General features: G+C 68.1%; 43 protein-coding genes, 2 tRNA genes and 2 pseudogenes. 24 read left to right on the top strand and 23 right to left on the bottom strand.

Annotated features, from left to right (window positions below):
* From VKG81_RS21415 to VKG81_RS21405, 3 genes and pseudogenes are all read left to right on the top strand, one after another.
* On the top strand, positions 1-124 hold a 124-nt coding region (locus tag VKG81_RS21415; protein ID WP_324398784.1), incomplete at its 5' end, for a DUF3060 domain-containing protein.
* Between the two features lie 98 nt (positions 125-222).
* Positions 223-1,366: pseudogene (locus VKG81_RS21410) on the top strand (TDT family transporter).
* Positions 1,367-1,701: 335 nt separating this feature from the next.
* Positions 1,702-1,938, top strand: a complete 237-nt coding sequence (locus VKG81_RS21405; RefSeq protein ID WP_324398774.1) for a hypothetical protein — start codon at positions 1,702-1,704, stop codon at positions 1,936-1,938.
* Between the two features lie 1,132 nt (positions 1,939-3,070).
* Here VKG81_RS21405 and VKG81_RS21400 read toward each other — a convergent pair.
* The 3 genes and pseudogenes from VKG81_RS21400 to VKG81_RS21390 all read right to left on the bottom strand — a co-directional run.
* Positions 3,071-5,182, bottom strand: coding sequence for an acetate--CoA ligase (locus VKG81_RS21400; protein WP_324398772.1), 2,112 nt, complete (start codon positions 5,180-5,182; stop codon positions 3,071-3,073).
* A 554-nt stretch (positions 5,183-5,736) separates the two neighbouring features.
* Positions 5,737-5,810: transfer RNA gene (locus VKG81_RS21395), tRNA-Leu, on the bottom strand.
* A 56-nt stretch (positions 5,811-5,866) separates the two neighbouring features.
* Positions 5,867-5,947: pseudogene (locus VKG81_RS21390) on the bottom strand (site-specific integrase); the annotation flags it as partial.
* A 119-nt stretch (positions 5,948-6,066) separates the two neighbouring features.
* Here VKG81_RS21390 and VKG81_RS21385 point away from each other — a divergent pair.
* Positions 6,067-6,396, top strand: a complete 330-nt coding sequence (locus VKG81_RS21385; RefSeq protein WP_324398770.1) for a hypothetical protein — start codon at positions 6,067-6,069, stop codon at positions 6,394-6,396.
* A gap of 128 nt (positions 6,397-6,524) precedes the next feature.
* Here VKG81_RS21385 and VKG81_RS21380 read toward each other — a convergent pair whose 3' ends face one another.
* Both VKG81_RS21380 and VKG81_RS21375 read right to left on the bottom strand, forming a co-directional pair.
* Entirely contained in the window at positions 6,525-6,749 is a 225-nt protein-coding gene (locus tag VKG81_RS21380; RefSeq protein ID WP_324398768.1) for a YegP family protein, read from the bottom strand.
* 197 nt (positions 6,750-6,946) lie between these two features.
* On the bottom strand, positions 6,947-7,810 hold the full coding sequence (locus VKG81_RS21375; protein ID WP_324398766.1) for a class II glutamine amidotransferase: 864 nt from the start codon (positions 7,808-7,810) through the stop codon (positions 6,947-6,949).
* A 73-nt stretch (positions 7,811-7,883) separates the two neighbouring features.
* On the opposite strand from VKG81_RS21375, the gene VKG81_RS21370 reads away from it, so the two are divergent.
* Both VKG81_RS21370 and VKG81_RS21365 read left to right on the top strand, forming a co-directional pair.
* Positions 7,884-8,480 carry an HAD family acid phosphatase gene (locus VKG81_RS21370; protein WP_324398764.1) on the top strand — a complete coding sequence of 199 codons (597 nt, stop codon included), beginning with the start codon at positions 7,884-7,886 and terminating at the stop codon, positions 8,478-8,480.
* A 108-nt stretch (positions 8,481-8,588) separates the two neighbouring features.
* Positions 8,589-11,378, top strand: a complete 2,790-nt coding sequence (locus tag VKG81_RS21365) for an ornithine decarboxylase (RefSeq protein WP_324398762.1) — start codon at positions 8,589-8,591, stop codon at positions 11,376-11,378.
* Here VKG81_RS21365 and VKG81_RS21360 read toward each other — a convergent pair whose 3' ends face one another.
* The 8 genes from VKG81_RS21360 to VKG81_RS21325 form a co-directional block, all read right to left on the bottom strand.
* The gene (locus tag VKG81_RS21360; protein ID WP_414685363.1) at positions 11,379-12,326 is read right to left on the bottom strand and encodes an exopolyphosphatase; all 948 of its coding nucleotides are present in this window, start codon (positions 12,324-12,326) and stop codon (positions 11,379-11,381) included.
* A complete protein-coding gene (locus VKG81_RS21355) occupies positions 12,317-12,808 on the bottom strand; it encodes a DUF501 domain-containing protein (RefSeq protein WP_324398758.1) in 492 nt (163 codons plus the stop codon). The genes VKG81_RS21360 and VKG81_RS21355 overlap by 10 nt, the downstream gene beginning before the upstream one ends.
* On the bottom strand, positions 12,801-13,445 hold the full coding sequence (locus VKG81_RS21350) for a septum formation initiator family protein (RefSeq protein WP_324398756.1): 645 nt from the start codon (positions 13,443-13,445) through the stop codon (positions 12,801-12,803). Before VKG81_RS21350 ends, VKG81_RS21355 begins: the two co-directional genes overlap by 8 nt.
* A 3-nt stretch (positions 13,446-13,448) precedes the next feature.
* Positions 13,449-14,774, bottom strand: a complete 1,326-nt coding sequence (gene eno / locus VKG81_RS21345; protein ID WP_324398754.1) for a phosphopyruvate hydratase — start codon at positions 14,772-14,774, stop codon at positions 13,449-13,451.
* A 75-nt stretch (positions 14,775-14,849) separates the two neighbouring features.
* Positions 14,850-15,581: a lytic transglycosylase domain-containing protein gene (locus VKG81_RS21340; protein WP_324398782.1), complete on the bottom strand. Its 732-nt coding sequence runs from the start codon at positions 15,579-15,581 to the stop codon at positions 14,850-14,852.
* Between the two features lie 9 nt (positions 15,582-15,590).
* Complete coding sequence (locus VKG81_RS21335; RefSeq protein WP_324398752.1) at positions 15,591-16,793, bottom strand: nucleoside triphosphate pyrophosphohydrolase; 1,203 nt, start codon at positions 16,791-16,793, stop codon at positions 15,591-15,593.
* Positions 16,720-20,493 (bottom strand): transcription-repair coupling factor, encoded by a 3,774-nt coding sequence (mfd, locus tag VKG81_RS21330; RefSeq protein ID WP_324398750.1) that lies wholly within the window; start codon positions 20,491-20,493, stop codon positions 16,720-16,722. The genes VKG81_RS21335 and mfd overlap by 74 nt, the downstream gene beginning before the upstream one ends.
* A 57-nt stretch (positions 20,494-20,550) precedes the next feature.
* The gene (locus VKG81_RS21325; RefSeq protein ID WP_324398780.1) at positions 20,551-21,144 is read right to left on the bottom strand and encodes a TetR/AcrR family transcriptional regulator; all 594 of its coding nucleotides are present in this window, start codon (positions 21,142-21,144) and stop codon (positions 20,551-20,553) included.
* Between the two features lie 92 nt (positions 21,145-21,236).
* Here VKG81_RS21325 and VKG81_RS21320 point away from each other — a divergent pair.
* The 7 genes from VKG81_RS21320 (at position 21,237) to pth (ending at position 26,870) form a co-directional block, all read left to right on the top strand.
* A tRNA-Gln gene (locus VKG81_RS21320) sits at positions 21,237-21,308 on the top strand.
* Positions 21,309-21,338: 30 nt separating this feature from the next.
* A complete protein-coding gene (gene glmU / locus VKG81_RS21315) occupies positions 21,339-22,814 on the top strand; it encodes a bifunctional UDP-N-acetylglucosamine diphosphorylase/glucosamine-1-phosphate N-acetyltransferase GlmU (protein ID WP_324398748.1) in 1,476 nt (491 codons plus the stop codon).
* Between the two features lie 101 nt (positions 22,815-22,915).
* Positions 22,916-23,896 carry a ribose-phosphate diphosphokinase gene (locus VKG81_RS21310; RefSeq protein ID WP_324398746.1) on the top strand — a complete coding sequence of 327 codons (981 nt, stop codon included), beginning with the start codon at positions 22,916-22,918 and terminating at the stop codon, positions 23,894-23,896.
* Positions 23,897-23,972: 76 nt separating this feature from the next.
* Entirely contained in the window at positions 23,973-24,626 is a 654-nt protein-coding gene (locus tag VKG81_RS21305) for an LpqN/LpqT family lipoprotein (protein WP_324398745.1), read from the top strand.
* 24 nt (positions 24,627-24,650) lie between these two features.
* Complete coding sequence (locus VKG81_RS21300; protein ID WP_324398743.1) at positions 24,651-25,520, top strand: oxidoreductase; 870 nt, start codon at positions 24,651-24,653, stop codon at positions 25,518-25,520.
* A gap of 129 nt (positions 25,521-25,649) precedes the next feature.
* A complete protein-coding gene (locus VKG81_RS21295) occupies positions 25,650-26,291 on the top strand; it encodes a 50S ribosomal protein L25/general stress protein Ctc (RefSeq protein WP_324398741.1) in 642 nt (213 codons plus the stop codon).
* A 3-nt stretch (positions 26,292-26,294) separates the two neighbouring features.
* Positions 26,295-26,870, top strand: coding sequence for an aminoacyl-tRNA hydrolase (pth, locus tag VKG81_RS21290; RefSeq protein ID WP_324398739.1), 576 nt, complete (start codon positions 26,295-26,297; stop codon positions 26,868-26,870).
* Between the two features lie 184 nt (positions 26,871-27,054).
* Here pth and VKG81_RS21285 read toward each other — a convergent pair whose 3' ends face one another.
* Positions 27,055-28,689 (bottom strand): fatty acyl-AMP ligase, encoded by a 1,635-nt coding sequence (locus tag VKG81_RS21285; protein WP_324398737.1) that lies wholly within the window; start codon positions 28,687-28,689, stop codon positions 27,055-27,057.
* Positions 28,690-29,024: 335 nt separating this feature from the next.
* Positions 29,025-29,978 (bottom strand): 4-(cytidine 5'-diphospho)-2-C-methyl-D-erythritol kinase, encoded by a 954-nt coding sequence (locus tag VKG81_RS21280; RefSeq protein WP_324398735.1) that lies wholly within the window; start codon positions 29,976-29,978, stop codon positions 29,025-29,027.
* A gap of 142 nt (positions 29,979-30,120) precedes the next feature.
* Between VKG81_RS21280 and VKG81_RS21275 the strand changes: the two genes are divergently transcribed.
* A complete protein-coding gene (locus tag VKG81_RS21275; RefSeq protein WP_324398733.1) occupies positions 30,121-30,927 on the top strand; it encodes a serine/threonine-protein kinase in 807 nt (268 codons plus the stop codon).
* Here VKG81_RS21275 and rsmA read toward each other — a convergent pair.
* From rsmA to VKG81_RS21260, 3 genes are all read right to left on the bottom strand, one after another.
* The gene (gene rsmA, locus VKG81_RS21270; RefSeq protein ID WP_324398778.1) at positions 30,924-31,829 is read right to left on the bottom strand and encodes a 16S rRNA (adenine(1518)-N(6)/adenine(1519)-N(6))-dimethyltransferase RsmA; all 906 of its coding nucleotides are present in this window, start codon (positions 31,827-31,829) and stop codon (positions 30,924-30,926) included. The genes VKG81_RS21275 and rsmA overlap by 4 nt on opposite strands.
* Position 31,830: 1 nt before the next feature.
* On the bottom strand, positions 31,831-32,958 hold the full coding sequence (locus VKG81_RS21265) for a transglycosylase family protein (protein ID WP_324398776.1): 1,128 nt from the start codon (positions 32,956-32,958) through the stop codon (positions 31,831-31,833).
* Between the two features lie 83 nt (positions 32,959-33,041).
* Entirely contained in the window at positions 33,042-33,914 is an 873-nt protein-coding gene (locus VKG81_RS21260) for a TatD family hydrolase (protein ID WP_414685360.1), read from the bottom strand.
* Positions 33,915-33,939: 25 nt separating this feature from the next.
* Between VKG81_RS21260 and metG the strand changes: the two genes are divergently transcribed.
* Positions 33,940-35,484, top strand: a complete 1,545-nt coding sequence (gene metG, locus VKG81_RS21255) for a methionine--tRNA ligase (protein ID WP_324398730.1) — start codon at positions 33,940-33,942, stop codon at positions 35,482-35,484.
* 19 nt (positions 35,485-35,503) lie between these two features.
* Here metG and VKG81_RS21250 read toward each other — a convergent pair whose 3' ends face one another.
* Positions 35,504-35,974, bottom strand: coding sequence for a DUF1772 domain-containing protein (locus VKG81_RS21250; RefSeq protein ID WP_324398728.1), 471 nt, complete (start codon positions 35,972-35,974; stop codon positions 35,504-35,506).
* Positions 35,975-36,073: 99 nt separating this feature from the next.
* On the opposite strand from VKG81_RS21250, the gene VKG81_RS21245 reads away from it, so the two are divergent.
* From VKG81_RS21245 to VKG81_RS21230, 4 genes are all read left to right on the top strand, one after another.
* A complete protein-coding gene (locus VKG81_RS21245; protein ID WP_324398726.1) occupies positions 36,074-36,658 on the top strand; it encodes a TetR/AcrR family transcriptional regulator in 585 nt (194 codons plus the stop codon).
* 91 nt (positions 36,659-36,749) lie between these two features.
* Positions 36,750-37,925 (top strand): NAD(P)/FAD-dependent oxidoreductase, encoded by a 1,176-nt coding sequence (locus tag VKG81_RS21240; protein WP_324398723.1) that lies wholly within the window; start codon positions 36,750-36,752, stop codon positions 37,923-37,925.
* Positions 37,922-38,812: an RNA polymerase sigma-70 factor gene (locus tag VKG81_RS21235; protein ID WP_324398721.1), complete on the top strand. Its 891-nt coding sequence runs from the start codon at positions 37,922-37,924 to the stop codon at positions 38,810-38,812. The genes VKG81_RS21240 and VKG81_RS21235 overlap by 4 nt, the downstream gene beginning before the upstream one ends.
* 22 nt (positions 38,813-38,834) lie before the next feature.
* Positions 38,835-40,043: an aminodeoxychorismate synthase component I gene (locus VKG81_RS21230; protein WP_324398719.1), complete on the top strand. Its 1,209-nt coding sequence runs from the start codon at positions 38,835-38,837 to the stop codon at positions 40,041-40,043.
* Positions 40,044-40,127: 84 nt separating this feature from the next.
* On the opposite strand, the gene rsmI is transcribed toward VKG81_RS21230, so the two are convergent.
* Positions 40,128-40,964 carry a 16S rRNA (cytidine(1402)-2'-O)-methyltransferase gene (gene rsmI, locus VKG81_RS21225; RefSeq protein WP_324398717.1) on the bottom strand — a complete coding sequence of 279 codons (837 nt, stop codon included), beginning with the start codon at positions 40,962-40,964 and terminating at the stop codon, positions 40,128-40,130.
* 24 nt (positions 40,965-40,988) lie between these two features.
* On the opposite strand from rsmI, the gene VKG81_RS21220 reads away from it, so the two are divergent.
* The gene (locus tag VKG81_RS21220) at positions 40,989-42,533 is read left to right on the top strand and encodes a dolichyl-phosphate-mannose--protein mannosyltransferase (RefSeq protein WP_324398715.1); all 1,545 of its coding nucleotides are present in this window, start codon (positions 40,989-40,991) and stop codon (positions 42,531-42,533) included.
* Here the strand turns inward: VKG81_RS21220 and arcA are convergent, their stop codons facing one another.
* The gene (gene arcA, locus VKG81_RS21215) at positions 42,534-43,733 is read right to left on the bottom strand and encodes an arginine deiminase (RefSeq protein WP_414685364.1); all 1,200 of its coding nucleotides are present in this window, start codon (positions 43,731-43,733) and stop codon (positions 42,534-42,536) included.
* 59 nt (positions 43,734-43,792) lie between these two features.
* Here arcA and soxR point away from each other — a divergent pair, with 59 nt between their 5' ends.
* The 3 genes from soxR (at position 43,793) to VKG81_RS21195 (ending at position 46,328) form a co-directional block, all read left to right on the top strand.
* Positions 43,793-44,227 (top strand): redox-sensitive transcriptional activator SoxR, encoded by a 435-nt coding sequence (gene soxR, locus VKG81_RS21210; protein ID WP_324398711.1) that lies wholly within the window; start codon positions 43,793-43,795, stop codon positions 44,225-44,227.
* A 170-nt stretch (positions 44,228-44,397) separates the two neighbouring features.
* Positions 44,398-44,919 carry a dual specificity protein phosphatase gene (locus VKG81_RS21200; RefSeq protein WP_324398709.1) on the top strand — a complete coding sequence of 174 codons (522 nt, stop codon included), beginning with the start codon at positions 44,398-44,400 and terminating at the stop codon, positions 44,917-44,919.
* A 998-nt stretch (positions 44,920-45,917) separates the two neighbouring features.
* A complete protein-coding gene (locus VKG81_RS21195; RefSeq protein ID WP_324398706.1) occupies positions 45,918-46,328 on the top strand; it encodes a hypothetical protein in 411 nt (136 codons plus the stop codon).
* 139 nt (positions 46,329-46,467) lie between these two features.
* Here the strand turns inward: VKG81_RS21195 and VKG81_RS21190 are convergent, their stop codons facing one another.
* A complete protein-coding gene (locus VKG81_RS21190) occupies positions 46,468-46,875 on the bottom strand; it encodes a hypothetical protein (RefSeq protein ID WP_324398704.1) in 408 nt (135 codons plus the stop codon).
* A 162-nt stretch (positions 46,876-47,037) separates the two neighbouring features.
* Between VKG81_RS21190 and VKG81_RS21185 the strand changes: the two genes are divergently transcribed.
* Positions 47,038-47,652, top strand: coding sequence for a GmrSD restriction endonuclease domain-containing protein (locus tag VKG81_RS21185; protein WP_324398702.1), 615 nt, complete (start codon positions 47,038-47,040; stop codon positions 47,650-47,652).
* 676 nt (positions 47,653-48,328) lie between these two features.
* Here the strand turns inward: VKG81_RS21185 and VKG81_RS21180 are convergent.
* Positions 48,329-49,666 carry a lipase family protein gene (locus tag VKG81_RS21180; protein ID WP_324398700.1) on the bottom strand — a complete coding sequence of 446 codons (1,338 nt, stop codon included), beginning with the start codon at positions 49,664-49,666 and terminating at the stop codon, positions 48,329-48,331.
* Positions 49,667-50,240 lie beyond the last annotated feature (574 nt).

Raw genomic sequence — 50,240 nt, 5'->3', positions numbered from 1 at the left:
CTCAGTGACCGTCGACGCCGCGGACAGCATCGAGGCCTCGGGTTTCAACAACCAGGTCACCTTTCACTCGGGCTCGCCAAGTGTCGACAAGTCCGGTGAATCGAATGTCGTACAACAGGGCTGACGCATCCCGGGTTTGGTGCCGACGCTGACGTCGATGTCCTGCACCAAGACGCGGGATCGCCCCGAGACGCCGACGCGCGGCAGTAGCGTTTCGAGTTCATGGCAACTGTGAGCCCGGACGACCGGGCGGGACCAGAGATCCTCGGACGTCTGGGGCCCAATTGGTTCGCCTCCGTCATGGGAACCGGGATCGTCGCCACGGCCGCGGCAACACTTCCCGTCCATGTGCCCGGTCTGCGGGTCTTCGCGGAAGTGGTGTGGGTGTTCGCGGCGGTGCTGATCGCGGTGCTCGTGGTTGCCGTCGGAGGCCACTGGTTGCGGCACCCCACGGTGGCCCGCAGTCACGCCCGCAACCCGCAGATGGCCCATTTCTATGGCTTTCTATGGCGCGGCACCGATGGCGCTACTCACCGTCGGCGTGGGGTCGCTGCTGGTCGGTAGGGACCTGGTCGGGGAACGCATCGCCGTCGACCTCGACTGGGTGTTGTGGACCGCGGGCACCGCCGGCGGGCTCTTTACGGCCGTCAGCATCCCATACCTGATGTTCACGTAGCACAGTGTCGAACCCGACGCCGCATTCGGCGGATGGTTGATGCCGGTCGTGCGGCCGATGGTGTCGGCGGCCACCGGTGCGCTGCTGATCGCGCACGTGCAGTCGGGCCCAGGCCGACAGACCATGTTCTACGGGTGCTACGCGATGTTCGGGTTGTCGCTCGTGGCATCTCTGATCATCATCACGATGATCTGGACTCGACTCACCTATTACGGCACCTCGGGGAGCGCGAGGGTGCCGACATTGTGGATTGTGCTAGGCCCACTCGGCCAATCCATCACGGCCGCAGGACTTCTCGGGACGAGTGCGGCGCTGGCCGTGGGACCGGCGGTGGCCGCAGGGATGAGCGTCTTCGCGATCCTGTACGGGGTGCCGGTCTGGGGATTCGCCGTGCTCTGGATCAGCCTGGCCACGTCGCTGACCGTCCGCACCCTGCGGCGCGGGATGCCGTTCGCACTCACATGGTGGAGCCGGACGTTCCCGGTCGGCACCTTCGTCACCGGGACGACTCAGCTGGCCGTGCACACCGGGCTGCCGGCGTTCCGGATCGCCACAGCCGTGGCCTATCCCGGCCTGCTCGCCACGTGGATCCTGGTGGCCGTTCGCACCGCGCGAGGTAGCCTGCGGGGCAACCTGTTTCAGCCGCCCAGCACGACGCCGATCAAGGCCCACAAGGACGCACCGGTCTGACGGCGGTCGACGTCGGGCCCCGGTGCTGCCGCCCGCCAGGCGGCGCGCGTTTGCGCAGCGGCGGTCGGTTCTTAAACGCCTTGTACATCAGGTTAAGCGACTTTTGCGATAATGCCAGCGGGCTTAGTTCCTGGCCTCGGCGGGCGTATCGGCGGGCAGACCCCTCTACACAGGTGGGAAATTCCCCCACCTGGAAGTCTTGGTGTGTTGCGGACTGTCACCTTTGTCAAGAGACAAGGGTCTGTGAGTTGCCAACCTTTCTCGGGCCTTTCTCGGGCACAGCCCCGCGAGGGCTAGGATTGCCACTATAACTCCGCAAGATTGGAGACCAGGACATGAAGAAGACCACCGCCGTCCTGGTCCTGGCCTGTGCCGCGACCACCATTGGCATCAGCATCGCGCCGCTGGCGGGGGCCGATACGACCAACTGTGAAACCGTCGGCGGGACAACACTGTGCGGGCAGGGTGAAGTCAGGGGCGAGGGTGCGGCCCCGGAAGCTTCCGTTCCGGGTCGCGCCACCGGTGGCTGCAGCAACGCTTACGGCGGCTACCAGAACTGCAACGTTCACTGAGGCCAGCAAATGCCGGGTGACCGATCGGGTCACTGAAGTCTGTCAGGTGCCGATCTTGTCGGCGGCGATGGCACTAACCGCCGTCCGGTAAGCCCGCATGCTGTTAACGAGCTTCAGGTCGAAGCCGTCCGTCTTCTCATTGACCGCTTAGGGCCGCGCCTGGCGCACAAGGCTTGAACACCGCCTTGCCCACCCCGGGCCCTACAGCACGGCGCAATAGCCGAGAGCACCTTGCCTGAACCACCGGCGACGGCTGCGACGAATGTGGTACCGCTGTTCGGCGCAGCTAACTAATTTCGCCCATTCGTTCGCCCGCCCGCGTACACGCCGCGTACAAAAACGCCCCACGCCTAGTCCCGCTAATGACCGAAAACGCCACTTTACCAGGCGTTATCCTCGTGCCCCCAGTCGGACTCGAACCGACACTGGACGGATTTTAAGTCCGCATCGGCATATTCGCCTGTATTCGTACGTGTTCATCTTTTGTTGTCCCGCAATATCATTCACCCGTGGGCGTTCGCCGGTGTTCCTGGGTGTGGTGCATGAGTTGTGACACTCTCGTGACAGCCAGCCGTCCGGCGGCCAGGGAGCGGCCACGGCCGAGGGTTTACTTCCGACTGCGCGGCTTAGGTGCGTCGTCCGTCGCAGAGCTGATAGACACGCCCTACTGACAGCCCGGCCGCCTCGGCGAGCTGCTCGCCGGGGATACCGTGCTCGAAACCCCTCGCCGATCAGGCGGCGTAGCGATGACCGACCACGATGTGAATTCGCCACCCCGCCAGGCTCAGCGGCGCACCGACGACGAAACCCCGACGACTAAGCCGACAGCGGGAAGCATGTTGACGAGCGCGTCGAAACTGAACTTGTCGATCTTCCCGTTCAGCAAGCCCCACCGCGGGTCAACACCATTGCCGGGCGTGCGGACCTAAACGACGGGTCCGCCGATCATGGCTTGTGGCGAGTTATGCCGTTGCCGGTGATGGTGACGTGGTTGTTGTTGGTGTTTATGCCGCCCCCGGCGGTTGCGTGGTCGTTGTTGCCGGTCGCGGAGGCGCGGTTGTTGCGGGCGGGGCCTCGGGCCTGGGGATCGGCGAGTGCTCCGACACCCGTCGCGGGCGCCGGGCCGCTGCCGCTATTCCTGGTTCGCGCCGATTTCGGCGGTCTCCTCTGGCGTCAGCTGGCGCGGGACCTCGCCGTGCGCGAGTTTCTCGCTCTGGATGTGGTGCTTGATGTCGTCCACGATCTCCGGGTTCGCCAGCGTGGACACATCACCCACATCGGCGAAGTTCGAGATCCCGGCGATCACGCGGCGCATGATCTTGCCGGACCGCGTCTTGGGCATATCCGGCACGATCCACACGTGCGCTGGCCGGGCGATCTTCCCGATCTCGTGCTCGATCGCCGCAGTAACCTTGTCCTCCACCGCACGGCTCGGCTGCAGGCCCTTCTTCAGCGACACGTACATCTCCACGGCCCGGCCGCGGGTCTCGTCGATCACCGGGACCGCGGCGGCCTCGCTGATCTCCTCCACGGTCAGGCTGGCCGACTCCAGTTCCTTGGTGCCCAGCCGGTGGCCGGCCACGTTGATCACGTCGTCCACCCGGCCCAGGATGCGGAAGTAGCCGTCCGCGGCGTGCAGCGCGCCGTCGGCGGCGAAGTACGGCCAGTCGTGCCAGTCCTTGCTCTCCGGATCACGGCAGTACTTGCGGTAGTACGTGTCCACTAACCGTTCGGGCTGGCCCCAGATGTCCTGGAACTCGCCGGGCCACGGGTTGCGGATGCAGATGTTGCCCGCCCTTCCGCTGCCGGCCTCGACCACCTTGCCGTGCTCGTCGTAGATCACCGGGTAGATGCCCAGCGCGCCGGGACCGCAGCTGCCGGGCTTCATTTGCTGCAGCGCGGGGAGCGTGGCGCCGAGGAAACCGCCGGTCTCCGTCTGCCACCAGGTGTCCACGATCACGGCCTCGCCCTTGCCGACGGCCTGGTAGTACCAGCGCCAGACCTCGGGCTCGATCGGCTCGCCGACCGTGGTCATGTGCTTGAAGTGGTAGTTGTACTTCGCCGGCTCGTCCGGGCCGAGCTTGCGCAGCATCCGGATCGTGGTCGGCGCGGTGTGGAAGATCGTCACGCCGAGCCGTTCGGCGATCCGCCACAGCCGGCCGGCATCCGGGTAGGTGGGCACGCCCTCGTACAGCACGCTCGTGGCGCCCAGCGCGAGCGGCCCGTACACGATGTAGCTGTGCCCGGTGATCCAGCCGATGTCCGCGGCACACCAGTACGTATCGTTGAGGTGGATGTCCTGGTAGTACTTGGACGTCCCGGTCACGTAGGACAGGTAGCCGCCGGTGGAGTGCTGGCAGCCCTTGGGTTTGCCGGTCGTGCCGCTGGTGTACATCAGGAACAGCGGGGCCTCGGCCGGCATGGACACCGGTTCGACAACGGCGCCCCGGTACGGGCCGGCGATGTCGTCCACCAGCTCGTCACGGCCGTTGATCATGGGCGTGGGGGAGCTGTAGCGGCCGGGGTAGCGGCTGAACACGAGCACCTTGTCCACGTCTTGGCCCAGCTGCCTGGCCTCGGCCACCGCCTCGTCGGCGTTGATCTTGTGATCGATCAGCGTGCCGTTGCGGTGGTAGGCGTCCATGGTGATCAGCACGCGGCTGCCCGAGTCGGCGATCCGGCCGCCGGCCGCGGTGCCGCTGAACCCGCCGAACACCTGGGAATGGATCACGCCGAGCCGCGCGCAGGCCAGCATGGCAATGGGCAGCTCGGGCACCATCGGCAGGTGGAACGTGACCCGGTCACCGGTCTTCAGGCCGCAGTGATAGCGGAGCAGCGCGGCGAATTCGTTCACCCGCCGGTACAGCTCCTGATACGTGATGGTCTGGGGCTGCTCGGTTTCCGGCTCGGGCACCCAGAGCATCGCCGGCTTGTTGCGGTCCCGGCTCCGGTGCCGGTCGACGCAGTTGTAGCAGGCGTTGAGCTTGCCACCGGTGAACCAGTGCCAGAACGGCGGATTGCTGGTGTCCAGCACGGTCTGCCAGGGTTCGTCCCAGGTGAGCAGGTCGGCGTATTCGGTGAAACAGTCCGGGAAATTCTGCTCCGCGAACCGGTCCAGTATCGCCGGGTCATTGGCATTGGCCTGCTCGACGAATTTCGGCTGGGGAGGGATGTAATCCTCCTCACGCCAGTGCACCTCGATTTGCGCTTCGGACACGTCCGGTATGCCGGATTCGGTCGTCATGGGTCAACCTCCAGCGGGACTAAGAAAGGCGCGCCCGGCGGTCGCCGGCAGCAACTCCACCTCGGGCCATCATCCGCGTGGGTGGCTGGCCGACTGTTACGGTCATGCGTCGATTGTGACACCGGATACGTGAAGAGCAGTCTAGGGCCGCCGCCGGACGGATTCGACAGGATGGGGCAGGCCTCATCAACTGGCGCGCGCGCTCCTCGCTGATGTGCATCACCTCGGCGCACTCGGGGACCGTGAGATAGGTCTCGGAGTCGTCTTCCCGGTAGGGGGTCAATCGGCGTCGCGAACGGCATCACGAGCCAGCCGTGAGATAGGTGACGCAGAACGCCTGGGGCCTCAAAACGCCTACAGCAGCAGGGATTTCACACCTCAACTGGAACTGGTTTTGCGCAAAGAGCGTTCCCGCCTCGTGCTTCGGCGCGAGTTAGCTAGCGCGGACGCCCGACCGCCATCGGTTCGCCCACACGCCGCGACGACGCCGCGATGCACCGCCCTAGGTAGTCGACCTAATGACCCCACACCACCCTCTACCAGGCCGTACGGTGTGCCCCCACTGGGACTCGAACCCAGACTGGACGGATTTTAAGTCCGCTGCCTCTGCCTATTGGGCTATGGGGGCTTCGCAGCTCAGGGACTGTATACAGCCCACCTTGGAGGTAGATTCGGGCTCTGGAGGTCCGGCGTCATAGCCGCAGTGGCGTGTCCGAGCAGGCGTTGCACGACCTTGACGTTAGCGCCCGCGGAGATCGCCGAGGATACCTGTATTCCGAAAGCCGGACCGCCGCTGTGTATTTTTTACCCGCACGGTATTTTCAGAACCAAGGCCGTCAATCTTGCCTCTGACTAGCGGTTGGTCCACCACCGAAAGAAGAACCATGACCGACACGCCCGAAGACCTGCCGCCGCCCGGCGAGTTCCGGAGAGAGATGGGCCACGTCGACCGCGAGTTCGCCGATGCCCGCCGCTACCTGTCGGCGTTGTGCGCCCAAGACAATCAGGCGCTCGGTGCGCTGATGGCGGAGATCCACCGCAGCGGACGGGCCATGAAGGTCTTGGCGGCGATGGCGGTACAGGCCCTCGACTTCGCCCAGCTGTCCGCGGACCGCCTCGGCGGAGATGTCCAGAAGTGGCTCGACGAGGCGGCGATGGCCCAGGACAACGGCGAGGCGGAGCGGGACCAGACCGAGCTCGGCGGCGAGGGATAACCTTCGGGATCGTAGCTGCCCCAAGGCATCTGCCCGCGCCTCGACGCCGGGCCAGGCGGGTCCCTTTGGCCCAAGCCCTACGGCTGCACGACCCGCGATGGGCGATATCGACAATCGTTGGTGGATGCTTAGGGGGCGCCTTTTGGAGCTGGTTTTACGCCCTCGTCATGAGTCTCGGTCAGGTCCTCGACCTTTGCGTTGGGGGCGTTCTCCTTGACGGACTCGACGCCATGCTTGGCGCTGGCCTTCGTCTCGTACGCCTGGCTGCTGGCGATAATCTCGCCGTTGCCGGCCTTCAAATGGAAACGAAACTTGCCAGCGTGGTCCTTGAAGACTTCGAACTTGCCTGCCATCTCGGCTCCTTTGCCGTGCGTATACAAATGGAGCTTACGTCGCCCCCCGCCGCCGGAAAGCTGTTTGGTCGCTTCCAGCCTGGCTCTATGCGCAGCCCTCACCCACCGGATGCCGGTGGGACAAATCGGTGCGGGCGAAAGTTATTGTGCCGCAGACGAACGCGCAAGAGGGCTCCGTGCAACGCGAACTTCGGCGGTCAGGAACCGTGCTGCGACGCCGACGCGGTTGCGGTCAGATCCGAGCGGTGCAGTTCGCATTCAGGCGGGTTGGGCAGCACCAGGCGACGGGTGATGGTCAGCTCGCGATCGACGTGCACCATGAGGCCCGGCTCCATCAGTTCCCAGCCCGGGTCGTCGTCCATCGGCTCGCTGGCGAACACCACCGACGGCCGCTCATCGAGGTGGGACGACTGGGCGTGGATGCGCGAAGTCTGCATGTCGAAGCGCGGGCATGCCGATGTTCGGCGCCGCTCCAGCACGTACAGCTGGTTCGGCTCGGGATAACGCAACGCCCACATGTCGGTCGCCGTGCACAACAGCAGGTTGAGCGCATAGATCGGCACACTGTCCGCCAGCCACCGCAACGCGTCGAGCAGCCCGGCTTCCACGTCCCCGTTGCGAGCGCGGATGGACGCGGTGACCAGTGCGAAGACCCGCTCGCTGTCGGTCTGCCCCAGCACCAGGTCCGCCACCGACATCTCGGCCAACCGCGCGTCGAGCACATCCAAACCGGTGACCACGCCGTTGTGCGCGAACAGCCGCCCGTCCTGCAGGAAAGGATGCGTGTTGAGCACGTCGAGCTTGCCAGTCGAGGCGTAACGCACATGCGCGATGAACGTCGTACCGCTCAACTGGTGCGCCTCACTGGCGAACTGGCGGTCCTCCCACGCCGCCATGGGCTGCTTGTCAAGCACCGGGCTGCCGTCGGCCGCGAAGACCCCGATGCCGGTGCCGTCCGGATTCCGCCTGCTCTGCGCCCGGAGGTTGTCGGGCGCATCCAGCAGCCAGAACGTAGCCGTCACCACCCAGTGGCCGGCATGCAGGCCGAACAAGCGACACATACCGGCGACCGTACCGTTAATGTTCGCTGCATGTTCGCGCGCCAGGTCGTCGCGACCGTGCTCACCGGCCAACGTGGGTGACACGAAGACCGCGGCGGTTCAATACCACGACGGCGGCGCCTACGACGCGGGGCTGGCCGAAGTCAACGCGCAAGCGATGAACTGGATCGCCATCCAGGCACCGATCACCACCCGTGCCGCCATCGTCTTCGACATCGACGAAACCGCCCTGTCGAACTGGGAGGTGATCAAGGCGAACGACTTCGGCCGCTTCATCAACGGGCCGTGCAACCTGCCCGACGCGTGCGCCTGGCGGGCATGGGACCTGACCGCACAGTCAAAGGTCATCCAGCCGACACTCGACACCTACAACATGGCCAAAAGCCTCGGCGTCGCGATGTTTTTCATCAGCACCCGCGACGAGGGTCAGCGCCCCGCCACGGAGAAGAACCTGCGTGACGCCGGCTACAACGGTTGGGCGAGGCTATATCTGGCGCCCGTCGGTGCGCAGTACGCGTCGGCGGCCGATTTCAAGGCGCCGACGCGGGCCGCGATCGAGGGCGACGGGTACACGATCATCGCCAACATCGGCGATCAGCCATCGGAGGAAGCCGGCGGTCACGCCGAGCAGTCGTTCCTGCTGCCCGACCCGTTCTACCGCATACCCTGACTACCGGCGCGCGTCACCCAATAGACGCGCATCGTTTGCCCCCTGATCGCCTGCGGTATCTATTCGCTCTGCACCCTGGTACGCCTCGGGGTGACGGAAGGGCCGACGATGGCAGAAGGTTCGCATGCGTACAACAGCGTCTGGCAGTTGCGCGGGGATGCCTGGTGCCGACTGGAGGAGGCCGCTGACCGCCTGACCCGGTCCACGACCACCGGCAAACTGAAGGAACGGTATGTGGCGGTCTGCAGCGACCTGCTGACTCGGCTGACCCCGCTCGAACCCTACTGGGCCTTCCCGGGGGCTCCGCAATTCGCCAGACTCCAGCGGCTCTTTGCCGCCGGCAGCTACGACAAGTTCGCCCACGCGGCTTCACGCATCAACCGGGCACTCATCACTGAGTCTTATCGCTCGGGCGATGTCGAGAATGCCGGACTTGACGAGCACGACGTGTTCCCGACCGATCCCCGGCAGCTCGAGCACCCGTCGGCAGACAAGAAGGACCGGCCATATTTCGAGGTGCTGGTCGTGGAGTCGATGACCGAGGCGCAAGAACGCGCGCTGCGCAAGGAGGTGCGCAACTGGCGTCGACCCGACGACGAGTTCGTCTACGAGCTGGTGGTGGTCTCCAGCGGCGACGAGGCGCTGATCGCGGCGCGGTTGAATGTCAATCTTCAGGCGGTGGTGATCCGGCGGCGGTTTTCGCACCAGTCGACGCGGGATCTGTCGGCGCTGGCCGAGTTCGTCGACACCCAGGTCTCCGACGACCTGGCCGACCATCAGTCCCCCGACGAACGCGCCCAGATTTTGGCGTGCTCGCTGGCCCGGCTGCGCCCGGAGCTGGACCTGTACCTGATGACCGAGATCGAGGTCGAAGACATCGCCGGGCGGCTGGGCCAGTACTTCCGGCGGGTCTTTCACGCCCGGGAAGGCCTGCTGGAGCTGCATCTGAGCATCCTGCAGGGGGTCGCCGCGCGCTACCGCACCCCGTTTTTCAGCGCGCTCAAGCAATACAGCCACCGCCCCACCGGGGTGTTTCACGCGCTGCCGATCTCGCAGGGCAAGTCGATCGTCAACTCGCACTGGATCAAAGACATGGTCAGCTTCTACGGGCTGGATGTGTTCATGGCCGAAACCTCGGCCACCTGCGGCGGGCTGGACTCGCTGCTGGAGCCCACCGGCCCGCTGCGCGACGCCCAGCAGCTGGCCGCCGAAACCTACGGCTCGCGGCACACCTACTTCGTCACCAACGGCACCTCCACGGCCAACAAGATCGTCACCCAGTCGCTGGTGGCCCCCGGCGACATCGTGCTGCTGGACCGCAACTGCCACCAGTCCCATCACTACGGGATGATGCTGGCCGGGGCCAACGTGGTCTATCTGGAGGCCTACCCGCTGACCGACTACACGATGTACGGGGCGGTGCCGCTGCGCGAGATCAAGGCCAAACTGTTAGCGCTGCGCCGCGCCGGCAAGCTCGACCGGGTCCGGCTGCTGTCACTGACCAACTGCACCTTCGACGGCATCGTCTACGACGTGCAACGAGTGATGGAGGAATGCCTGGCCATCAAACCCGACCTGGTGTTCTTGTGGGACGAGGCCTGGTTCGCGTTCGCCCGGTTTCACCCCGTCTACCGCCACCGCACCGCCATGGCCGCCGCCGAGAGGCTGCGCGAACGGCTGCAGGACCCCGACTACATCGGCGACTACCGGGCGGGGCTGGCCGCCGACGCCGAGCACCCCCCCACCGACGAGGAGCTGCTCAACCGGCGGCTGCGCCCCGACCCGGCCAAGGCCCGGGTGCGCGTGTATGCCACCCAGTCCACCCACAAGACGCTCACCGCGCTGCGCCAGGGCTCGATGATCCACGTCCGCGACCAGGACTTCGACCAGAAGGTGGCCCAGGCGTTCCACGAGGCCTACATGGCGCACACCTCGACCTCACCCAACTACCAGATCCTGGCCTCCCTGGACCTGGGCCGGCGCCAGGTTGCCCTGGAAGGCGTCGAGCTCGTGGCGCGCCAGATCGAAAACGCCATGCAGCTGCGCGACGCGATCGACAACCACCCGCTGCTGCAAAAGTACATGGCCTGCCTGCGCACCTCCGACCTGATCCCCGAGCGGTTCCGGCCCTCGGACATCGCCCAACCCCTGCGCTCGGGGCTGCGCAACATGATGACCGCCTGGGACAAGGACGAATTCGTGCTCGACCCCTCCCGCATCACCCTGTCGATCGGGCGCACCGGCTACGACGGCGACACCTTCAAACGCCAACAGCTGATGGACCGTTACGGTGTGCAGATCAACAAAACCTCCCGCAACACCGTGCTGTTCATGACCAACATCGGCACCACCCGAAGCTCGGTGGCATTCCTGGTCGAAGTGTTGGTCAAGATCGCGCGCGAGCTCGACGAGGGCATCTCAGAAATGGGACCGGGCGAACGCAGCCGATTCGAACAGAAAGTCGCGCGCCTGACAACAAGGGCCGCACCGCTTCCCGACTTCAGCGGATTCCACGCGGCTTTCCGGGACCTCACAGGCGCGGAGGCAACGCCGGAAGGCGACGTCCGCAGGGCGTTCTATCTCTCCTATGACGACAGCTTCTGCGAGTACCTGACGGCTGACGAGATTGACGAAAAGCTCGACGCCGGAATCGATGTGGTGTCATCGACCTTTGTCACGCCGTATCCTCCGGGGTTCCCGGTGCTGGTTCCGGGGCAGGTGTTCAGCAAGCAGATTCTCTCGTTCATCCGCGATCTGGACACTCCGGAGATCCACGGCTACAAGCCCGACTACGGGTATCGGGTGTACACGGAGAAGGCCATCGAGATCACCGAGGCGAGTGTGTTGCGGTCCAACGGCCATCGCCCGGTCGTGCCGGCCGACATCGCCCAAGCCTGACTACGGCGTGATCGAGAGCGCGATGCCATCGAGGATGTCGTGCTCGCTGACGACGAGCTCGCCGATGCCGGCCAGCCGGGCCAGCGCGTGGGCCAGCTCCTCGACCACGATCGCCCCTGCGCCGATCACGTCGACGCGGCCTTCGTGCATCGGCCCCAGCGCCGCGCGCTGCGCCCGCGGCATCGCGATCAGCCGCTCGCACACATCGAGCAGCTCGCTGAACCCAACCCTCGACAGATGGATGGCCGCCGGGTCGTAGGTCGTCATCCTCTGGGCAAGGGCCGCCAACGTCGTCATCGTCCCGGCCACGCCGACCCAGGTCCGGGCCCGCTCGACCGGCACGATCCGCAACGCCGGCGCCAGCCGCTCCCGCACGACCTCCCTGGCGGCTGCGACCTCGGTGGGCGTCGGTGGGTCCGAGTGCAGGCAGCGCTCGGTCAGCCGGACACATCCGATGTCTGCCGAGAAGCTCGCCTCCACCCGCCCGGCGCCCAGCACGACTTCGGTGGACCCGCCACCGAGGTCGACGACGACGAAAGGCGCTCCGGCCGAATCCAATTCGGCGACCGCGCCGTGAAAGGAGAGCGCGGCCTCCTCTTCACCGGAGATCACTTCGGCAACCGCGCCCGGCACCGCGGCGGCAAGGACCGCTGCGGTCATCGCGAAGAACTCGTCGCGGTTGGAGGCGTCGCGGGCCGCCGACGTGGCGACCATCCGGACGGTGGGAACCTGATAGCGCCCGAGCAGGGTGGTGTAGTCGGCCAGCGCGGAGCCGGTGCGCGCCAGCGCCGCCGGGGCGAACCGTCCCGTCGCGTCGACACCCTGGCCGAGCCGCACGATCCGCATCTCCCGGTGCAACTCGTGCAGCTGCCCGTCGGCGACATCGGCGATCAGCAAGCGAATCGAGTTGGTGCCGCAGTCGATTGCGGCGACGCGATTCATAGCCACTGCTCCCGCACGAGGATTCCGGCCATCGCCGGTTCGGCGGCCAGCATCGCCAGCGCCTCGTCGCCGAGCGGGTTCACGCCGCGGCCCCTGGCCAACGAATGCGCGATCAGCACGTGCAGGCACTTGACGCGGTCCGGCATGCCGCCGCCCGAGAACGTCGTGCCAAGCGGTTCGATCGCGTCGCGTTCGGCCAGATACGACTCGTGAGCGCGCCGATATGAGGCCGCCAAACCGGAATCGGTCGCCAGCCGCGCGGTCATCTCCGTCATCAACCCCGAGGATTCCAGCCGGCCCGCGGCGGCCGTCAACACGGGATGGGTCAGGTAATACAGCGTCGGGAACGGGGTGCCGTCGGGCAGCCGCGGCGCGGTCTTGATGACGCCCGGCTCGCCGCTCGGGCAACGGTAGGCGATCTCGAGCACTCCGCGCGGCTCGCGGCCAAGCTGGCGCGCCACCGCCTCGAGGTCGGCGGGATCAACCACCGGGCGGCGGGCCAGGCGGTGGCGGGTTCGGGGCCGGCGGGGCGCTGGACGGGACGTTATGCGGGGTGTCGGCGATGGTCCGCCACAGCGACGTGTACCACGGATCGGTTGCCGCCGACTTCGGCGCCTGCCCGCCGGGCTCCGGCGCAGGCGCCGCCGCACCGGGGGGCAGCTGCACCTGATACGGGATGTCGCCCGGCATCACGAAGCCCAACCGCTCCCGCGCCTGGGCCGCGATGAACGCCGGGTCGGCGAGCTTCGCCTTCTGCTGCTCCAGGTCCGCGATCTGCGCGCGCAGCACGGCTTCCGACGCCGCCAGCTGCCTCATCTCGGTGCGCTGCGCGAAGTACGTCCGCACCGGCCCGGCGATGGTCAGCGTCAGCACACACACCACGGCCGCCAGAATCGCCGCACGCCGCGCCGCCGACCCCAACCGCTGCTCGGACCGGTGCTCGGCCGCCGCGGCGATCGACGCGCTGATCGATTCGGTGATGGGCTCCTGCTCGGCGCGCGGCTCCGCCTGGCGTGGCTCGCGGCGCTGCGGCGCGCGCGGTCGGCCACGGCCCGAATCGCCGGGTCTGCCCGGCCGCGAGGCCGGGGAACGCCGCCTGGATTCGGACCGTTTCCCTTCGGGCACTTGTTATCTCGTCTCTTTCTGAGCTCTTCGCGCGGGGGGCTCATCGGCGGGAGCGAACCGGGGAAAAGCCAAATCCCCGGCGTAGCGTGCCGCGTCGCCGAGCGATTCCTCGATGCGCAGCAACTGGTTGTACTTGGCGACGCGCTCGCTGCGGGCCGGCGCGCCGGTCTTGATCTGGCCGCTGCCGACCGCGACCGCCAGGTCGGCGATCGTGGTGTCCTCGGTCTCGCCACTGCGGTGGCTAATCATCGTGCGGTATCCGCTGCTGTGCGCCAGCGTGACCGCGTCGAGGGTTTCGGTCAACGTGCCGATCTGGTTGACCTTCACCAGAAGCGCGTTGGCCGCGCCCCGCTCGATGCCTTCCTCGATGCGCTCGGGGCTCGTGACGAAGAGGTCGTCGCCGACGATCTGCACCCGGTCGCCGATCATCGTGGTCAGCGCGACCCAGCCGTCCCAGTCGTCCTCGGCCAGCGGATCCTCGATCGACACGAGCGGGTAGGTGTCGAGCAGCCGCGCGTAGAACTCCGTCATCTGCGCAGCGTCGCGGGTTTCCTTCTCGAACGTGTAACCCGTTGTGGTGGTGAAGAATTCGGTGGCCGCCGCGTCCAGCGCGAGTGCGATGTCCGAGCCGGGCCGGTAGCCGGCCGCCTCGATCGCCGACAGGATCAGGTCCAGCGCCGCGCGGGTGCCGGGCACGTCCGGAGCAAAGCCGCCTTCGTCGCCGAGGCCGGTGGCCAGGCCCTGCTTCTTCAGCACGGCCTTCAGCGCGTGGTAAACCTCCGCACCCCAGCGCAGCGCTTCTTTGAAGCTCGGCGCGCCGATCGGGGCGATCATGAACTCCTGCACGTCGACGCCGGTGTCGGCGTGCGCCCCACCGTTGAGGATGTTCATCATCGGCACCGGAAGGATGTGGGCGTTCGGGCCGCCGACATAGCGGAACAGCGGCAGACCGGCCGATTCGGCCGCGGCCTTCGCAACGGCCAGCGAGACGCCGAGAATCGAGTTCGCGCCGAGGCGGGATTTGTCGGGGGTACCGTCGAGGTCCAGCAGCGCCTGGTCGACCAATCGCTGGTCGTCGGCGCTCAGACCGATTACGGCGGGCGCGATCTCGTCGAGCACCGCCTCGACCGCTTTCTGCACGCCCTTGCCGCCGTATCGTTTGGGGTCACCGTCGCGCAGTTCGACGGCTTCGTGCTCGCCGGTCGAGGCGCCCGAAGGCACCGCGGCCCTGGCGAACGTCCCGTCGACCAGCGCCAGTTCGACCTCGACAGTCGGATTGCCGCGGGAATCGAGGATCTCGCGAGCGCCGACCTGCTCGATGATGGGCACTGACTTCTCCTAGCGTCGGTGGGGGAACGGACTCAGCCTAAAGGTTGGACCGCCGGGCGGTGCGCTACGTGGGCGCTACAACGGGTGGCCCGCCGCATAGGCGGTCGCCCAATCGCGCACGGTCTTGGCGTAGGCGTCCGAGAGGTTGTAGGCCCGCAGTGCGTTCATCCACCCGCGCGGCGTGGCCAGGTCCTTACCGGTCCAGCACAGATAGCCGGCGGCCGACAACGCGGCGTCGTTGAAGTTGTCCGGGCTGATCACCCCGTCGTTGTTGGCGTCCACGCCGTAGAGCCGCCAGGTCTCCGGGATGAACTGCATCGGGCCCATCGCCCTGGCGTAGACCGGATCGTCGTCGAGGTGGGCTCCGTCGCTGTCGATGATCTCCATGTTGCCGTCGGTGCCGTCGAGCCGAACCCCACGTATCGGTGGGCTGACGTCGCCGTTCGGCGCGATCGTCGCGCCGTGATACGTGCCGTGGTGGCTTTCGACCATGCCGATACCCGCGAGCGTCGTCCAGGCCACGTGGCATTTCGGGTTCTCCACCTGGGCGACCCTGGCGGCGTACCCGTACGCCTTGAGGGCCTCGACCGGCATGTTCAGCGCGGGAGCGCGTTCGGCCGCCCAGACCTGCAGCTGGTCGGCGGGCCGGCCCCGCGCGTGAGTGTCGACGCCGGGCACCGGGTCGCCGGCCGGGGGCGGGACGCCTTCGGGAATCGGCTGGCCGAGCTGCCACGAACAACCGGATGCCAACAGCACCGCGGTCGCGCCGACGACGCCCACCGCCCGCAGCCAACGTACCGGCGACAGTGCCACGGCCTACTGGGGCTCGACTTTGTTCGGCTGAGCGTCGGACGACGCCGCGGCCTCCTCGGGTACGCCGTTTGCCGGGGCCTCCTCGACCGCCGTGAACTCCTCGGCGGGGAATTCGTCGGCGGCCTGCTGCTGCGGTGAGGGTTCCGGCACCTCCACCGGCGACGGTTCGGGCACCTCCACGGGACCGGGCTCCGGCACGTCGGCCGGTCCCGGCTCCGGCACCCGTTCAGGGGTCTGCCCCGGCTCCGCCAAGGCGGGCTCTGATTGCGCCGCCGCCGCCGGCCAGTACGCGTGCCACTCCTCCTCGGTGACCGCGTCCAGCGTCGCGACGTCGAGTTCCTCGGGCACCGCGTCACCGCGCCGTTCGGCGGCGATTCCCTTCTCGGCCAGGCGCACCGCCTCCATGAACTCCAGAACCTCGGTGCGCACATTGGTTTCGACATCGACGTCGGGCACCACGGTCACCGTGGTGAGCGCGGCCGGGATCAGGTCCTCGGGCAGCCCGGCGTCGCGCACCCGCCCCAGCACCTTCTGCGCCAACGCCAGCGCGGGCTGACCGGTCGGCACCCCGTCCAGGCACGAGCCGCGCGGCTTTTCCGCGGCCTTGCGCTCGTCCCACTGGGCGATCTGGTCCTCCAGCGAAATCGATTCTCCCGCAATCACTCCTGGCGCGCGGTTGCCGAGCTTGCGCAGCAGCGAGTCGGCGACGTCGTCGATGGTGAACGGGTGCTGCGGCGCGTCCTCGGCGATGCGGGCGTGGAACAACACCTGCAGCAGCACGTCGCCGAGTTCGTCACGGAGATCGTCGGCGTTTCCGCTGCGGACCGCGTCGAACAGCTCGTAGGTCTCCTCGAGCAGGTAGCGGCGCAGCGAGTCGTGGGTCTGCTCGCTCTCCCATGGACCGTCGCTGCGCAGCTTGTCCATCAGCGCGACCGCATCGATGAGCCGCTCCCCGGGCTGCGGGTCCGGCGCCGCGATCAGCGTGTCGCCGGCCTCCAGGCGCGCCCTGACCGCGGGGTGCTCACGGTCCGACGACAGCAACACCGGCGCCTCGTCTCCGCCCACATGCACCGGCCGCGCCCCCGGCAACGACCAGGGCACCTTGACGGGCATCTCCTCGGTGTACTGGACCTCACCCATCAGCAGCGCGATCGCGTCGACCGGAACCAGCGACGGGCGGCGAGGATCGACCAAGACGACGGTCATCTCGCTTGACCTCCTCGCTTGTCTCAACGGCACTGTTGACTCCGGTTATATCAACATCTTCCTGGCGCTTCCCATCGAGTGCCAGGACGAGACCGGCGACCATCTCCACCAATTCAAGATCACGTATGCGCGGCGAAGCGACGCCGGTGCCGGACCGGGGTATCGGCACCTGCACGGCGGAGGCGGTCGCGCGGTAGTGCGCCCCGGGGTAAAGCCGTTTCAGCCGCAGTTGCTGGGAATCGAGCAGCGTGAGCGGCGCCAACCGCAGCGTCGTCGATTCACCGGCGCCCGTGGCCGACACCTCGGTGATCCCGTAACGGCGCAGCAGCAAACGCAGCCGTGCGACGGCCACCAGCCGCAGCGCGGGCTCGGGCGGCGGGCCGTAGCGGTCGGTCAGCTCGTCCACCACCGCGGCGATCGCGTCGTCGTCGGTCGCCGCGGCCAACCTGCGATAAGCCTCCAGCCGCAGCCGGTCGCTGCCGATGTAGTCCGGCGGCAGGTTTGCGTCGACCGGCAGGTCGATGCGGACCTCTCTGGGTTCTTCGCTGACCCCGACGGTCTTGCCGTCGACAGCGGCGCGGTAGGCCTCGACGGCCTCGCCGACCAGCCGTACGTACAGGTCGAACCCGACCCCGGCGACGTGGCCGGACTGCTCGACGCCGAGCACGTTGCCGGCGCCCCGGATCTCGAGGTCCTTCATGGCCACGGCCATGCCGGCCCCGAGTTCGTTGTTCTGCGCGATCGTCGCGAGCCGGTCGTAGGCGGTTTCGGTCAGCGGCATCTCCGGGGGATACAGGAAGTAGGCATAGCCGCGTTCCCGGCTACGGCCCACGCGGCCGCGCAGCTGGTGCAGCTGCGACAGCCCGAACGTGTCCGCCCGTTCGACGATCAGCGTGTTGGCGTTGGAGATGTCCAGACCGGTCTCGACGATCGTCGTGCACACGAGGATGTCGTATTCGCGGTTCCAGAAGCCCTCGACGGTGCGCTCCAGGGCGTCCTCGTTCATCTGCCCGTGCGCGACGACGACGCGCGCCTCGGGCACCAGGGTCCGCACCCGCGCCGCGGCCTGGTCGATCGAGCTGACCCGATTGTGGATGTAGAAGGCCTGCCCGTCACGCAGCAACTCACGGCGCAACGCGGCGGCGATCTGCTTGTCGTCGTGCGGCCCCACGTAGGTGAGCACCGGGTAGCGCTCCTCGGGCGGGGTGAGGATCGTCGACATCTCCCGGATACCGGCCAGGCTCATCTCGAGTGTCCGCGGGATCGGCGTCGCGCTCATCGTCAGCACGTCGACGTGGGTCCGCAGCGACTTGATGTGCTCCTTGTGCTCGACGCCGAAGCGCTGCTCCTCGTCGACCACGACCAGCCCCAGGTCCTTCCAGCGCACGCCCGTCTGCAGCAGCCGGTGCGTGCCGATCACGATGTCGACGGTGCCGTCGGCCATGCCGTCGAGCACCGCCCGCGACTCGGCCGGATCGGTGAACCTCGAGAGCCCCCTGACGGTGACCGGGAACCCCGCCATCCGCTCGGTGAAGGTCTGCAGATGCTGGTCGGCCAGCAGCGTGGTGGGCACCAGGACCGCGACCTGCTTGCCGTCCTGCACGGCCTTGAACGCCGCCCGAACCGCGATCTCGGTCTTCCCGTAGCCGACATCGCCGCAGATCACCCGGTCCATCGGTATCGGCTTCTCCATGTCGGCCTTGACGTCGGTGATCGCGGTCAGCTGGTCGACGGTCTCGGTGAAGTCGAACGCGTCTTCCATCTCCGCCTGCCACGGGGTGTCCGGGCCGAACGCGAAGCCGGGCGCGGCCTGTCGCTCGGCGTAGAGCGCGACGAGCTCGCCGGCGATGTCGCGGACCGCGCGGCGGGCCTTCGTCTTGGTGTTGGCCCAGTCGCTGCCGCCGAGCCGGCTCAGGGTCGGCGACTGGCCGCCGACGTACCGCGACAGCTGGTCGAGGGAGTCCATCGGGACGTAGAGCTTGTCGGAATTGTCGCCGCGGCCCCCCCTTTTGGTGGAGGCGTATTCGAGTACCAGGTACTCGCGGCGGGCGCCCCCGACCGTCCGTTCGGTCATCTCGACGAACCGGCCGATCCCGTGCTGGTCGTGGACGACGAGGTCGCCTGCGGTCAGTGCCAACGGGTCGACGACGTAGCGCCGCTTCGCGGCCAGGCGCTTGCCTTCGGTGGCGGCGACCCGATTGCCGGTCAGGTCGGTTTCGGTGATCACCACCAGCCGGCTGCGCGGCAGGATGACGCCGTCGTGCAGCGGTCCGCGCAGCACGCCGACCGCACCCGGCCGCGGCGCCTCGCCCGGCTCAAGACAGGTCGCGGGGACGTCGGCCTCGCCGAGCTGTTCGACGACGCGGTGGGCGGTGCCGGTGCCGGGCGCGACGATCGCGGCGTGGCCGCCAGTCGTGACGTGGGCCCGCAACATCGCGAAGATCTCCTCGATGTTGTGCCGCTGGCCACGAGCCGCGGGGGCGGGCCGGATGTCGAGAGTGGTGGCGGTGCCGTCGCCGAGCTGGCTCAGCGTCCACCACGGGTGGCCGCCCCCGGTCGCGGCGGCGCGCACGTCGTCGAGGTCGAGGTAGCCCGACGCGCCGAGCCGTTCGATGTCGATCGGGGCATCGCCGCCGATGGCGGCCGTCGACCACGACGCCTCCAGGAACTCGCGGCCGGTCTTGATCAGGTCGCGCGCCCTCGTGCGCACCTTCTCCGGGTCGCACACCAAAAGGGGCGTCCCCTCGGGCAGCTGGCGGGTCAGCAGCGTCAGCTCGCCCGCGCCCAGGACCGGCATCAGCGCCTCCATTCCGTCGACGGGGATGCCCTGCGCAAGCTTGGCCAGCATGTCGGTCACCGTCCCCAGCGGGCCGTGGCCGTTCGGGCCGTGACCCCGGTACCCATCGAGTTGGGCGGCGCGTTGCCGGACCTGATCGGTCAGCAGCATCTCGCGGGCCGCGACCGCGATGACGGTGTCGACCGTGATCTGGGGGATCGACCGCTGGTCGGCCACGGAGAACATGCGCATCTCGCTGACCTCGTCGCCCCAGAATTCGACGCGCACCGGGTGCTCGGCGGTCGGCGGGAAGATGTCGAGGATGCCGCCGCGCACCGCGAACTCGCCCCGCTTGCCCACCATGTCGACGCGCGTGTAGGCCAGCTCGACCAGCCGCGCGACCACGTCTTCGAAGCCGATCTCCTGCCCGACTGCGAGGGTGACCGGTTCGATGCGGGCCAGGTCGGGCGACATCGGCTGCAGAACTGAGCGGACCGTCGTGATCACGATGCGCAGTGGCGGGCCGAGCCGCGCGTCATCGGGGAAGGCCAGCCGGCGGAGCACCATCAGCCGTGCGCCCACGGTGTCGACGCCCGGCGAGAGCCGTTCGTGCGGCAGCGTCTCCCAGGACGGGAAAAGCGCCACCGCGTCGCCGTAGCTGCCGCGCAGCTCCGCGGCGAGGTCGTCGGCTTCGCGGCCGGTGGCGGTGACCACGAGCAGCGGGCCCGCCGTCGCCAGCGCGGCCGCGACGAACGGCCGCGCGGCGGCAGGCCCGACCAGCGAGAGCTCGGGCGGCTTGCCTGCGGCGCGACGGGTGACATCTCGAAGTTCGGGGTCGCGCAGGGCAAGTTCGACGAGTCCCGCGATCGGGGTATCGGGCGCCGTTCCGGCTTGCGCCGTGTGGGCGGTCCCCGCGGAGGTCATGATGCGGCCATTCTAAGCGTTGGTCACGATCAACGCGAAAGATGGTGCGCGCGAGGGTTACTCGCCGTCGAGCACCGGATCGTTCTCAAGGTGCGTCAGCCCGTTCCAGACCAGGTTGACCAGGTGCGCCGCCACCACTTCTTTCTTGGGCTCCCGGACGTCGAGCCACCACTGAGCCGTCATCGACACCGAGCCGACCAGCGCCTGCGCGTAGAGCGGCGCCATCTCGGGGTCAAGGCCGCGACGGGAGAAGTCGCCGGCGAGGATCGACGACACCTGGTTGACGGCCTCGTTGAGCAGGGTGGAGTACGTGCCCGACGTGATCGCGGCCGGCGAATCGCGGATCAGGATCCGGAAGCCGTCGGTGCGTTCCTCGACGTAGGTCAGCAGCGCCAACGCCACCCGCTCGATGCGCACCCGGGAGCGGTTGTTGGTCAGCGACGAGGTGATGCCGTCGAGCAGCGCCGACATCTCCCGGTCGACGACGACCGCGTACAGGCCCTCCTTGCCGCCGAAGTGCTCGTAGACCACCGGCTTGGAGACGTTGGCGCGCTGCGCGATCTCCTCGATCGAGGTGCCCTCGTAGCCGCGCTCGGCGAACAGCGACCTCGCGATCTCGATCAGCTGGTGGCGTCGCTCGGCGCCGGTCATCCGCGCGCGCGTGCGCGCTTCCTTCTCCGGTGCCGCCACGTCTACCAGCGTATCCGGTCGAATAGAGTCGTTAGGCTGAACCAGTTGCGCGGTCCGTCGTGGTGTAATCGGCAGCACATCAGATTTTGGTTCTGAGAGTTCAGGTTCGAGTCCTGGCGACGGAGCAGGCCTGCCGAGCAAGCAAGCGAGGTTCGATGACAACCAACGCCGATTCGGCGGTCGTGGTGCTGGCCGCCGGGGCCGGGACCCGCATGCGGTCGGACATTCCGAAGGTGCTGCACCCGATCGCCGGCCGCAGCATGCTCGCCCACGCGCTGCACTCGGTGGCCAAGCTCGCCCCGCAGCACCTCGTCGTCGTCCTCGGCCGGGACCGCGACAAGATCGCCCCCGCCGTCGCGGAGTCGGCCGAGCACCTCGGGCGCACGATCGAGGTCGCCGTGCAGGAGCAGCAACTCGGCACCGGCCATGCCGCCGGCTGCGGCCTGAACGCGCTGCCAGAAGACTTCGCCGGTGTCGTCGTCATCACCTCCGGCGACATCCCGCTGCTGGACGCCGACACGCTCGCCGACCTGATCGCCACGCACAACGCCGAACCGGCCGCGGTCACGGTGCTGACGACGACGCTGCCGGACCCGACCGGGTACGGCCGCATCCTGCGCACCCAGGACCGCGAGGTGATCGCGATCGTCGAGCAGGCCGACGCAACCCCGTCGCAGCGGGAGATCCGCGAGGTCAACGCCGGTGTCTACGCCTTCGACATCGCCGCGCTGCGGTCGGCGCTGAGCCGGTTGCGCTCCGACAATGCCCAGCACGAGCTCTACCTGACCGACGTGATCTCGATCGTGCGCCAAGACGGCCAGATCGTGCAGGCCAAGCACGTCGACGACAGCACACTGGTAGCGGGCGTGAACGACCGGGTCCAGCTGGCCGCGCTGTCCGCCGAACTCAACCGCCGCATCGTTGCAGCTCATCAACGTGCCGGCGTGACGATCGCCGATCCGGCGACCACGTGGATCGACGTCGACGTGACGATCGGCCGCGACACCGTCGTGCAGCCGAACACGCAACTGCTCGGCGTCACCAAGATCGGCGCCCGATGCGTGATCGGGCCGGATACCACCCTGGCCGAGGTAACCGTCGGCAACGCCGCCGCGGTGGTGCGCACGCACGGGTCCTGGTCGACGATCGGCGACGCTGCCGCCGTCGGCCCGTTCACCTACCTACGGCCCGGGACCGTGCTCGGCGCCGAGGCGAAGCTCGGCGCGTTCGTCGAGGCCAAGAACTCCACGATCGGCACCGGCACGAAGGTGCCGCACCTGACGTACGTCGGCGACGCCGACATCGGGGACCACAGCAATATCGGCGCGTCGAGCGTGTTCGTGAACTACGACGGGCAGACCAAACGCCGGACAACGGTCGGTTCGCACGTGCGCACGGGCTCCGACACGATGTTCGTCGCCCCGGTGACCGTCGGCGACGGCGCGTACACGGGGGCGGGCACCGTGCTGCGCGAGGATGTGCCGCCGGGCGCGCTGGCGGTGTCGGCGGGCCCGCAGCGCAACATCGAGGGATGGGTGGCCCGCAAACGGCCGGGTTCGGCGGCTGCGGAGGCTGCCGAAGCGGCCCGACACGCCGACAATCCGCCGTCCGACGACCACGAGGCGACCTGATCTTGTCGCCGATTGTTGGGTTACCGGCAACCCGGCACCCGGCCGCACGTTTCCCTACGTACCATTAGGCCGACATCCCGATCCCGAACCGGCGAGGAACCGTGGGCACCGAATGGACCGATAACCGCAAGAACCTGATGCTCTTCGCGGGCCGCGCGCACCCCGAGCTCGCCGACCAGGTCGCCAAGGAACTCGACGTCCCGGTCACCGCGCAGACAGCACGCGACTTCGCCAACGGCGAGATATTCGTCCGGTTCGAGGAGTCCGTGCGCGGCTGCGACGCGTTCGTGCTGCAATCGCATCCGGCGCCGCTGAACACATGGCTGATGGAACAGCTGATCATGATCGACGCGCTCAAGCGCGGCAGCGCCAAGCGGATCACCGCGATCCTGCCGTTCTATCCGTACGCCCGCCAGGACAAGAAGCACCGCGGCCGGGAACCGATCTCCGCGCGGCTGGTCGCCGACCTGTTCAAGACCGCCGGCGCCGACCGCATCGTCACCGTCGACCTGCACACCGACCAGATCCAGGGCTTCTTCGACGGGCCGGTCGACCACATGCGCGCGCAGAACCTGCTCATCGGCTACATCAAGGACAACTACCCGAACGACGACAAGGTCGTGGTCTCCCCCGATTCGGGGCGGGTGCGCATCGCCGAGAAGTGGGCAGACGCGCTGGACGGCGTGCCCCTCGCCTTCATTCACAAGACGCGCGATCCGCGGGTGCCGAACCAGGTGGTGTCGAACCGGGTGGTGGGTGACGTCGCCGACCGGACATGCGTTCTGATCGACGACATGATCGACACCGGTGGCACGATCGCGGGGGCCGTGAAGCTGCTGCGCGAGGCCGGAGCCCGAGACGTGATCGTCGCGGCGTCGCACGGGGTGCTGTCAGATCCCGCGCCCGAACGGCTGGCCGAAAGCGGTGCCCGCGAGGTGATCGTCACGAACACGCTGCCGATCGGCGAGGACAAGCAGTTCCCGCAGCTGACCGTGTTGTCCATCGCCCCGCTGCTGGCCAGCACGATCCGGGCGGTCTTCGAAAACGGCTCGGTGACGGGTCTCTTCGACGGGGAAGCGTGATGCCGGGCGCGCTGTACCACCGCCCCACCTCCCACGGCATCGACGTGCGGCCCGTCGACGCCGTCCGAGAGATTCTGTGACGTTGCGACGTCTGCTGACGGCGCTGGCGCTGCTCGTGCTGGTCGCCGGATGCGCCGCCAAAGCGCCCGACTACCAGTCCCTTCTGCCGCCGTCGTCCCCGAACACCGCGACCCCCAGCGCCGAACGGCCCGTGCCGATCGCGGATTACCTGCAGGAGCAAGGCGTCAACGGCGCGCCGATGACCAGGGCCACGCTGACCGACATCAAGGTGTCGATGCCCTGTCCGCCGGGCTGGTCGGTGATCAACGACCCCAAGCAGCAGGCCACGTTCGAGGTCATCCGCAAGACAAACGTGGATGCCTACCAGCCGACCGCGATGCTGATGGTGTTCAAGCTGATCGGCAACTTCGACGTCGCCGAGGCGATCCGCCACGGTTACGCCGACGCCGAACTGACCGACCGGTTCACCCGGCTCAACGCCTCGATGGCCGCCTTCCGCGGCATGCCGTCCGCGATGATCGAGGGCAGCTACAACATCGGCGAGCAGCGGCTGCACACCTACAACCGCATCGTGATCGCGACGGGCCCGGCGCCGGCCAATCAGCGCTACCTGGTGCAGTTTTCGGTCACCACGGCGGCCGATCAGGCCGAGTCGCTGGGCGCGGACGTGGAGTCGATCATCAAGGGCTTGACCGTCGCGCCGGCCTAGCCGCCACTCGCTAGGGTAGGGGTCATGACTGACTGGACCGCTGCCGAGCTGCCCTCGTTCGCCGGACGCAGGGTCGTCGTGACCGGCGCCAACAGCGGCCTCGGCCTGGTGACCGCCCGCGAGCTGGCCCGCGTCGGCGCACGGGTGGTGCTCGCCGTCCGCACCGTCGCCAAGGGCGAGGAGGCCGCCGCCGGCATGTCCGGCGATGTCGAGGTGCGCCGCCTCGACCTGCAGGATCTCGCGTCGGTTCACGAATTCGCCGACGGGGTCGGCGCCGTGGACGTCCTGGTCAACAACGCCGGCATCATGGCGGTGCCGTACGCCGTCACCAAGGACGGCTTCGAAAGCCAGATCGGCACCAACCATCTCGGCCATTTCACCCTGACCAACCTGCTGCTGCCCAAGATCAGCGACCGGGTGGTGACGGTGTCGTCGATGTTCCACTGGATCGGCCACATCAGCCTCAAGGACCTGAACTGGAAGTCGCGGCCGTACCGCCCGTGGCTCGCGTACGGACAGTCCAAACTGGCCAACCTGCTGTTCACCAGCGAGCTGCAGCGCCGCCTCGACGAAATCGGCTCGTCGGTTCTCTCCCTCGCCGCCCATCCCGGCTACTCGAACACGAATCTGCAGGGACACAGCGGCCGGCGGCTCAGCGATGCGTTCACGTCGATCGGCGACAAGCTGATGGCCACCGACGCCGACTTCGGGGCCCGCCAGACACTGTTCGCCGTGTCACAGAACCTGCCGGGCGACACGTTCATCGGCCCCCGGTTCGGGTTGTCGGGCGCCACCCAGCCCGTCGGGCGCAGCCCACGGGCACGCAACGCCGGCACCGCCGCGGCGCTGTGGGAGCTGTCCGAGCAGCTCACAGCCACGAAATTTCCGCTCTGACGAGCTGATGCGCTACCCTGTGCCAGGTCCACGGCGAGGGTGGTTTCGGCCACCGTTATCGACGGAGACAGCCCTTCCGATGTCTGCTCCTGCCGTGCGCCGAACCTTTACGGAAACGACAGGAGCGACATGGCTACCAGCACCAATCGGCTCACCGCGTCGGTGCGCACCAAGACCGGCAAAGGCGCGTCGCGGCGTGCGCGTCGCGAGGGCAGGATCCCCGCGGTGCTCTACGGCCACGGCGCCGACCCGCAGCACCTGGAGCTGCCCGGTCACGATTTCGCCGCGGTGCTGCGCCACTCCGGGACCAACGCGGTGCTCACCCTCGACATCGACGGCACGGAGCAGCTCGCGCTGACCAAGGCGCTGGAAATCCACCCGATCCGCCGCAACATCCAACATGCCGACCTTCTGGTTGTGCGCCGCGGCGAGAAGGTCACCGTCGAGGTGGCGGTCTCGGTCCAGGGCGATGCGGCCCCCGGCACGCTGGTGACCCAGGACTCCAGCACCATCGAAATCGAGGCCGAGGCGCTGTCGATCCCCGAACAGCTGACGGTGTCGATCGAGGGCGCCGAGGAGGGCACGCAGATCCTGGCCCGCCAGATCGAGCTCCCGCGGGGCGTCACGCTCGTCTCGGACCCGGACATGCTGGTGGTCAACATCGTCACCGCGCCGACCATCGAGGAGCCCGAGGCCGAGGCCGCGGCCGCCGCCGCCGGCGAAGAGGCGCGGGCCGAAGAGGAGTCTGGCTCCGAGTCGGCCACCGAATAGCCGGTGGCCGAGCCGCTGCTGGTGGTCGGCCTGGGCAATCCCGGGCCGGTCTACGCCAAGACCCGGCACAACCTCGGGTTCATGGTGGCCGACCTGCTGGCCGGCCGGGCGGGCTCGAACTACAAGCTGCACAAGCGTTCCGGCGCCGATGTCGCCACCGGGAGGCTGGCGGGCCGACCCGTGATCCTCGGCAAGCCGCGCAGCTACGTGAACGAGTCCGGACGCCAGGCCGCGGGGCTCGCGATGTTCTATTCGGTGCCGCCCGCCCACATCATCGTCATCCACGACGAACTCGACGTCGACTTCGGCAAGATCCGGCTGAAGCTCGGTGGCGGCGAAGGCGGGCACAACGGTGTCCGGTCCGTGGCCGCGGCCCTGGGCACCAGGGACTTCTACCGGGTGCGGATCGGCATCGGCCGCCCGCCCGGCCGCAAGGATCCCGCCGCGTTCGTGCTGGAGAACTTCACCGCCGCCGAACGGCCGGAGGTGCCGGTGATCTGCGAGCAGGCCGCCGACGCCACCGAACTGCTGATCAAGGTCGGGCTCGAGGGCGCGCAGAACCAGGTGCACGCCTGGTAGCAGCTTCGCCGTTGTGGTCGAGGCCAAATCGTTGTGGTCGAGGCCAAATCGTTGTGGTCGAGGCCAAATCGTTGTGGTCGAGGCCAAATCGTTGTGGTCGAGATTGAAGTGACGGACGCGGCCGCGGCGTGTCGTGACGGTGAGTTCAGTGTCGGCGGCGGCCGGCGGTTTTTCGGCCGCGGCGTCAGCTGACCAGCGACACCGAATTCGCGCGGCGCAGCTTGCCGGACGGCGTCTTCGGAATGGTGCCCGGCCCCAGAACGACCACGTTGCGCGGCCGGACGTCGACCTCGGCGACCACCTCGTGCGCGACCTGGTGCTCGATGCGGCGCACAACGGCGGGATCCTGCCAGTTGTTGGACTCCACCGCCACGGCGAACGACTCCCGCGAGTGCCCGGCGTCCAGCCGCACCGCGACGGCACAGCCGGGGCGCACGCCGTCGACGCGTCCGGCGGCGCGCTCGATGTCGGTCGGGTAGATGTTGCGGCCCGCCATGATGATGACGTCCTTGACGCGGCCACAGACCACGACATGGCCGTTCTCCAGCTGGTAGCCCAGGTCGCCGGTGTCGTACCAGCCGTGCTCGTCCTGCGCGGGAACGAAACCGGCCATCGTGGTGTAACCGGGTGTCAGGGACTCGCCACGCAGCTCGATCACGCCGACCCCGCGGGGCAGCAACACGGTGCCGTCCTCGTCGACGATGCGCGCTTGGAGGCCCTCCAGCAGCGGCCCGAGCGAGGCCAGCCGACGGGTGTTGCCCTTCGAGGCCGGCACGGCGCGGCGCAGCGCGGCCAGCAGGTCGGCGTCCACCTCGTCGACCACCAGCCCGGCGCCGCATTCGGAGAACGACACCGCCAGCGTCGTCTCGGCCATGCCGTAAGCGGGCAGGATCGCCTCGGGCCGCAGCCCGAACGGCCTGCCCGCATCGATGAGGTCCTCGACGTCGGCCGGCTCGACCGGCTCGGCGCCCGACAGCGCGAAGCGCAGCGTCGACAGGTCGAACTGGCCGGGCTCGGCCTGCTTGCGCAGCCGCTTGGCAAACAGCGCATAGGCGAAGTTCGGCGCCGCGGTCATCGTGCCCTTGTACTTGTCGATGAGCTTGGCCCACAGCAGCGTGTCGCGCAGGAAGTCCAGCGGGGTGACCTTGACCAACTCGGCGCCGAAGTACATCGGCACCGTCAGGAAGCCGATCATGCCCATGTCGTGGAACAGCGGCAACCAGCTGACCATCACGTCCTTGTCGACGTCGTACTCGGCGCCGATGAACATCGCCTCGGCGTTGGAGTAGAGGTTGCGGTGGGTGATCTGGACAGCTTTGGGAGAGCCGGTCGAACCCGAGGTCAGCTGCATCAGCGCCAGATCGTCCTCGCCGGTGTCGACGGGATCGATCGGGTCCGCGGCCATCAGCTCCGCGATGGTCACCACCTCGATGCCACGGTCGGCGAGCACCGGAACCGCCATCATGAACGGGTCGGAGACGATGACGACCTTGGCCTCGATCATGTCGATGACGGTGGTGGTGTCTTTGGCCCACACCTGCAGGTCCGTGCGCGGGGTGGGCTGGTGCAGCATGGTCAGGCTGGCGCCGCGCATCCAGACGCCCTGCGCGGCCGGGGCGATCTCCACCGGGGCGCCCGCCAGCACACCCACCGCGTCACCGTGGCCGACGCCGGCCTTCGCCAGGCCACCGGCGATCCGCCGAGCCTTCTGATGCACCTCGCCCCAGGTGTGCCGAACGGGCTCATGCGGCTCGCCGGTCACCATCCCCGTGTTGGCGGTCAGGGCGTTGCGGTACATCTTCTCGGTGAATCTGCTCACGACAACCTCCTGGGTGTCCGGAGCCGCGACTGTGGCGACGCTGCACACAGCGCAAAGGCCCGGGATGTAATATTCCGCCTGCTAGAGGGTGCTTTACAGGAGGCGCGCGCACACAATTGGGGAGCGGTTCCATTGCGAATCGGTGTTGACCCCGCGAAAGTCCCGGCGGTTGCCCACGCGCCTTTTCGGGTGATGTCTGCGCGGTACGACCGTCGCCCACCACTTCCCCGGGTGGGCGACAGCAGATGATACGTCGGACCGCTATTGGACACCGCGAGTGATCTTAAACTCCTCTTAGGATAGGTGGCAACTTCCAGGTTTTTTTGAGGCCTGGGTCACACTCCGGTCGTCGGCGCGGGCACCACCCTGGCGCCCTGGACCGGGCCGCTGGCCACCCGAACGGTACGGCAGACGCCCGCCGAGGCCAACTGGGTGCCGACATCGACCGCCGACGCCGATGTCGTGCAGAGAAACGCACACGTCGGCCCCGAACCCGAGACGATCCCGGCCAGCGCCCCGGCTTCGGAGCCCGCGCGCAGCGTGCGCCGCAGCTCGGGATCCAGGCTCAGCGCCGCCGCCTGCAGCTCGTTGCCCAGCAGCGGCGCCAGCTCGGCCGGATCCCCCGCGGCCAGCGCCGCCAACAACGGCTCCGGCTCGGGCAGCCGGGGCGGGTGGCCGGCATCGCGCAACCGGTCGATCTCCGCGAACACCGCAGGCGTGGACAGGCCGCCCGCACCGAAGGCCAGCACCCAGTGGAACGTATTGCGTGCCAGCACCGTGGCCAGCTCCTCCCCACGCCCGCTGCCCAGCGCGGTTCCCCCGTGCAGCGCGAACGGCACGTCGCTGCCCAGCCGGGCGGCGAGCGCGTGCAGGTCGCGGCGCGGTAGCCCCAGCTCCCAGAGGTTGTTCATCGCGACCAACACGGCGGCGGCGTCCGCGCTGCCGCCGGCCATGCCGCCGGCCACCGGGATGGACTTCTCGACCGTGACGGCGACGTCCGGCGCGCGGCCCACGTGGTCGGCCATCAGCTCGGCGGCCCGCCAGGCCAGGTTGCGCTCATCGGCGGGCAGGATGTCGGCGCCCTCGCCGGCCACTTCCAGCGACAGCACGTCGGAGTTGCGGACCGTGACCTCGTCGAGCAGCGAGACCGCGTGGAACACGGTGGTCAGCTCGTGGTAGCCGTCCTCGCGGCGATCGCCGACGGCGAGATAGAGATTGACCTTCCCCGGCACCCGTACGGTCACCGAACCGGTGGCCACCCACTCGGGAGCGGTGCTGCAATCGGACACGGCACAGAGACTATCGCCCGGCAGAGCAAAAGAGTGGCGAGATGGACCCCTCGACCACCTCGCCACCGCAAGCAACAGCTACCCGGCGCCGGCCGCACCAAAACACCCGGGCACGCTGAGCCGGGCTCCTACGCTTGAGAATGTGCTGCGACCAGGAGGGACGTTCGAGGGCTACGTCATCGACGGGGTCCTCGGCCGCGGCGGGTCGGCCACCGTCTACCGGGCGCACGACGAGGCGCTGCATCCGGTCGCGCTGAAGGTTCTCGACGACGAGCATCGTCTGCCCCCCGAATTGACGCGGCTGCAAAGAGAATTCGACTTCGCGCGCCAGCTTGATCATCCCCACGTCATCTCGGTCGAGCGGCACCGCGACGGGTGGCTCACGATGCAGTTGGTCGACGGCGGCAACGTCGGGGCCCTGGACACCCTCGCGCAACGCCTGGAGGCGCTGGGGCAGATCGCCGACGCGCTCGATTACGTCCACTACCGCGGCATCATCCACTGCGATGTCAAACCCACCAACATCCTTGTCGCCAAGGACTTCTGCCGCGACGGCGCGGTGCTGATCGACTTCGGGGTGGCGCACGCACTTGCCGAGGACGTCCATCAGAAGAGGCCGTTGGAGATTCGGGCGTCACTGCCCTACCTGGCGCCGGAACTCCTGCGCGGGCAGATGCCGACCGGGGTCACCGACGAGTACGCGCTCGCCTGCACCGCGGTCGAATTGGTCACCGGCGCACCGCCATTCGCCGCCAACACGTCGATGGCGATCGCAAACGCGCAGCTTTACGAGCCGCCGCCACGCATCTCGCAAACCGTCGCGTGGGTGCCCCGGGCGTTCGACTCGATCCTGCAACGGGCGATGGCGAAGGACCGCGAGGAGCGTTACCAGACCTGCACCGAATTCGTCGAGATCGTCACGAAGGTGCTGGCGCAATACAGTCGCTAGTGGCTTTCGGCGTGGGACTGCCGGCCGGGCTGCTGCGCGGACTGCTCGTCGAACCGCTCCAGCAGCCGCACGAAGTCGGCGATGCCGAGGGTTTCGCCGCGGCGGGCGGGGTCGATGCTGGCCGCCAGCAGCCGTTGCGCCGACTCGTTGCCCGACCCGGCCCAGTCGGCGAACGCGTTGCGCGCGGTCTTGCGGCGCTGGCCGAACGCGATGTCGATCAGCTCGAAGACCCGCCGGCGAAACTCGGCGCCGGTCGGCCACGGCGACGTTTCGTAGCGGTCGATGCGCACCAGCCCGGAGTAGACCCGCGGGATCGGCCAGAACACCGTCGGGGACACCATGCCGAAGCGGCGCACCTGGCCGAAGAACCGCACCTTCACGCTCGGTATGCCATAGTTCTTGCTGCCCGGCTCGGCGGCGAGCCGTTCGGCCACCTCCGCCTGCACCATCACCATCACCACCCGGATCGACGGAAACTCGGCCAGCAGGTGCAGCAGTGCCGGCACCGCGATGTTGTAGGGCAGGTTGGCGACGAGCGCGGTCGGTTCGGTGTCGAGGTCGGAATGCTCGAGTGTCAGGATGTCGCGGTTGAGCACCGCGAGGCGCTGGATCTCGCTGTGCGAATGCTCGGCGATCGTCTTCGGCAACCGCTCGGCCAGCACCGGGTCCACTTCGACGGCGGTAACCGTGGCGCCCCGATCGAGCAGCCCGAGCGTGAGTGATCCCAGCCCGGGACCGACCTCGAGGACGTGGTCGTTGCGGTTGATCCCGGAGGACGACACGACGCGACGGACCGTGTTCGCATCGTGAACGAAACTCTGGCCCAACGACTTCCGTGGCCGAAAGTCAAGATCCTTGGCCAGCTGCCGTATCTCGGTCCGTCCGAGTAGCCGGATGGTCAGCTCAGTTGCCCCCAAGCCTCGCTCCGCACACCGGCCACGCTCCCCAGCCCTGACGCGCCCGGGTGACCTCGGCGACCGCGATCTGCTCCTCGCGGGTGGCGAGGTCGGCGCGCGGGGCGTAACGGAGACCACCGCTGCGCTCCCATGTGTTCTGGTCGAACTGTACCCCGCCGTAGAAACCGTTCCCCGTATTTATGGCCCAGTTTCCGCCGGCCTCACACGAGGCGAGCCTGTCCCACGTCGCGCCGCTGCGCACCGGTGGCACCTCGGTACCGGGCTTGGCGCCCACGCGCAGCACGGCGGCGCGGGCGGGAGTCAGGACGTCGTTGGACACCGGCAACCGGCCCGTCTCGACACCGTTGACGATCTCGGCGATGAACGTCACGTCCTGGGTTCCGGCCGTGCCGGGGTCCTCGACGACCTTGCGGCTCATGTTCATCGTCGGATCCTCGATACGTTGCGCGGGCGGCGGCAGCGGCATCCGCTCGGTGAGCTTCTCCAACCGAATTCTAGTGACCGTGAGCTGCATTCCGTCGGTAACCGGGGAAGAAGGTGGCGGATCAACTTTGTCACCCTGCTCCAGAGGCACACCGGCGGCGACCAGCAGCTGGCCGACGTTGGGTGCCGCGAGCCGCTGGTCGCTGACCACCCCGCCGTCGTTGATGTGCACGTCCTTCGCGCTCACCACCGGCAGCGCCATGCCCGCCAGCGGCAGCCGGCTCGACCGGGACGCCGCGGCCGGGGCGGTGTCGCTCAGCGACAGCTGCTTGAGCGCCTCGTCGACGGTCGAGGCGGTCGTCCACATCTGCCTGCTCTGCTGGCCGTCCATCGACACCTCGAGCGGCTTGCTGCGCCGCAGCACGATCGTCTCGGCCTGGTGGACCGGCTGGTTGGCCGCCGGGTACAGGTCGTCGCGCCCGCCGACCATGAAACCGTTCTCGTGCACCACGTCGATCACCCGCGACTTCATCGTCGACACCGTCATCGACGAGCCGTCGACCGAGAGCGTGACGGTCTTGTGGGCGGCCACCGCGTAGCTGCCCGCGAAGGTGAGCGCGCCGAGGAACGCGCCGACGAGGACCCGCAGCATGGGTGTTTCAGTTTGATGGAGCTTGGTCAGCGCATTCAAGGTGGCGGCTATCCCGGTGTTGACGTCGACTGCCTGGGCCCAGGGGCCCAATCTGATCACAAGACGGTAACGAAGAGGAGTACCTAAGGCAAATCCTCAGCGGGGCCCAGCAGGTCTGACCGTGACAGGCCGTACACGCGGGCCGCGGTGTCGGTGACCTCGCAGGCCAGGTCCCCGGCCCGGCGGCCCGTCACGTCGGCCAGCGCCCGCACGGTGTAGGGCAGGCAGTACGGCTCGTTCGGCGCGCCGCGAAACGGGTGCGGGGTCAGAAACGGCGCGTCGGTCTCCACCAGCAGCTGGCCGGGCGGAATCAACTTCGCCGCTGCCCTCAGGTTGTCGGCGTTCTTGAAGCTCACCGTGCCCGCCAGGCTCAACACCCACCCGGCGTCCAGACAGGTCCGGGCCATCGACGGGCCGGAGGAGAAGCAGTGGAAGATCACGGTGTCCGGTGGCCCCTCGGCCCGCAACACGTCGAGCACGCCGGCGTCGGCGTCGCGGTTGTGGATCATCAGCGGCTTGCCGGTGCGCTTGGCGAGGTCGATGTGCCATGCGAAGGCCAGCCGCTGCACTGCCGGCTCCGCGCAGCCCTCGAGGCGCCCCGGCCAGTACAGATCGAGGCCGGTCTCCCCGATCGCCACCACGCGGGGGTGGGCGGCCAGCGCCTCGATCTCGGCGCGCGCCGAGTCGTCAAGGCCGTCGGCACGGGTCGGGTGCAGCGCCACCGCGGCGTACACGCGGGGATCCCAGTCGGCGGCGCGCGTCACCCAGCACGCCGACGCCAGGTCGTCGGCGATCGTCACCACCGCCCTGACGCCGACCGCCGCGGCGCGGTCGACGATGCCGGTGACCCCGTCCGCGTCGCGGGCACCGCAGGCGTCCAGGTGCGTGTGGGCGTCGACGAGGGGTGCCAGCGGTTGCGGCGGCGGTGGCGCCGGGCGCACGGTCGAGCGGCTCACCTGCACACCATAAGGTGGAGAACAAATGAGGCCTTTCTACGTCACGACGGCGATCGCCTATCCGAACGGGGCACCGCACGTCGGGCACGCCTACGAGTACATCGCGACGGACGCGATCGCCCGGTTCAAGCGCCTCGACGGCTTCGACGTGCGCTACCTGACCGGCACCGACGAGCACGGCCTCAAGATGGTCGAGACCGCCGCCGCCGAGGGCCTGCCGACCGCGCAGCTGGCGCGGCGCAACTCGGACGTGTTCCAGCGGCTCCAGGACAAGCTCAACATCTCCTACGACCGCTTCATCCGGACCACCGACCCCGACCACTACGAAGCCTCGAAAGTGATCTGGCGCCGGATGGCCGACGCGGGAGACATCTATCTCGACACCTACTCCGGCTGGTACTCGGTGCGCGACGAGCGCTACTTCAGCGAGGACGAGACCCGCGTCGGGCCGGACGGCACCCGGGTGACGGTCGAGACGGGCGCCCCGGTCACGTGGACCGAGGAGCCGACATACAAGTTCAGATTGTCGGCCTACAGCGAAAAACTGCTCGCGCACTACGAGGCGCACCCGGAGTTCATCGGCCCGGACGTGCGCCGCAACGAGGTCGTCAGCTTCGTCTCGGGCGGCCTCGAGGACCAGTCGATCTCGCGGACGTCGTTCGACTGGGGGGTGCCGGTGCCCGGCGACCCCGAGCACATCATGTACGTGTGGGTGGACGCGCTGACCAACTACCTGACCGGCGTCGGCTATCCCGACACGGAATCGGAGATGTTCCGGCGCTACTGGCCGGCAGATCTGCACATGATTGGCAAGGACATCATCCGGTTCCACACCGTCTTGTGGCCGGCGTTCCTGATGTCGGCCGGAATCGAGCTTCCCCGAAGGGTTTTCGCGCACGGCTTCGTCTACAACCGAGGCGAGAAGATGAGCAAGTCGGTGGGCAACGTGGTCGACCCGGCCACGCTGGTCGACGAGTTCGGGGTCGACCAGGTGCGCTATTTCCTGCTGCGTGAGGTGCCGTTCGGGCAGGACGGCAGCTACAGCGAAGACGCCATCACCACCCGCATCAACGCCGACCTGGCCAACGAGCTGGGCAACCTGGCGCAGCGCTCGCTGTCGATGGTGGCCAAGGACCTGCACGGCGTGGTCCCCGACCCGACCGCGCCCGGCGACGACGACCTGCGCCTTCTGGCCGCCGCCGACGCGCTGCTGGACAGGGTTCGGGCCGACTTCGACGGTCAGGCCATGCACCTTGCGCTGGAGTCGATCTGGCGCGTGCTCGGCGCGGCGAACAAGTATTTCTCCGCCCAGCAGCCGTGGGTGCTGCGCAAGTCGGAAACAGAGGCCGACCAGGCCCGGTTCCGCACCGTGCTGCACACGACGCTGGAGGTCGTGCGGATCGCCACCCTGCTGGCGCAGCCCGTGATGCCGGAATCAACGGCCAGGCTGCTCGACCTGCTCGGCCAGCCCGCCGACCGGCGCGCGTTCAGCGCGATCGCCACCCGGCTGGCACCCGGCACCGTGCTGCCGCAGCCAACCGCGGTGTTCCCGCGCCACCAGGTGAACTGAGGCCGCAGACCCGGTCGAGTCAGCTGACCAGCGCGAGGCACAGCGCGACGAGGGCCAGGCCCTGCAGTACGGCGCGTGCGGTGATGATCCGGTCCCAGTCGCTCTGCAGCACACGCGCATCCGGTGGGACATCGCCGGCCGTCGCCGCTGTGGTGAGCCGACGGTTGATCGGCGCACTCACCCGCAGATACAGCGCGAGCCAAATCAACAGCAGGCCAACGGCGGTGGCCGACGCGCCGGCCGCAACCCACCGACCGCCCAGTCCGGCGAGCACGACGCCGGCCGCCGCGGCGACGACGCTGATCGCCCCCGGCACCGGCATCCGACGGTCGCCGTAGAGGTGCACGTTTCCCATCACGGCAACCAGGGCCCGGTCGTCGACCCGGGCCAGGGCGGGGCGCAGCACGAGCGCGCAGAACACATCCGTGCCGTACACAACCGCCGTGGCCAGCACGGCAACCAGCGCTGCCAGGCGTGCGAAGTCGGTCATCCGGAGGCTCCCATCGGTGGTAGGTGTTAGCAACGCTAACCCCAGGTGCGGCGGGTGTCAATAGCATTGCTCTTATCGATAGCGGTGCTATCGTCAGGCATGACCATCGAGGAGCGCCGCACCCGCGACCGGGCGGCCCGGCGCAGGCTGATCGTGACGACCGCACGGAAAGTCGCCGAGGCCGAGGGGTGGGACGCGGTGACCACACGCCGGCTGTCCACCGAGATCGAATACAGCCAGCCCGTGCTCTACAAACACTTTTCGGGCATGGACGCGATCGCCGAAGCCGTGGCGATCGACGGATTCGCCGAACTTGCCGATGCCCTGTGGAAGGCGCGCACCGGTGCCGAGAGGCCCGAATACGCGCTGCGACGCATCGCGCACGCGTACCTCGACTTCGCTCGGGACAACCCGGCCCCCTACGACGCGATGTTCACCCGGGCGACCACGCTGCACTTCGCCGCCGACGACACACCGGCTGCGCTGTCGGCGGCGTTCGGCGAGCTGCGGGCGGCGGTGGCGGCGACCGGGAGCCACGCGGACGTGGACACCGTCACCGAGGTCGTGTGGGCGGCGCTGCACGGGCTGGCCACGCTGAGCCGCAGCGGCAGGCTGCGCCCGGCCGAGGAATTCGAGCGCATAGAACTGCTGGCCAGCCAATTCGGCGGGCGCAGCGCGACATGACGTGAATCCGGTCACACCCGCCGCGGGGGCTGTCACGTCCGGCGCGGCACCGGTGTCCCAAGGGCGTAACGACATCGGGGCAGGAGCTGACATGACGAACCACATCGAGGCCACCAGAGTCGTCGTCATCGGCGGCGGTTACGCAGGAACGCTGGCGGCCAATCACCTACAGACACGCGCTGATGTCGACGTCGCGCTGGTCAACCCGCGCGGGTCGTTCGTCGAGCGGATCCGGCTGCACCAGCTCGTCGCGGGCTCGAGCACGGCCACCGTCGACTACGCCACAATGCTGCATCCCAACGTGCGGCTGGTGGTGGACACCGCGATCGAGATCGACGCGGCGGGCCGCCGGGTCGCGCTGGCATCCGGCGGTGAGCTGCGGTACGACTACCTGGTCTACGCGGTGGGCAGCACCGCCGCGACCGGTGCGGTACCCGGCGCCGCCGAATTCGCCTATCCGATCGCCGAATACGAGCACGCCCAGCGGTTGCGCAGCAGGGTCGACGATCTGCATCCGAACGCGCCGGTGTGTGTCGTCGGGGGCGGGCTGACCGGTATCGAGGCGGCCGCCGAGCTGGCCGAACAGCGCGCCGCCGGGACCGTGACGCTGATCTGCGGCGCCGCGCTGGGCCCGTCACTGAGCGAGCCCGGCCGCCGGTCGGTGGCGCGCCAGCTGGCCCGGCTCGGCGTGCAGGTGCTCGAAGGCAGCGCAGCCGCCGAGGTGCGGGACTCCAGCGTGGTGCTCGACGACGGCAGCGAAGTGCCCAGCGCCGTGACCGTCTGGACGGCCGGGTTCGGTGTCCCGGATCTCGCCGCCGCCAGCGGGTTGCGCACCGACACGATCGGCCGGCTGCTCACCGACGAGACGCTGACCAGCGTCGACGACGATCGGATCGTCGCCGCCGGTGACGCCGCCGCGCCGTCGGACCAGCCGCTGAGGATGAGCTGCCAGGCGGCGGGGCCGCTGGGCGCGCAGGCGGCCAACACCGTGCTCAGCCGGATCGCAGGCGCCGAACCCGACGTCGTGAACCAGGCGTTCGCCGGGCAGTGCATCAGCCTCGGCCGGTCGCTCGGCACCGTTGTGTTCGCGCACAGCGACGACACGCCCCGGCGGATCTACATCGGCGGACGGACCGCCGCGGCGATCAAGGAGCTGGTCTGCAAGGGCACCGTGAAGTTCATCGCGCGGGAGGCCCGCAGGCCGGGCTCGTACTTCTGGTTGCGCGGCGGCAAGCGGCCGGCACCGACACCGGTGGAGGTCTCATGACCGACGCGCACGCCCAACGGTTCACCCAGCTGCGGCCGCTGCTGTTCACGATCGTCTACGAAATCCTGGGCTCGGCAACCGAATCCGACGACGTGCTGCAGGACAGCTACCTGCGATGGGCACAGGTGGACCTCAGGACCGTGCGTGACACGAAATCCTATCTCGCGCAACTGGTCACCCGGCAGGCGCTGAACGCGCTGCGGGCCGGGGCCCGCCGCCGCGAAGACTACGTCGGGCCGTGGCTGCCCGAGCCGCTGCTGCTCGACGAGCGGGACCCGTCGGCCGACGTGGTCCTCGCCGAATCGGTGTCGATGGCCATGCTGGTGGTGCTCGAGACGCTCGGGCCCGACGAGCGGGCGGTGTTCGTGCTGCGAGAAGTGTTCGGGTTCGACTACGACGAGATCGCGGCCGCCGTAGGCAAATCGGCGCCGACCGTGCGCCAGATCGCCCACCGGGCACGCGAGCACGTCCAGGCGCGGCGGAAACGGTTCGAGCCGGTCGACCCGCAGGTCGGCGCGCAGATCACCGCACAGTTCCTCGCCACCGCCGCCAACGGCGACGTGGATGCGCTGATGTCGATGCTGGCGCCCGACGCGGTCTGGATCGCCGACGGCGGCGGCAAGGTCAGCGCCGCCCGCCGTCCGGTGGTCGGCGCACGGAAGGTGGCCGCCGCCGTCGTCGGCCTGGGCCGAAAAGGTGTCCCCGACATGCGCATCGAGCTGGCCACCTACAACGGCGCCCCGGCAGCGGTCGTCTTCAGCGGCGAGGACATCGACGTCGTGATCACCGCGGAGATCACCGACGGCCTCATCTCGACGCTCTACGTGATCCGCAACCCCGAGAAGCTCGCCACGGTCACCACCCCCAGGGAGATCACCCGCCGCTGAGCGCGTCTGCCACCCTGGACCGATGCGGATCGACCGGCTCGGCGACCTGGGCGACGCCCCGGCCGTGCTGCTCGCCGTCGCGCAGGGTGCCGCCCGCCGCGGCCTGCCCCCACCGGCCGCCCTGATCGGGGAGTGGTTCGCGTCGCGCGCGGTGATCGCTCCCACCGTCTGCGCGTCGCCGGTGGATCCGCCCGAGGTGTTCGGCGCGGCGCCGGCACGCGGCACCGGCATCGGCGGCGGTTGGATCGGCTACCTGTCCTACCCCGACGACGGCGCCGACGGCAGGCCGGCGCGGATCCCGGAGGCGGCCGGCGGCTGGGCCGACTGCGTGCTGCGGCAAGACCGCCACGGAACCTGGTGGTATGAAAGCCTTTCGGGCGGCCGGATGCCCCGCTGGGTGGCTCGGGCGCTGCTGTCGCCGCCCCGCCGCCCGTGCTGCCACATCGGATGGGACGACGCCGACCGCGACGCTCACCGCGCCGGGGTGCTGGCCTGCCTGGACGCGATCGGGGCCGGCGAGGTCTACCAGGCCTGCGTCTGCACACAATTCGCGGGTGACGTGACGGGGGCGCCCGTCGACTTCTTCGTCGAGGCGGTGGCCCGCACCGCACCGGCGCGGGCGGCGTTCGTCGCCGGGCCGTGGGGCGCGGTGGCGTCGCTGTCGCCCGAGCTCTTCCTGCGGCGCGCCGGCGACACCGTGACATCCAGCCCGATCAAGGGCACCCTGCCCAGACACGCGCCGCCGTCGGCGCTGAGGAACTCGGCCAAAGACGTCGCCGAGAACATCATGATCGTCGACCTGGTCCGCAACGACCTGGGCCGCGTCGCGGCCACCGGCACCGTCGGCGTGCCCGAACTGCTCGCCGTCAGGCCGGCGCCGGGCGTCTGGCATCTGGTGTCGACGGTTTCGGCGCGAGTGCCCGCCGACCTGCCCATCACCGCATTGCTGGACGCGGCGTTCCCGCCCGCGTCGGTGACCGGCACGCCGAAGGCCCGCGCTCGTCAACTGTTGTCGCGGTGGGAGCCGCGTCGGCGCGGAATATTCTGCGGCACCGTAGGCTTGGCCTCACCGGTGGCGGGTTGCGAGCTGAACGTGGCGATCCGCACCGTCGAGTTCGACGCCGAAGGCACGGCGGTGCTCGGTGTCGGCGGGGGGATCACCGCGGACTCGGCTCCCGACGAGGAATGGCAGGAATGCCTGCACAAGGCCGCCCCGTTCGTCGCCAGGTAAGGCGCACGCCATCCAAGCGGTGTTGACAGTCAACGCATCTGACCCGGACAAATCGGCGCGGCGGTCGGCGTCGCGCTGTTCGGGTCACGAGCGAGCCCGCAGCACCGCATCGTAGAGTTCTCGCCGCGACGGCGCGCCGGGATGGGCGCCGATCACCTCCGCGCACGCATCCTTGACCCGCATGCCGGCGTCCACGAGCGCGATGACTTCGGCGATCAGCGTCGGCACGTCGGCCTGCGGCTGCGCGCCCTCCACGACGACGGTGATCTCGCCGAGCACACCGCCGGCCGCCCACCCGGCGAGCTCGGCCAGCGAGCCCCGAGCGATCTCTTCGTGCACCTTGGTCAGCTCGCGGCAGACCACCGCCCGGCGCGACCCGCCGAGGTGGTCGACGGCCTCCCGCAGGCAGGCGGGCAGGCGGCGTGGCGACTCAAAGAACACGATCGTGCGTGGCTCGCCGGCAAGCGAGGCCAGCCACGCCACCCGCGCCGAGTGCTTGCGCGGCGCGAATCCCTCGAAGCAGAACCGATCCGACGGCAAACCGGACACGGCCAGCGCGGTTGTCACCGCCGACGGGCCCGGCAGGCAGCTGACCGGCAGCCCGGCCGCCACACAGGCCGTCACGAGCCGGTAGCCCGGGTCGTTGATCAGCGGCATCCCGGCGTCGGTGACCACCAGCACGGTCGCACCGGACTTGATGCCGGCGACCAGTGACGGCGTGCGCGTCGCCTCGTTCTGATCGAACAGGCTGACCACCCGTCCGGGGATGCGCACCCCGAGCGCCCGGGCCAGCGCACGGACGCGGCGGGTGTCTTCAGCAGCGACGACATCGGCCGAACCCAGTGCGGCGACCAAACGCGCGGAGGCGTCCGACGGCTGCCCCAGCGGGGTGGCCCCCAGCAGCAACCGACCACCGCCCATGACCGACAGCCTACGATCGCCGATGTGACCGCCACCGCCACCGAAGATCGCCAAAGCGAGCGCCCGGTTCCGGTGATCAGCCCCGGCCCGCTGGTCCCGGCGCCCGACTTCGGACCCACCGACCGGCTCCAAGGATGGGCGACGACGGCCGTCATCACCACGCTGGCGGCGGTGACGCGGTTCGTCGGCCTGTCGGAGCCGACGGACGCGGGCACGCCGATCTTCGACGAGAAGCACTACGCGCCGCAGGCGTGGCAGATGCTGCACAACGGCGGCGTCGAGGACAACCCGGGGTTCGGTCTCGTCGTGCACCCGCCGGTGGGCAAGTTCCTGATCGCGATCGGCGAATGGCTGTTCGGGTACAACGGGCTGGGCTGGCGGTTCAGCGGCGCCGTGTGCGGCGTGATCATGGTCGCGCTGGTGGTGCGGATCACGCGGCGGATCAGCCGATCGACGCTGGTCGGGGGCATCGCCGGGCTGCTGCTGATCTGCGACGGCGTCAGTTTCGTCTCGGCGCGCACCGCGCTACTCGACGGGTTCCTGGCGTTCTTCGTGGTCGCGGCGTTCGGCGCGCTGATCGTCGACCGCGACCAGGTCCGGGCGCGGATGCACATCGCATTGCTCGAGGGACGGATCGCCGAGACGCCGTGGGGACCGCGGCTGGGGGTGCGGTGGTGGCGGTTCGGCGCGGGTGTGTTGCTGGGCCTGGCTTTCGCGACGAAGTGGTCCGGGCTGTATTTCATGCTGTTCTTCGGGGCGTTGTCGCTGGCGTTCGACGTGGCGGCGCGCCGGCAATATCGGGTGCCGCGGCCGTGGCTCGGGGTGCTGCGGCGTGACCTGGGCCCCACGGTCTACACGATGGTGCTCATCCCCTTTGCGGTGTACCTGGCGTCCTACGGGCCGTGGTTCGCCTCCGAGACCGCGGTGGACCGCTACGAGGTCGGCCACACGATCGGGCCGGGCGGGCTGCTGCCGGACGCGATTCGCTCGCTGTGGCACTACACGTACGGGGTCTACAAGTTCCACTCCGGGCTGACCAACGCCGCGGGCAACCACCACCCGTGGGAGTCCAAGCCGTGGACGTGGCCGATGTCGCTGCGGCCGGTCCTCTATGCCATCGACCAGCAGAACATTCCCGGCTGTGGCCCGCAGTCCTGTGTCAAGGCGGTGATGCTCGTCGGCACCCCGGCGTTGTGGTGGGTCGCGGTGCCGGTGCTGTTCTACGCCGCGTGGCGGACCTTGGTCCGCCACGACTGGCGTTACGCCGCGGTGCTCGTCGGCTACTGCGCCGGCTGGCTGCCGTGGTTCTCCGACATCGACCGGCAGATGTATTTCTTCTACGCCGCGGCGATGGCACCGTTCCTCGTGATGACGATCGCGTTGGTATGCGGGGACATCCTGTATCAACCCAACCAGTCCCCGGAACGACGAACGCTGGGCCTGCTGGCGGTCAGCTTCTACGTCGCACTCGTGGTGGCCAATTTCGCGTGGCTGTATCCCATTCTCACCGGCCTTCCGATATCCAACGCGACCTGGAACATGGAGATCTGGCTGCCCAGCTGGCGCTGACTACAGCGGGTCGCGCGCCGCCGGGCACGACATGCAGCGTGGCCCGCCACGTCCGGTGCCCAGCTCCGCCGCGGCGATGGGCAGCACCTCGATGCCGAAATCCTCGAGCCGCGAGTTCGTTTCGACGTTGCGCTCATAGGCGACAACCACGCCGGGAGCCAGGGCCAGCGTGTTGTTGCCGTCGTCCCATTGCTCACGCTCGGCGGTCACCGGGTCCAGGCCGGTGTCGATCACGCGCAGCTTGGAGATACCCATCGCGTTCGCCGCGGCCTCGACGAACGGCGCCGCGTCGTCGATCTTCACGCCGTCGGGTGTGCGCTTGATCGTGAAGGCCGACAACGTGTCGACGATGTTCGGGTACATCACCACCGCGTCGGTGTCGACCATCGTGCACACCGTGTCAAGGTGCATGTGCGCCCGCTCCTGGCCGATCGGAACCGCCAACACCGTGTGCGCAAGCTCGTCGTCGAAGAGGCTGCGCGCCAACGCCTCCGCACCTGCGGGTGTGGTTCGTTCCCCCACACCGACCGCCACGACACCCGGTGAGAGCAACAGCACGTCGCCGCCCTCCACCGGCGCGGTGTGCGACTCGTATGCCCGCCGGACGCCGAGGAACCGCGGATGGTGCGCATAGATGATGTCCGTCAGCGACGTCTCGCGGACACGGGCCGGCAGCGCCAACGACGTGATCGCCACCCGCGGGCCGATCCAGAACGACGAGTCGCGGGTGAACAGCAGATTCGGCAGCGGCTCGATCACGAAGTCGGCGCCGTGGTGCATGCGCCGCACCAACGACAACTCCGCCGACTTGCTGAACGGCAGCTCGGTGAACGTCATGCCCGCCATCAACACATATGCCAGCGGCGCGGGCTCGAGGCCGCGCAGGTACTCCGAAAGTTCCTGGGCCAGTGGGTGTCCCAGTCGACGAGCATCCACTGCGGCCGTGATGCCCTGGATGCGCGCGGCCCCGCTCTGCAATGCCTCGGTGAGCAGGTCGCCCAGCAGCATCACCTCGACTCCCCGCGAGCGCAGCAACTCGGCGAACGCGTCGTGCTCCTGCTGGGCCCGCGTCACCCAGGGCAGCCCGTCGAAGAGCAGCTTGTCGTTGTTGCGGGGCGTGAGCCGCTGCAGTTCCGCCCCCGGGCGGTGCAGGATCACCGCCCGCAGCGTGCCGACCTCGGAATTCGAGCCCAGGACGATGTTGCTCACACCGTGCACCGTATCGCGAAACGATCACCTCAACTAAGGTTGAGGTGATCATGGACGAACACGAGCTCTCACCCGGCGAGCTCGCCGGCCGCAGCGGTGTGGCCATCTCGGCGCTGCACTTCTACGAGCGCGAGGGATTGATCACCAGCCGGCGCACATCCGGCAACCAACGGCGGTACACCCGCGGGACGCTGCGGCGGGTGGCGTTCATCCGGATGTCGCAGCGGCTGGGAATCCCGCTGGCCAGGGTGCGCGACGCGTTGGCCACGCTGCCGGCAGACCGCGTCCCCACCAGCAAGGACTGGGCGAGGCTGTCCGCTGGCTGGCGTCAGGATCTCGACGACCGCATCGTGCACCTGCAGCGACTGCGCGACAACCTGGCCGACTGCATCGGCTGCGGGTGCCTCAGCCTGCGCAGTTGCGCCTTGTCCAACCCCGGCGACATCCTGGCCGGGCAGGGCCCGGGCCCGGTCCGGCTCCAGTGACGTCGAACAACCGTGCGATAGAATTCCGGCGATGACGTTCGCAGTCCAGGGCACCTTGTTCGAGCACGCCGATCGCCGCCCGCTGGGCGACGGGGCATGGATCGACGTGTGCTCGGGCTGGCTGGCGGTTGGCGTTGCAGGGCTGGCCGGGCCTGAGGACCCGTGGTCTGGTGCAACTAGCCACCAAGATCGTTCGTAAAGGTAAACCCGACGAATTCGACTACACCTACGGCGGGTACCCCGAGGCCCGCAAAGCCGTCCAGCATCCCTACGACGAGAAGATGTGGATCGGCGGCATCGCCGCTCTGCTGAAGTTGCCCAAGGAAGTGGACGCGATCGTGTCGCTGTGCCGGGTCAAAGACGTGGACCTGCCCGCCGGTGTGAAACAGCTCGATGTCCGCCTCATCGACCGAGAGGGTCAGAACGAGAACCCCAACCTCGACTTCGTGCTGCTCGACACCGTGCGGGCAATAGAGCAACTGCGAGCCGAGGGCCGCACGGTGTTCGTCCACTGCGTCCAGGCAGCCAGCCGCACACCCACCATCGCCGCGCTGTACGGAGCCCGAAAACAGGGCATCGACATTGACGACGCGCTGCGCGACGTGCTCGCGGTGCTGCCGGAGGCCAACCCGAACGCCGACTTCCGCGCGGCGCTGCGACGCCTCCACCCCACACTCGGGGATGCGCCGTGACCGGCGGGCCCAGCGGCCACTGGATGGGGGACTGGGTCGAGTCGACATCGGCGTCGCGTGGTGCGGAGGACACGTGGGGCCCGTACTGGGACGCGTTGTTTCCGCCCCGTCGTGTGCTGCGCCTGGATCAACTGGAAGCGAATGTCTTCCGGAGTGAACATCGCCCGGAGGCTGTGGGACCAGCGTGAATACCTGTGCCGCACATACGAATCGGTCCACGGCACCGACCCGGAGGGCTGGCCGTCTCAACACCCGGGCGTTGTCCTGGACGAGGTGCTGTGGATAGCGCATGCGGCGTGTCTGCGCTGCCAGTGGTTCGACGCCAGGGGCCACAGCATGCAAAGACCAGAAGGACTGAGACAAGCCCTCGTCCTGGCGCGCCGCCACGAAACGTCCGACGGCACGTTCCGTGGTGGCGAGAGCCGACCCTCAGACACGCCTCGGCGTAGCTAACACGGCGGAACGCGTCTCATCAGGGCGAAAACGCGGCCGGCGGGGGCTTCTCCACGTCCGACGCCCCAAGCTGAGCAGCAGGCGGGGGCTTAGTTTGAAGCCTACCAGCCGTAACGGGAAAGGTGAAGGGCCGCATGAGGAAACGTATTGCCCACCTCCGGTGGGCATCACTTGCCTACCTCCGGTAGGCATGGCCCTCCCCCCCAAAAAAGGCCCCCGTCCCGCGAGGAAACCGCCCCAAAACCGAGTCTGGGCAGCGTTCACTCGCCGGCGGCTTTCGCCGCGCGGGGAACCTATGACCTGCGGTTTCCGGAATTACCGCAAGTGTCGGGGCTGGTTAACGACGGGCCTTTCCTTGAACGTCGGCTTGTGGCCAGCTTGCGCGGGTCGTCGCAACCTCCTTCGTACGCGAGGTTTTCCGTTGCACAACAGGGGGTTTGCCGTGGTTTATGAAACTCTAATGGAAAGCGCGCTGACACATTCTGGCGCAACGGGTTACGCGGCACCCCCGTGGTGTGTGGTGTGCCGCGTAAAGCTGCCGTCCGGTGATCGCTGGGAGCCCAACAAATGCGCCGCGTGCATCGCGGCCGAACGCCCGCCCGGCCGCAGCGCCAGCAGCGCGGCGGCAGGTCGTCGAACAGGGTCGGCTGCTGCTCGTAGGTCATGGTCGTTGTTTCCTTCCTGCATCGGGCGAATCGTCGGTCCGTATCGTGTCGGCCCAGCGGAGCGCCGGCAAGACATGGGCGGGTCGCCGCGACGCACGCCAGGCGTTCCAGACGTGGGAACTGGAAGCCGACGAACAACGCAACCGAGAACGCCAACAGCGCGCCGAACAACGCCTCCAAGCGATCCGCGACTGCAACCACTGCGACGAATACGGCTGGAGCACCGAAGCGCACGGCCACCCCATCGACCCCGCCATCAAATGCAGCCACAGAAGGCAGAAATCCGCATGAGCAAGACGTCTAAGCCTTCAGACCGGTGGAGTCAGGTCTTCTCCAGCGCCCACGACCGACCTGACACGTTCTGCATCGGCTGCGGCTACTACGTAGTCGCCAACGGTGTACCCGTACAACGCGTTCGGTGCCACCGGCTTCACTCGATGATGTTCTCGCGGTTCAACGCCATCCACGGTCCCTGAGCTGACGGGATCGGAAGAATCGGACGATACTTCGGGATCGCAGCCTTTGCGCGGGCGCCTCGGGGGAGTAGATTGAGAGAAAAGTGGCCGGTCCACGTGCCCACCATCGCAGTCACGTTGCCGGTCGAATCCACAATGACGTTGCCGATGAAATTCACGTCCGTGACGCCTGCTGGGCTCTCGTGCACGCTGAAGGTCACGACGCGGGTCGCATCGGTGTATGTCCCGCCGGAGATCGCGATGGAATACTCGTTTTCTTCGTAGTAGAGGCCGCCAACGTACTGGCTACCATCCTGAAAGAATCGCAGGCCGGTGAAACCCAGACCCACGAACGGGACGTAGTCACCTGATGGGTTGCTCATGACGTCTCTCCCAACTGTCGGATCACTCAAACCAGCACAGCGCTGGTATCCGTAGTATTCCGAGGTCTGGCGGAGCGTGGCAGCGTAGTCAATTACCTGACTTCCGCGCGGGCAGTACCTAACGGGTACGGCTCCAGGACGATGTTCTACCGCCTATTCCTTGTGACCAAGGAGATCCGCGCCAAAGACCCTGAAACGCTGGTTCGGATTCTTCTCGATCAACTGGCGCAACAAGCCAATGAAGGCGACACGATCGCCGGGATGTCTTCATACTCGCTTCACGGCCGAAATGGGCACCAGGTGCGATGTTTGCTCGCACGGCTCACCGACTTCATCGAGCAACAGAGCGGCATCGAGGCGATCGGGTTTCCCGCCTACTCGGCGAGCCGTTTCGAGATCGAGCATGTCATCGCAAACCACTACGAACGCCACCCCGAGTGCAGGTCGGAGGAAGAGTTCCACCGAGTCAGGAACCGCCTTGGAGGACTCGTCCTCCTCCCCAAGGGCTTCGATGCCAGCTTCCAGGATCAGCCCTACAGAGAGAAAGTCGAGCACTACACGGGTCAGAACCTCCTCGCTCGAAGCCTCCACCCACGCTGCTACCAGAACAACCCTGGCTTTTTGGCGTTCAAGCAACGCTCGGGTTTCGCGTTCGAGCCGATCGCCGACTTCGACCAGACTGCCGTCGAAGAGCGGCAAGCGTTGTACCAGGCGGTCGCTGAGAAGATCTGGAGCGTCGATCGAATCGCCGCCGTTGCTGGCAACCCGGTCAGCTGACAATGCAGAATCCCGGGCTGGAGGCTTCTACGTACGTCAACTAGCCAGTGGCGCTCGACGGGTAACGTTCGGAGGGCCGGGCGAACAGGAACCCGGGCCCGCTGCGCTGGGCCGCCGTGGAGGCGGGAAAATGACGCCGCATTCGTCCGGGACGCCGAATTTACTGTGATGCCCTGAGCTCGTCGGTCAGGATGGTGTTGGGAGCCACCGACAGGAACTGTCGATTGTTGCGGTAAGCACGCGGACCAGATTCTTTAGGCCCTGTGGTTCCTCCGGACGGACGCGCAATGTTCGAAGTTGTTGTGTCCGGAGGGATTGTGATGGAACTGTTGCATGAGCGGTGCGCCGCGTTGGATATCGGCAAGAAGGAGCTGAAGGCGTGCGTGCGGACCGCCGCTGGCGGGGTAGTGCGGTGGATCCGTGAGTCGACGCGCGGTATGTGACGATTGCCCTCACCGTGCTCGGCCCAGGTACCCTAACCCGTTTCCGGACGTCCCGGGATGCGGGCGCTGCGCGACACATCAGCCCGCCATCAACATCACCACTCGATTGTTGTAGTGGTCGGCGACGTACACGTTGCCGACGCGACGACCTTGGCGGCTATCCAGCTGCGCCTCAGCGCCAACTGCGGTGACCGTGTCGCCGGAGACCGCGGAAACTTCCGCCAGGTCATAAGTCACAGCGGACGGCGGCGGACCGTCCTGCCGGTGAGGACCTCCGCCGCGAACACGGCCAGCCGGGCGATGCCGAGGTAGGTTGCCGGGCTGAACATGGTCGGCCACTTCGTTCTGATCAGGTGATCGGTCAGGGGTCGGCCGGCGAACCGGTCCGACAGCCACCGCAGCGTCATCGGGGCGGACAGCGGGTGCAGCAGCAGATGCTCGCAGAACGCGTCCCGGTGGTAGGTGACGTCGGCTCCGCCGGCCGAATAGGCGTCGGCTAGCGCGTCGATGTCGGCGACATCGATGAGGTAGTCGTGCACGGCCTGCACGATCAACACCGGCGGTGTCGGCGTCGTAGCGCCGAGTTTGATGCTGTCGACGACGTGCTGGACCTCCGGCATCGTCAGGATCTCGTCCAGCGGCCGGTCGAAGTATCGGCTTACGTCCTTTCTCACCATCCGGATGACCGCGCCTGCCGTGGTCATGGTCTCCAGCTGGCGCAGCAGAGCGAGTCCCTCTTCGTTAGTGTGCTCGCGAATCACTCGGTCCAAGTCTGGGTAGAGATGTGCCAGCGCGACGATCACCAACGCGGGCAAACCAGCCAGGAAGCCGCCGTTGAGCCGGCGGAAGGTGTGGCCCAGGTCGCCAACGGGTGATCCCAGCACGGCGCCGACGATGTCGAGTTCGGGTGCGTAATCGGCGCAGATTTGGGCGGCCCAGGCGGTGGCGAGCCCGCCGCCGGAGTACCCCCACAACGCGATGGGCGCCGACGCTGACAATCCGATGCGCTCCGAGCTCAGTGCGGCCCGGGCTCCGTCGAGGATGCAGTAGCCAGGTTCATACGGTGCGCCCCACATCCCTTTGGGGCCTTCGTGGTCGGGTACCGAGACCGCCCAGCCCTTGGCGAGGGCGGCGCTGACCAGCAGAAAATCGAACTGCGGCACCGCGCCGATGGCCTTGGCGTGTCGCCGCAGGGCATAAGACGGGAAACAGCGGGACGTCACAGCGTCGATGGCGCACTGATACGACAGCAGCGGGCAGGTCTGGCCCGGAGCCACGTCCGCGGGGACGATCACCGTCGTCACGGCCGCCTCGGGTTTGCCGTTCATGTCCATCGTCCGGTACAGCAGCTGGCTGGCGGTGGCCCGCAGCGGTATCAGGCCGAAAAACGCCACCTCGACATCGCGTGAGCGCAGCACGGTCCCCGGCAGCGCGTGCTGATAGCCGGGTGGTGGCTGGTAGAACGGGTCTTCCGACGGCAGTAACGGGCGAACCTTGCGGTCCAGCTCCTCATGTGGTGGCTTGCCGATCCATTCCGCACCGATTGTTCCCGCGAGGCTGCCAAGGTCCATTGTCTGAACTCCCTCCATGGGAGGCCGTGCATTCTCGCGCACGATCGGAGGGACCGAACTACGCCCACTCACCCGCTTGCGGGGGATACAGCCTCTGCCGCTTGAGCAGGTGGTGCGCAAGCTGCTGCCCCGACGCTATAAGCACCGCCGCGCATGGGGCAGAGTCGTTAGCCCCTTGGCCGCATGCCTTTGGTCCGCGCAGCAATTCGACTGATCACGGTTCGGGGCAGTGCGCTGGCTGAGTCTCTAATGCTGCGCACGACGACAACCGCACATGCCGTGCCGTCAAATGGGCAATACCTGACGGCCTACTGCTGCCCCGCACGGGTCCGCATCATTGCGGCCTCAACGAGGGAAACACAGCGCTGGCTATGAGGCACTCTCACAGCTGGTGAATGCCTCTGTGCCGCCTTCGATTTCCAAAAAGCATGCGTATAACTGCATGTGTTAGTAACGGCAAACCCCCTTGTGCCCCAATGCATCTGGCTGTACAACAGTAGTTGCGACGTTAGTTAGACACTGACGAAGCCGACGTTTTCAGGCCCGCCGTCGAAAACCAAGCCCTGCGCCGGTG

This window comes from Mycobacterium sp. (assembly GCF_035314905.1).
Lineage (GTDB): Bacteria > Actinomycetota > Actinomycetes > Mycobacteriales > Mycobacteriaceae > Mycobacterium.
The sequence above is the reverse complement of the archived record's forward strand: the minus strand, read 5'-3'. Positions and strand labels throughout refer to the sequence as shown.

Bases quoted from the DNA above. Each gene is read 5' to 3' on its own strand.
- VKG81_RS21405 (WP_324398774.1), top strand. From the start codon at position 1,702: ATGAAGAAGACCACCGCCGTCCTGGTCCTGGCCTGTGCCGCGACCACC.
- VKG81_RS21400 (WP_324398772.1), bottom strand. From the start codon at position 5,182: ATGACGACCGAATCCGGCATACCGGACGTGTCCGAAGCGCAAATCGAG.
- VKG81_RS21385 (WP_324398770.1), top strand. From the start codon at position 6,067: ATGACCGACACGCCCGAAGACCTGCCGCCGCCCGGCGAGTTCCGGAGA.
- VKG81_RS21380 (WP_324398768.1), bottom strand. From the start codon at position 6,749: ATGGCAGGCAAGTTCGAAGTCTTCAAGGACCACGCTGGCAAGTTTCGT.
- VKG81_RS21375 (WP_324398766.1), bottom strand. From the start codon at position 7,810: ATGTGTCGCTTGTTCGGCCTGCATGCCGGCCACTGGGTGGTGACGGCT.
- VKG81_RS21365 (WP_324398762.1), top strand. From the start codon at position 8,589: ATGGCAGAAGGTTCGCATGCGTACAACAGCGTCTGGCAGTTGCGCGGG.
- VKG81_RS21335 (WP_324398752.1), bottom strand. From the start codon at position 16,793: ATGACCGTCGTCTTGGTCGATCCTCGCCGCCCGTCGCTGGTTCCGGTC.
- mfd (WP_324398750.1), bottom strand. From the start codon at position 20,493: ATGACCTCCGCGGGGACCGCCCACACGGCGCAAGCCGGAACGGCGCCC.
- VKG81_RS21325 (WP_324398780.1), bottom strand. From the start codon at position 21,144: ATGACCGGCGCCGAGCGACGCCACCAGCTGATCGAGATCGCGAGGTCG.
- glmU (WP_324398748.1), top strand. From the start codon at position 21,339: ATGACAACCAACGCCGATTCGGCGGTCGTGGTGCTGGCCGCCGGGGCC.
- VKG81_RS21300 (WP_324398743.1), top strand. From the start codon at position 24,651: ATGACTGACTGGACCGCTGCCGAGCTGCCCTCGTTCGCCGGACGCAGG.
- VKG81_RS21295 (WP_324398741.1), top strand. From the start codon at position 25,650: ATGGCTACCAGCACCAATCGGCTCACCGCGTCGGTGCGCACCAAGACC.
- metG (WP_324398730.1), top strand. From the start codon at position 33,940: ATGAGGCCTTTCTACGTCACGACGGCGATCGCCTATCCGAACGGGGCA.
- VKG81_RS21250 (WP_324398728.1), bottom strand. From the start codon at position 35,974: ATGACCGACTTCGCACGCCTGGCAGCGCTGGTTGCCGTGCTGGCCACG.
- VKG81_RS21245 (WP_324398726.1), top strand. From the start codon at position 36,074: ATGACCATCGAGGAGCGCCGCACCCGCGACCGGGCGGCCCGGCGCAGG.
- VKG81_RS21240 (WP_324398723.1), top strand. From the start codon at position 36,750: ATGACGAACCACATCGAGGCCACCAGAGTCGTCGTCATCGGCGGCGGT.
- VKG81_RS21235 (WP_324398721.1), top strand. From the start codon at position 37,922: ATGACCGACGCGCACGCCCAACGGTTCACCCAGCTGCGGCCGCTGCTG.
- VKG81_RS21230 (WP_324398719.1), top strand. From the start codon at position 38,835: ATGCGGATCGACCGGCTCGGCGACCTGGGCGACGCCCCGGCCGTGCTG.
- rsmI (WP_324398717.1), bottom strand. From the start codon at position 40,964: ATGGGCGGTGGTCGGTTGCTGCTGGGGGCCACCCCGCTGGGGCAGCCG.
- soxR (WP_324398711.1), top strand. From the start codon at position 43,793: ATGGACGAACACGAGCTCTCACCCGGCGAGCTCGCCGGCCGCAGCGGT.
- VKG81_RS21190 (WP_324398704.1), bottom strand. From the start codon at position 46,875: ATGAGCAACCCATCAGGTGACTACGTCCCGTTCGTGGGTCTGGGTTTC.
- VKG81_RS21180 (WP_324398700.1), bottom strand. From the start codon at position 49,666: ATGGACCTTGGCAGCCTCGCGGGAACAATCGGTGCGGAATGGATCGGC.